General features: G+C 40.7%; 57 protein-coding genes (1 of these 57 running past the window's edge). 37 read left to right on the forward strand and 20 right to left on the reverse strand.

Features of this window, described 5'->3' with window-relative positions:
- The 12 genes from H6G28_RS36590 to hypB form a co-directional block, all read left to right on the forward strand.
- Positions 1–233, forward strand: a 233-nt coding sequence (locus H6G28_RS36590) for a hypothetical protein (RefSeq protein WP_206758264.1), incomplete at its 5' end; no start/stop codon positions are given.
- A gap of 169 nt (positions 234–402) precedes the next feature.
- Positions 403–1,653: a competence/damage-inducible protein A gene (locus tag H6G28_RS20485; RefSeq protein WP_190587809.1), complete on the forward strand. Its 1,251-nt coding sequence runs from the start codon at positions 403–405 to the stop codon at positions 1,651–1,653.
- Between the two features lie 252 nt (positions 1,654–1,905).
- The gene (locus tag H6G28_RS20490; RefSeq protein ID WP_190673622.1) at positions 1,906–4,221 is read left to right on the forward strand and encodes an NACHT domain-containing protein; all 2,316 of its coding nucleotides are present in this window, start codon (positions 1,906–1,908) and stop codon (positions 4,219–4,221) included.
- A gap of 406 nt (positions 4,222–4,627) precedes the next feature.
- Entirely contained in the window at positions 4,628–5,953 is a 1,326-nt protein-coding gene (locus H6G28_RS20495) for a PQQ-dependent sugar dehydrogenase (protein WP_190673625.1), read from the forward strand.
- 78 nt (positions 5,954–6,031) lie between these two features.
- Positions 6,032–7,225, forward strand: coding sequence for an NHL repeat-containing protein (locus H6G28_RS20500; RefSeq protein WP_190673628.1), 1,194 nt, complete (start codon positions 6,032–6,034; stop codon positions 7,223–7,225).
- A 38-nt stretch (positions 7,226–7,263) separates the two neighbouring features.
- Positions 7,264–9,750, forward strand: coding sequence for a carbamoyltransferase HypF (gene hypF / locus H6G28_RS20505; RefSeq protein ID WP_190673631.1), 2,487 nt, complete (start codon positions 7,264–7,266; stop codon positions 9,748–9,750).
- A 56-nt stretch (positions 9,751–9,806) separates the two neighbouring features.
- Positions 9,807–10,052 carry a HypC/HybG/HupF family hydrogenase formation chaperone gene (locus H6G28_RS20510; RefSeq protein ID WP_190587814.1) on the forward strand — a complete coding sequence of 82 codons (246 nt, stop codon included), beginning with the start codon at positions 9,807–9,809 and terminating at the stop codon, positions 10,050–10,052.
- A gap of 44 nt (positions 10,053–10,096) precedes the next feature.
- Positions 10,097–11,248, forward strand: coding sequence for a hydrogenase formation protein HypD (gene hypD, locus H6G28_RS20515; RefSeq protein ID WP_190673634.1), 1,152 nt, complete (start codon positions 10,097–10,099; stop codon positions 11,246–11,248).
- A gap of 65 nt (positions 11,249–11,313) precedes the next feature.
- The gene (locus tag H6G28_RS20520) at positions 11,314–11,529 is read left to right on the forward strand and encodes a tautomerase family protein (RefSeq protein ID WP_015111665.1); all 216 of its coding nucleotides are present in this window, start codon (positions 11,314–11,316) and stop codon (positions 11,527–11,529) included.
- A gap of 139 nt (positions 11,530–11,668) precedes the next feature.
- Complete coding sequence (gene hypE / locus H6G28_RS20525) at positions 11,669–12,772, forward strand: hydrogenase expression/formation protein HypE (protein WP_190673636.1); 1,104 nt, start codon at positions 11,669–11,671, stop codon at positions 12,770–12,772.
- A 49-nt stretch (positions 12,773–12,821) separates the two neighbouring features.
- Positions 12,822–13,163 carry a hydrogenase maturation nickel metallochaperone HypA/HybF gene (locus H6G28_RS20530; protein ID WP_190587817.1) on the forward strand — a complete coding sequence of 114 codons (342 nt, stop codon included), beginning with the start codon at positions 12,822–12,824 and terminating at the stop codon, positions 13,161–13,163.
- Positions 13,154–13,996 carry a hydrogenase nickel incorporation protein HypB gene (gene hypB, locus H6G28_RS20535; RefSeq protein WP_190673638.1) on the forward strand — a complete coding sequence of 281 codons (843 nt, stop codon included), beginning with the start codon at positions 13,154–13,156 and terminating at the stop codon, positions 13,994–13,996. The genes H6G28_RS20530 and hypB overlap by 10 nt, the downstream gene beginning before the upstream one ends.
- A 180-nt stretch (positions 13,997–14,176) precedes the next feature.
- Here the strand turns inward: hypB and H6G28_RS20540 are convergent, their stop codons facing one another.
- Positions 14,177–15,169 carry an NAD-dependent epimerase/dehydratase family protein gene (locus tag H6G28_RS20540; RefSeq protein ID WP_190673639.1) on the reverse strand — a complete coding sequence of 331 codons (993 nt, stop codon included), beginning with the start codon at positions 15,167–15,169 and terminating at the stop codon, positions 14,177–14,179.
- A gap of 185 nt (positions 15,170–15,354) precedes the next feature.
- Between H6G28_RS20540 and H6G28_RS20545 the strand changes: the two genes are divergently transcribed.
- The gene (locus H6G28_RS20545) at positions 15,355–15,693 is read left to right on the forward strand and encodes a hypothetical protein (protein ID WP_190673641.1); all 339 of its coding nucleotides are present in this window, start codon (positions 15,355–15,357) and stop codon (positions 15,691–15,693) included.
- Positions 15,694–16,082: 389 nt separating this feature from the next.
- Here the strand turns inward: H6G28_RS20545 and H6G28_RS20550 are convergent, their stop codons facing one another.
- Together H6G28_RS20550 and H6G28_RS20555 are read right to left on the reverse strand one after the other, a co-directional pair.
- The gene (locus H6G28_RS20550; RefSeq protein WP_190673643.1) at positions 16,083–17,672 is read right to left on the reverse strand and encodes a helix-turn-helix domain-containing protein; all 1,590 of its coding nucleotides are present in this window, start codon (positions 17,670–17,672) and stop codon (positions 16,083–16,085) included.
- 551 nt (positions 17,673–18,223) lie between these two features.
- Positions 18,224–18,463: a hypothetical protein gene (locus H6G28_RS20555; RefSeq protein WP_190587821.1), complete on the reverse strand. Its 240-nt coding sequence runs from the start codon at positions 18,461–18,463 to the stop codon at positions 18,224–18,226.
- A gap of 377 nt (positions 18,464–18,840) precedes the next feature.
- On the opposite strand from H6G28_RS20555, the gene fdxB reads away from it, so the two are divergent.
- The 5 genes from fdxB to H6G28_RS20580 all read left to right on the forward strand — a co-directional run bounded on the left by fdxB (position 18,841) and on the right by H6G28_RS20580 (position 24,016).
- Positions 18,841–19,134: a ferredoxin III, nif-specific gene (fdxB, locus tag H6G28_RS20560; protein WP_190587822.1), complete on the forward strand. Its 294-nt coding sequence runs from the start codon at positions 18,841–18,843 to the stop codon at positions 19,132–19,134.
- 646 nt (positions 19,135–19,780) lie between these two features.
- Complete coding sequence (locus H6G28_RS20565; RefSeq protein ID WP_190673645.1) at positions 19,781–20,755, forward strand: cytochrome c oxidase subunit II; 975 nt, start codon at positions 19,781–19,783, stop codon at positions 20,753–20,755.
- Between the two features lie 104 nt (positions 20,756–20,859).
- The gene (ctaD, locus tag H6G28_RS20570) at positions 20,860–22,539 is read left to right on the forward strand and encodes a cytochrome c oxidase subunit I (protein WP_190673647.1); all 1,680 of its coding nucleotides are present in this window, start codon (positions 20,860–20,862) and stop codon (positions 22,537–22,539) included.
- 231 nt (positions 22,540–22,770) lie between these two features.
- On the forward strand, positions 22,771–23,367 hold the full coding sequence (locus H6G28_RS20575; protein ID WP_190587824.1) for a cytochrome c oxidase subunit 3: 597 nt from the start codon (positions 22,771–22,773) through the stop codon (positions 23,365–23,367).
- A 166-nt stretch (positions 23,368–23,533) separates the two neighbouring features.
- Entirely contained in the window at positions 23,534–24,016 is a 483-nt protein-coding gene (locus H6G28_RS20580) for a hypothetical protein (RefSeq protein WP_190673650.1), read from the forward strand.
- A 116-nt stretch (positions 24,017–24,132) separates the two neighbouring features.
- Here the strand turns inward: H6G28_RS20580 and H6G28_RS37400 are convergent, their stop codons facing one another.
- Positions 24,133–24,258, reverse strand: coding sequence for a hypothetical protein (locus H6G28_RS37400; protein WP_277883238.1), 126 nt, complete (start codon positions 24,256–24,258; stop codon positions 24,133–24,135).
- A gap of 33 nt (positions 24,259–24,291) precedes the next feature.
- Here H6G28_RS37400 and H6G28_RS20590 point away from each other — a divergent pair, with 33 nt between their 5' ends.
- The gene (locus H6G28_RS20590; protein WP_190673655.1) at positions 24,292–24,903 is read left to right on the forward strand and encodes a cysteine dioxygenase family protein; all 612 of its coding nucleotides are present in this window, start codon (positions 24,292–24,294) and stop codon (positions 24,901–24,903) included.
- 223 nt (positions 24,904–25,126) lie between these two features.
- Entirely contained in the window at positions 25,127–25,600 is a 474-nt protein-coding gene (locus H6G28_RS20595) for an ArsC/Spx/MgsR family protein (RefSeq protein WP_190673658.1), read from the forward strand.
- 68 nt (positions 25,601–25,668) lie between these two features.
- Here H6G28_RS20595 and cysK read toward each other — a convergent pair whose 3' ends face one another.
- Positions 25,669–26,613 (reverse strand): cysteine synthase A, encoded by a 945-nt coding sequence (cysK, locus tag H6G28_RS20600; RefSeq protein WP_190587829.1) that lies wholly within the window; start codon positions 26,611–26,613, stop codon positions 25,669–25,671.
- Between the two features lie 1,082 nt (positions 26,614–27,695).
- Between cysK and H6G28_RS20605 the strand changes: the two genes are divergently transcribed.
- The 8 genes from H6G28_RS20605 to H6G28_RS20640 all read left to right on the forward strand — a co-directional run bounded on the left by H6G28_RS20605 (position 27,696) and on the right by H6G28_RS20640 (position 31,616).
- Positions 27,696–28,100: a hypothetical protein gene (locus tag H6G28_RS20605; protein ID WP_190587830.1), complete on the forward strand. Its 405-nt coding sequence runs from the start codon at positions 27,696–27,698 to the stop codon at positions 28,098–28,100.
- Between the two features lie 30 nt (positions 28,101–28,130).
- Positions 28,131–28,397 carry a hypothetical protein gene (locus H6G28_RS20610; protein ID WP_190673662.1) on the forward strand — a complete coding sequence of 89 codons (267 nt, stop codon included), beginning with the start codon at positions 28,131–28,133 and terminating at the stop codon, positions 28,395–28,397.
- Positions 28,398–28,418: 21 nt separating this feature from the next.
- Positions 28,419–28,730, forward strand: coding sequence for a hypothetical protein (locus tag H6G28_RS20615; protein WP_190587832.1), 312 nt, complete (start codon positions 28,419–28,421; stop codon positions 28,728–28,730).
- Positions 28,731–29,081: 351 nt separating this feature from the next.
- Positions 29,082–29,444, forward strand: coding sequence for a hypothetical protein (locus H6G28_RS20620; RefSeq protein ID WP_190587833.1), 363 nt, complete (start codon positions 29,082–29,084; stop codon positions 29,442–29,444).
- A gap of 12 nt (positions 29,445–29,456) precedes the next feature.
- Positions 29,457–30,458, forward strand: coding sequence for an LLM class flavin-dependent oxidoreductase (locus tag H6G28_RS20625; RefSeq protein ID WP_190587834.1), 1,002 nt, complete (start codon positions 29,457–29,459; stop codon positions 30,456–30,458).
- A complete protein-coding gene (locus H6G28_RS20630) occupies positions 30,451–30,822 on the forward strand; it encodes a hypothetical protein (protein WP_190587835.1) in 372 nt (123 codons plus the stop codon). Before H6G28_RS20625 ends, H6G28_RS20630 begins: the two co-directional genes overlap by 8 nt.
- A gap of 123 nt (positions 30,823–30,945) precedes the next feature.
- Positions 30,946–31,305: a type II toxin-antitoxin system prevent-host-death family antitoxin gene (locus H6G28_RS20635; protein WP_190587836.1), complete on the forward strand. Its 360-nt coding sequence runs from the start codon at positions 30,946–30,948 to the stop codon at positions 31,303–31,305.
- A complete protein-coding gene (locus H6G28_RS20640) occupies positions 31,302–31,616 on the forward strand; it encodes a type II toxin-antitoxin system RelE/ParE family toxin (protein WP_190587837.1) in 315 nt (104 codons plus the stop codon). Before H6G28_RS20635 ends, H6G28_RS20640 begins: the two co-directional genes overlap by 4 nt.
- 158 nt (positions 31,617–31,774) lie before the next feature.
- Here H6G28_RS20640 and H6G28_RS20645 read toward each other — a convergent pair whose 3' ends face one another.
- The 4 genes from H6G28_RS20645 to dnaK all read right to left on the reverse strand — a co-directional run bounded on the left by H6G28_RS20645 (position 31,775) and on the right by dnaK (position 36,671).
- Entirely contained in the window at positions 31,775–32,863 is a 1,089-nt protein-coding gene (locus tag H6G28_RS20645) for a sensor histidine kinase (RefSeq protein ID WP_190673667.1), read from the reverse strand.
- Positions 32,864–32,869: 6 nt separating this feature from the next.
- Complete coding sequence (locus H6G28_RS20650; RefSeq protein ID WP_190673670.1) at positions 32,870–34,027, reverse strand: FIST signal transduction protein; 1,158 nt, start codon at positions 34,025–34,027, stop codon at positions 32,870–32,872.
- A 306-nt stretch (positions 34,028–34,333) separates the two neighbouring features.
- Positions 34,334–34,795 (reverse strand): acetoacetate decarboxylase, encoded by a 462-nt coding sequence (locus tag H6G28_RS20655; RefSeq protein WP_190673672.1) that lies wholly within the window; start codon positions 34,793–34,795, stop codon positions 34,334–34,336.
- A complete protein-coding gene (gene dnaK, locus H6G28_RS20660; protein ID WP_190587841.1) occupies positions 34,770–36,671 on the reverse strand; it encodes a molecular chaperone DnaK in 1,902 nt (633 codons plus the stop codon). Before dnaK ends, H6G28_RS20655 begins: the two co-directional genes overlap by 26 nt.
- A 615-nt stretch (positions 36,672–37,286) precedes the next feature.
- On the opposite strand from dnaK, the gene H6G28_RS20665 reads away from it, so the two are divergent.
- From H6G28_RS20665 to H6G28_RS20675, 3 genes are all read left to right on the forward strand, one after another.
- Positions 37,287–38,279 carry an ADP-ribosylglycohydrolase family protein gene (locus H6G28_RS20665; RefSeq protein WP_190588301.1) on the forward strand — a complete coding sequence of 331 codons (993 nt, stop codon included), beginning with the start codon at positions 37,287–37,289 and terminating at the stop codon, positions 38,277–38,279.
- Positions 38,280–38,500: 221 nt separating this feature from the next.
- A complete protein-coding gene (locus H6G28_RS20670; RefSeq protein WP_190673675.1) occupies positions 38,501–39,163 on the forward strand; it encodes a CAP domain-containing protein in 663 nt (220 codons plus the stop codon).
- A gap of 166 nt (positions 39,164–39,329) precedes the next feature.
- The gene (locus tag H6G28_RS20675; protein ID WP_190673678.1) at positions 39,330–41,432 is read left to right on the forward strand and encodes a serine/threonine-protein kinase; all 2,103 of its coding nucleotides are present in this window, start codon (positions 39,330–39,332) and stop codon (positions 41,430–41,432) included.
- 80 nt (positions 41,433–41,512) lie between these two features.
- On the opposite strand, the gene H6G28_RS20680 is transcribed toward H6G28_RS20675, so the two are convergent.
- Positions 41,513–42,790, reverse strand: coding sequence for an ankyrin repeat domain-containing protein (locus H6G28_RS20680; protein ID WP_190673681.1), 1,278 nt, complete (start codon positions 42,788–42,790; stop codon positions 41,513–41,515).
- Between the two features lie 333 nt (positions 42,791–43,123).
- Here H6G28_RS20680 and H6G28_RS20685 point away from each other — a divergent pair, with 333 nt between their 5' ends.
- Positions 43,124–43,594, forward strand: a complete 471-nt coding sequence (locus tag H6G28_RS20685; RefSeq protein WP_190587845.1) for a DUF4079 domain-containing protein — start codon at positions 43,124–43,126, stop codon at positions 43,592–43,594.
- Between the two features lie 76 nt (positions 43,595–43,670).
- Here H6G28_RS20685 and H6G28_RS20690 read toward each other — a convergent pair whose 3' ends face one another.
- Positions 43,671–44,351, reverse strand: coding sequence for a DUF1997 domain-containing protein (locus tag H6G28_RS20690; RefSeq protein ID WP_190587846.1), 681 nt, complete (start codon positions 44,349–44,351; stop codon positions 43,671–43,673).
- A 172-nt stretch (positions 44,352–44,523) separates the two neighbouring features.
- Between H6G28_RS20690 and H6G28_RS20695 the strand changes: the two genes are divergently transcribed.
- The 3 genes from H6G28_RS20695 to uppS all read left to right on the forward strand — a co-directional run bounded on the left by H6G28_RS20695 (position 44,524) and on the right by uppS (position 47,131).
- Positions 44,524–45,180, forward strand: coding sequence for an NAD(P)H-binding protein (locus H6G28_RS20695; RefSeq protein WP_190673684.1), 657 nt, complete (start codon positions 44,524–44,526; stop codon positions 45,178–45,180).
- A 243-nt stretch (positions 45,181–45,423) separates the two neighbouring features.
- Entirely contained in the window at positions 45,424–46,356 is a 933-nt protein-coding gene (locus H6G28_RS20700; RefSeq protein ID WP_190587848.1) for a ferritin-like domain-containing protein, read from the forward strand.
- A gap of 28 nt (positions 46,357–46,384) precedes the next feature.
- On the forward strand, positions 46,385–47,131 hold the full coding sequence (gene uppS, locus H6G28_RS20705) for an undecaprenyl pyrophosphate synthase (protein WP_190673687.1): 747 nt from the start codon (positions 46,385–46,387) through the stop codon (positions 47,129–47,131).
- A 39-nt stretch (positions 47,132–47,170) separates the two neighbouring features.
- Here uppS and H6G28_RS20710 read toward each other — a convergent pair whose 3' ends face one another.
- The 8 genes from H6G28_RS20710 to H6G28_RS20745 all read right to left on the reverse strand — a co-directional run bounded on the left by H6G28_RS20710 (position 47,171) and on the right by H6G28_RS20745 (position 54,281).
- Complete coding sequence (locus H6G28_RS20710) at positions 47,171–47,581, reverse strand: hypothetical protein (protein WP_190673690.1); 411 nt, start codon at positions 47,579–47,581, stop codon at positions 47,171–47,173.
- Between the two features lie 20 nt (positions 47,582–47,601).
- On the reverse strand, positions 47,602–49,359 hold the full coding sequence (locus H6G28_RS20715; protein ID WP_190673693.1) for an Hsp70 family protein: 1,758 nt from the start codon (positions 49,357–49,359) through the stop codon (positions 47,602–47,604).
- A gap of 17 nt (positions 49,360–49,376) precedes the next feature.
- Positions 49,377–49,688: an element excision factor XisI family protein gene (locus H6G28_RS20720; protein WP_190673698.1), complete on the reverse strand. Its 312-nt coding sequence runs from the start codon at positions 49,686–49,688 to the stop codon at positions 49,377–49,379.
- On the reverse strand, positions 49,673–50,092 hold the full coding sequence (locus tag H6G28_RS20725; protein WP_190673700.1) for a XisH family protein: 420 nt from the start codon (positions 50,090–50,092) through the stop codon (positions 49,673–49,675). The genes H6G28_RS20720 and H6G28_RS20725 overlap by 16 nt, the downstream gene beginning before the upstream one ends.
- Positions 50,093–50,109: 17 nt before the next feature.
- The gene (locus H6G28_RS20730) at positions 50,110–50,322 is read right to left on the reverse strand and encodes a hypothetical protein (RefSeq protein ID WP_190673703.1); all 213 of its coding nucleotides are present in this window, start codon (positions 50,320–50,322) and stop codon (positions 50,110–50,112) included.
- 175 nt (positions 50,323–50,497) lie between these two features.
- Positions 50,498–51,268 carry a nucleotide exchange factor GrpE gene (locus H6G28_RS20735; protein ID WP_190673706.1) on the reverse strand — a complete coding sequence of 257 codons (771 nt, stop codon included), beginning with the start codon at positions 51,266–51,268 and terminating at the stop codon, positions 50,498–50,500.
- Between the two features lie 189 nt (positions 51,269–51,457).
- A complete protein-coding gene (locus H6G28_RS20740) occupies positions 51,458–51,754 on the reverse strand; it encodes a DnaJ domain-containing protein (RefSeq protein ID WP_190673708.1) in 297 nt (98 codons plus the stop codon).
- A 25-nt stretch (positions 51,755–51,779) separates the two neighbouring features.
- On the reverse strand, positions 51,780–54,281 hold the full coding sequence (locus H6G28_RS20745) for a tetratricopeptide repeat protein (protein WP_190673709.1): 2,502 nt from the start codon (positions 54,279–54,281) through the stop codon (positions 51,780–51,782).
- Between the two features lie 303 nt (positions 54,282–54,584).
- Between H6G28_RS20745 and H6G28_RS20750 the strand changes: the two genes are divergently transcribed.
- Complete coding sequence (locus H6G28_RS20750; protein WP_313949958.1) at positions 54,585–54,863, forward strand: type II toxin-antitoxin system HigB family toxin; 279 nt, start codon at positions 54,585–54,587, stop codon at positions 54,861–54,863.
- 65 nt (positions 54,864–54,928) lie between these two features.
- Positions 54,929–55,360: a helix-turn-helix domain-containing protein gene (locus tag H6G28_RS20755; RefSeq protein WP_190673710.1), complete on the forward strand. Its 432-nt coding sequence runs from the start codon at positions 54,929–54,931 to the stop codon at positions 55,358–55,360.
- A gap of 393 nt (positions 55,361–55,753) precedes the next feature.
- On the opposite strand, the gene H6G28_RS20760 is transcribed toward H6G28_RS20755, so the two are convergent.
- Positions 55,754–57,671 carry the 3' portion of a bifunctional acetate--CoA ligase family protein/GNAT family N-acetyltransferase gene (locus tag H6G28_RS20760; RefSeq protein ID WP_190673711.1) on the reverse strand. It continues 896 nt past the right edge of the window, so the window shows 1,918 of its 2,814 coding nt (coding positions 897–2,814); its start codon lies beyond the right edge, outside the window; it ends in the stop codon at positions 55,754–55,756.

The raw sequence follows: 57,671 nt of genomic DNA on the forward strand, positions 1-57,671 counted from the left end.
GATATAACCTAAAAGTCGCTCTACGCAATGCCACTAATTACCACCCCCTTACAGTAATTGAGACTCATGGTATAGTACCATTAGCAAAATTCAGTTTTCAAGATGAAGACTCATCTGCCCACCATACCTGTTTCACCTGCTGTAAAAATTGGTATGATGGGCGTTTTGTTTTTGACGCGCTTACATCCCCTCCCTGCTTCGCGGAGGAAGGGGAATTACGCGAAATCTGTTAAAAAAGAATTCAGAAGTCAGAATCCAGAATAAATCAGTGGCGGAAAAAACCCACCATTAAGGCGCGAAAGACTTAGCTGGGTATTTCAAAGTTTATCTGCCCTTCTGACTCCTGACTTCTGAATTCTATTTAGATTAAGTCTGTTTCTTTTACCTTTTGCTTTAATTATTATGAGTGCAGAAATTATTTGTGTTGGTACTGAACTGCTATTAGGCGATATCCTCAACAGTAATTCTCAATTCCTCGCCCAACAATTAGCGAAACTCGGCATTCCTCATTATTATCAAACAGTGGTCGGGGATAATCCCGAAAGATTAAAGCAAGTTATTGAAATTGCTATTGCTAGAGCGAATATTTTAATTTTTACTGGTGGTCTTGGCCCGACACCAGATGATTTAACTTGTGAAACTATTGCAGATTTTTTTGGCGCACCTTTAGTAGAAGATCCAGAAATTATCGAAGATATTACTCAGAAATTTGCTCAACGGGGTCGGGTGATGACTCCTACTAACCGTAAGCAAGCTTTAATTCCCCAAGGTGCTGAAGTTTTACCCAACCCAACAGGAACCGCACCGGGGATTATTTGGCAACCTCGTCCTGAAGTTACAATTTTTACCTTTCCTGGTGTTCCTAGTGAAATGTACAGAATGTGGGAAGAAACAGCAGTACCGTTTTTGAAAAATCAAGGCTGGGGTAAGGAAATTATTTATAGCCGGAGTTTAAGATTTTGGGGTATTGGTGAATCAGCTTTAGCGGAAAAAGTGTCTTCTTATTTCAACTTACCCAACCCGACAGTTGCACCTTACGCCGGAAAGGGAGAGGTGAGATTGCGAATTTCTGCCAAAGCAGCATCAGCCACCGCCGCCGAGGAATTGATTGTACCTATTGAAAAACAACTGCAAGAAATTGCCGGCTTAGATTGTTATGGTGCTGATGATGATACTTTAGCTTCTGTGGTGGGTGAGTTGTTGCGTTCAGCAGGCGAAACTGTATCAGTAGCCGAATCTTGTACTGGTGGTGGACTGGGGCAGATGTTCACAGAAATTGCTGGTAGTTCTGATTATTTTTGGGGTGGGGTAATTTCTTACGACAACTCAGCAAAGGTGCGGTTATTGGGGGTGAACCCAGAAGATTTAGAGAAATTTGGGGCTGTGAGTCCTGTGGTAGCGGCACAAATGGCTACGGGAGTGAAAAGCCGCTTAGAAACTAGCTGGGGATTGAGTATTACTGGTATTGCTGGCCCTGGTGGCGGAACGGATATTAAGCCTGTGGGTTTAGTTTATATCGGTTTAGCTGGGCCAAATAACGAAGTGAAAAGTTTTGAGCAGCGTTTTGGAACAATGCGCGATCGCAATTTTATTCGCCATTTAAGTGCATGTACAGCACTAGATTTACTGCGTCGGCAATTATTAAAGCGGTAGAAATTTAGAGAGTAGGGAAATTCTACAATACAGTGGCTCTTCAGCACTAAATAAAAGCTTGGGCATTGCTCAAAAGCAATTTGCTGTCTGGACAATGCCTTCAGCTAGTTGGGTATGTAGATTTGGCTGACTCGATTACTATTATGTCTAGCCGATGTATGAAATGATGTTGGGGTTTTTGTTTAACTTAGCGTATAACTTGTATAAGTTGTATACGAATAAGTAATCTGATACAGATTGTGGTGGTAGATTATGGCAAAGCGATCGCTCCAAGCATCGGCTGAAGGGATCAGAAAAGCAAAACAAGCCTTTAAACGCAAAGGCTGGACACAAGAATATTTAGCAGCTGAGGTAGGCTTAGAGACTCGCCAAGCCATTTGGAAGTTTTTTACTGGCCAACGGATAGACCGTCATGTATTTAACGATATTTGTTTTGCTCTGGAACTAGATATCGCAGAAATTGCCCAATCTTTTACCACAGACGAATCAGGTTTGCTAGACAGCCCTGCAAATCTATCATTAGATATTGAGACAGTTGTACACAAACTGCGGTCTGTGTATCACAAAAATATTCAAATGCAGTGTGGTACTGTGCAAATCTTGGATGTTGCCCAAACAATACAATTCCATGATATTTATGTTGATGTCGAAATTTTAGAAGAAATTAACAGTCGCAGATGGCTAGAAATTAAGAAATTTCCCCAGGTATGGATCAAAGAAAATAACTGCTTGGGTGTAGTTGACTGGCCGCAAACTAGAACTTCGGGAATAGCAGCCGTCAAAAAATATGACAAGCTGATGGTGCTAGGTAAACCCGGTATTGGCAAAACCACATTTTTGCAAGCGATCGCCAATAGTTGTAATCTGGGATTGCTTTACCCTGATTATTTACCCATTTTTTTGCGGTTAAAAGACTTTGCGGAAGATATTCGCGGATCTAGTCAAATTAGTTTATTTAACTATCTGTGTGAATCTTTTCTCAATTTGGGCATTAGTGAACAAGAATTAAATACAGTTTTCACACATGGACGGGCTTTAATTTTATTAGATGGCTTAGACGAAGTTCTTGAGAAAGATGTCAATAAAATCATCAACAAAATTCGGCAACTTACCGAAAAATTTTGTAAAAATAAAATAATTATTACTTGTAGACTGGGCATACAAAATTATAAATTTTATGGCTTTACCGAAGTCGAAATTGGCAATTTTACTCAACCGCAAATAGCTAATTTTGCCGAAAAGTGGTTTCTTGCTATTGCCAAACAAACACCAGCCTTAGCCAAAGAATTAGCCAGTCGCTTTATGCAAAAGCTGGAATTAAAAGAAAATTTACCAATTCTAGATTTAGCAAGCACCCCGCTTTTACTTAACTTTATTTGTTTGGTCTTTCAGTTTAACGAAGATTTTCCCAACAACCGCGCTGAAATTTATAAACAAATTTTGGATTTACTACTCACGCGCTGGGATGAAGCTAAAGGCGTTAAAAGAGATGAAATTTATCCTAATTTTTCATTGTTGCACAAAATTAAACTACTCAGTCATTTAGCAGCAATTACCTTTCCCCAAAGCAGTTATTTTCAGCCACAATCCCATCTGTGTCAACTAATTACAGATTATTTACTGCAAAATTTTAATCCAACTCACGATGCCGCAGCTTTAGAAATAGAAAGTGCATCTGTATTACAGGCAATTGAAGCCCAGCATGGATTATTGATGCAAAAGGCACTAGGAATTTATGCCTTTTCGCATTTTAGCTTGCAACAATATTTCACTGCTAAAGAAATAGTGACTAACCTCAATTCCCAAACCCTAGCAGCATTGATGAAGCACCTGAATAAAAAATATTGGCGGGAAGTTTTTTTACTAAGTGCGGGAATGTTAAACCCTGCCGATGAATTATTAAAATCTATGAAGGAAAAGATTGATAATTTATCTCGAAAAAATTCTAAAATACATCATTTTTTAATTTGGCTGATGCAAAAATCAGCCGCCGTCAAAACATCTTATCATGTAGCAAGTGTGCGGGCTTTTTACTTTACTCTGGCCTTGCCTCCAGAATCAGCTTTAGCCTGTAATCAAGAACTCGCTATACTTTTGGATAATCAGCTTGCAGGTAATCTCGCCACAGATTTAGCATTAGATTTGGCTTTAACGCATGGATTGACTGTAAGTTTAGGCATAAATCCAGATATTTTTTTACCAAGATTTTCGGCTTTGAGTTTATCCCTTGATCTCAAGCATTTGTTGGCAAATCAACCAGAATTGCTGACAGCATTGCAAAACCTTAAAAATCAGCTACCTTCCCCCAGTCAAGGTGGAGAAGTTTTGAAAATTTGGTGGCAAGACAATGGCAAAAACTGGACAGAAAGCTTACGTAATTGGATGATTACTAACCGCAAAGTTGGGCATAATTGGCAATTTAATTCTCAAGATTTGGAGGAGATACAACAGTATTGGGATGCTAACCAATTACTTTTAGATTGTTTGAAAACTGCCACTGATGTTTCTCCACAATTACGGAATTATTTAGAGACAAGTTTGTTTTTGCCGGGGAAGTCTGACGATTGAAATCGCGGCTATAAGACAATATGCTTCAGTTAAGTTTATGAGAGTTGATTTCTCAATTTCTGCTCTATCTATCAGATAATGAACAAGATTTGGGGGATTCTCCCCCAAGCCCCCGATTGGGGGACGGTTGCGTCCCCCAAACCCCCTCCAAAATCATTTTTTCGTTTTTTGTTGAATCATTATTTGTTGGTTTGGTTAAAATTTATTTTTCTTATACTAAATTGAAGAATGATTGCGACAAATGGATTACCCAAAAGCTTACCAGTCAATCCTTTCTCAATCCAAAATCTAAAATCAAAAATGGTATTATCTGAAATGTATTGGTATATAAATCAAACTTGAGATAGGCGACAAAAATTCCGTCTTAGTTCTAAATTACAAAAGTTGCGTCTAACTTCTCACGGTTATGAAATTTCTTCGTTGTTGTTGGTGGTTGGCTTTGTTATTGATGACAGCAGGTTGTAACCAAACTCGTGCTGTTTCTGAATCTACGCCTGCGCCTTTATTAGCAGCAAATACACAATCAAAAAATATTATCCGCACTGAACCGCTTGCGCCACAACCAATTCGCATCAATTTGCAGAAGTTACCGCCACCTTTCGCTACCAAAAGCGCCTCGAAGCGCCCAGAGGTAGTATCTATTCCCCAAAATCCGGTATTGCGCGTACCGCCAGGATTTCAGGTGAATGTCTTTGCAGAAGGTTTGGACGCACCCCGATGGTTGGCTTTAACTCCTAGTGGTGATGTGTTGGTAACAGAAACGAGAGAAAACCGCATTCGCTTGCTGAGAGATAGTAATGGCGATGGTGTAGCTGATGTGAGTCAAACATTTGCGAGTGCAGACAATGGCTTAAATATTCCTTTTGGGATGGCGTTTGCGGGGAATTATTTCTTTTTGGGGAACACTGATGAGGTTTTACGGTTTCCCTACAGCAAAGGACAAAAACAACTATCGGGGACTGGGACAAAAATTGCTGATCTTCCTGGCGGTGGTTATAACCAACATTGGACAAGAAATGTTATCGCTGCACCAGATGGGAAGAAGTTGTATGTTTCGGTTGGTTCTCGTTCTAATGTGGATGAGGAAGAGTTACCGAGGGCTTCTGTACAGGTGATGAATTTGGATGGTTCCCAAAAGCAAACTTTCGCCTTTGGTTTGCGAAATCCTGTAGGTTTGGATTTTCATCCGGTGACGAAGGAACTCTACACAACGGTAAATGAACGGGATGGTATTGGAGATGAATTGGTTCCTGATTATTTCACCCGCATTCAGCAGGGAGAATTTTATGGCTGGCCTTATACTTACTTAACACCAGATAAACTTGACCCCCGTCAAACGGCGAATGGTAAAAGTAAACGCCCAGATTTAGCAGCCCGGACTCGTACACCTGATGTGTTATTTCAAGCTCATTCGGCGGCGTTAGGTGTGCAGTTTTACGATGGTAAGAGTTTTCCTGAAAAATATAAAAATGGCGCTTTTGTGGCGTTTAGGGGTTCTTGGAACCGCGATCGCGGGACTGGTTATAAAGTTGTATTTGTACCTTTTAATACTCAAGGACGACCACAAGGCAATTACGAAGATTTTCTCACGGGATTTTTGTTAAATCCCAGTACCCCAACTACTTGGGGAAGGCCTGTTGGTTTATTAGTTTTGCCAGATGGGAGTTTGTTAGTCACAGAAGAAGCTAATAACCGGATTTATCGCATTCAATATGTAGGTAATCAAAAATAGACTAAAAAATAGCAGCCGCCGATACAAGCTGATATCCGCCGATAATTTTAAATAACAATTAGTGTTTCGTGGCGGTTCATGTCTATTCCTAACAATAGTAATGCTGTAGCAAGTTTATCTAATTTACCTTTATCACCAAACGGTGCAAAGGTAATTTTAGGTACTAGTCTTGAACCGCAACAATTAGCTATACCAATAGCACCTAGCCCAATCACAATGTTTGGCCCTCGTGGGGCTTGTTTAATATCAGAAAATAAGTCATTGTGGGTGTCAGATACAGGACATCATCGATTATTAGGATGGCGGAATTTACCTAGTGAAGATAATCAACCGGCAGACTGGGTAATTGGACAACCAGACTTTTATCATGAAGGGCAGAATGCTAAAGGTAAGCCAGGAAGAAACACGGTTAGCGTCCCCACCGGAATTTGTGTTTGTGGGCAAGGTTTAGCCGTGGCTGATGCTTGGAATCATCGCGTTTTGATTTGGCAAAATGTCCCAGAAGATAGCAATGTGCCAGCCGATTTGGTATTAGGACAGACTAATTTTATTGATAATGAACCTAATCGCGGCACTCAGCAAGCAACTGCTAATACAATGCACTGGCCTTATGGTGTTTTCTATCATCAAGGTAAGCTATTTGTGGCTGATACTGGTAATCGCAGGTTGTTAATTTGGCAAGAATTACCCACAGAAAATGGTCAGCCTGCGGATATCGTTCTGGGACAACCAGATATGATTTCTCGTAATGAAAATGGTGGCGCTTCTGCAACGGCGGCGAGTATGCGTTGGTGTCATGATATTGCTATTTGGCATGATAATTTGGTTGTTGCTGATGCGGGTAATCATCGGGTGATGATTTGGCAAGGTATCCCCACAGAAAATAATGCGCCTTGTGCGGTAGTGTTAGGACAAAATAGCTTTGATTTTGTAGAGATGAATCAAGGGGTATATTGGCCGAGTGGAAGTAGTTTAAGTATGCCTTATGGGGTGTCGACGACTGGGGAATGGTTGCTAGTGGCGGATACGGCAAATTCGCGGTTGCTAGGATGGCAGCAGCCGGAATCTATATTATCATTGCAAGGTGCGATCGCTCCGGCAATCATTGGACAAAGTAGCTTTGCAAGTAAAAGCGAAAACCGCAATTATGGACTCCCGAAGCGCGATAGTCTGAATTGGCCTTATGGGGTGAAAATTTGCGGGAATACGGCGGTAATTGCTGATTCTGGAAATAATCGGGTTTTATTGTGGGGGTTTGATGGGGAGAATTAAACGAACCGCCAAGCCGCCAAGGACGCAAAGAGAAGAATATGGTGAGTGAAGAAATTAGAGTTAGAGGTACTGTTCAGGGGGTGGGGTTTCGTCCGACTGTCTACTGTCTGGCTAAAGCTTGCGGGTTGCGGGGCGATGTTTGTAATGATGGAGAAGGTGTATTAATTCGTGTCTCTGGAAGTGAGGAAGCAATAGCTGAGTTTGTGGTGAGGTTACAGCAAGAATGTCCACCACTGGCAAAAATTCAAGAGTTAATCAGAACTCGATGTACACAAGAGTATAACTATGATGATTTTGTGATTTCGCCAAGTGTCAGCAACAAAATCAAAACCGACATCACACCAGATGCGGCGACTTGTCCCCAATGTCAAAAGGAAATTTTTGACCCCTTTAGTCGGTTTTACCGTTACCCTTTTACTAACTGTACTCATTGCGGCCCCCGTCTGAGTATTATTCGCGCTATTCCTTATGACAGATGTAATACCAGTATGTCTGCGTTTGTGATGTGCGCTGAATGTGCAGCAGAATACCACGATGTCGAAAACCGCAGATTTCACGCCCAACCTACAGCTTGCCATAGTTGCGGCCCTTCTGCTTGGCTAGAACGTGCTGATGGTAAACCTGTGACTGCTTCGATGTTTTCGATGATGGATGATGTGGATGCTGTTTGTACGTTGTTGCAAAAGGGTGAAATTGTTGCAATTAAGGGGTTAGGTGGGTTTCATTTGGCTTGTGATGCAACAAATGAAGTTGCTGTGCAGAAATTACGTCAGCGTAAGCAACGTTATGATAAGCCTTTTGCTTTGATGGCGCGAGATTTGGCGGTAATTGAGGAATATTGTATTGTTGGTGAGAAAGAGAAGGCGTTATTAGTTAGTTCGGCTGCACCTGTTGTTTTGTTGCGGAGGAAAGAAGAAACGAACCGCCAAGGGCGCAAAGAGCGCGGAGAAGAAGAGGGAAGAGGAGTTAAAGAGGGTTTTGGTATAAGTCTTATAAATAATAAAAACACTCAGCACTCAGCACTCAGCACTCAGCACTCTCATAAAAGCACTCAGCACTCCATAGCAGAATCCGTTGCACCAGGACAAAATACTCTAGGATTCATGTTACCTTATACGCCTTTGCATCATTTAATTTTGCGGCGGATGAATCGACCCATTGTGTTAACGAGTGGCAATATTTCTGATGAACCACAGTGTATTGATAATGATGCGGCGTTAGAAAAGTTGGGGAAGATTGCTGATTATTTTCTCTTACATAATCGGGATATTGTGAATCGTATTGATGATTCAGTCGTGCGGGTTGTTGGTGATAAATTACAAATAGTTCGTCGTGCTAGAGGATACGCACCAGCACCGATTAATTTACCACCAGGATTTGAGCAAGTACCGCCAATTTTAGCAATGGGGAGTGAGTTAAAGAATACTTTTTGTTTGTTGCGTGATGGTGAGGCAATTTTATCGCAACATTTAGGTGATTTAGAAAATGTGGCGGCGTTTAATGCTTATCAGGAAACGCTGAATTTATACTTGAATTTATTTGAGCATAAACCAGAAGCGATCGCCATCGATAAACACCCTGAATATCTTTCTAGTAAATTTGGTAAAGAACTCGCCACGGCTAATCAAATTCCTCTGCATCAAATTCAACATCATCACGCCCACATTGCTGCTTGTCTGGCGGAAAATAACATTGCTTTAAATACATCACCAGTTGTAGGTATTGCTTTTGATGGTTTGGGTTATGGCGAAGATGGCACACTTTGGGGCGGAGAATTTCTGCTGGCTGACTACCGTCAATTTCAGCGACTAGCAACATTTAAACCAGTGGCGATGATAGGTGGTGAACAAGCAATTTACCAACCCTGGCGTAATACTTATGCCCATTTAATCTCAGCAAATCTTTGGGAGCAATGCCAACAAGAATATCCTGATTTAGAAATATTAAAATTTCTGAAAAAAAAGCCATTACAATTACTCAATCAAGTTATAGAAAAAAACATTAACTCACCTCCAGCCTCATCAGTCGGGCGATTATTTGATGCGGTAGCCGCCGCTATTGGTATTTGTACTGAAGCATGTAGCTATGAAGGACAAGCTGCGATCGCCTTAGAATCTTTAGTTGATGTTAACATCTTAAACAATCATAAAGAAAAGCTAATTTATCCCTTTAATTTTAACTTTTCCGATAATATCTATTGTATAGACTCAGCACCAATGTGGTCTGCTTTACTCAGTGATTTGCAGCAACAAATTACCCAATCAGTTATAGCTGCTAAATTTCACCAAAGTTTAGCTCATATTACAGTAAAAATGGTTAAGCTTCTGTGTCAAGAATATCAAATTCAGCAAGTAGTTCTCACAGGAGGAGTATTTCAAAATACTATCTTATTACAGTTAGTCGCTCAACAGTTACAAGCCTCTAATATTAACGTACTAACTCATAGCTTAGTTCCTACTAACGATGGCGGTTTATCGTTAGGACAAGCCATAATTACAGCCGCAAAATTAATTACAAATTATTAACGCTTCTTCTCTGCGCCCTCCGCGCCTCTGCGGTTCGCTATAAAAGGAAAATACAAATGTGCTTAGGAATTCCTGGACAAATTGTCGAAATTACCGACACTCAGAAAAAATTAGCCATTGTGAATGTTGCTGGTGTCAAACGTCAAGTTAACATCGCTTGCATCGTCGATGAACAACATACGCCCGAAGCTTGTTTAGGGGATTGGGTGTTAGTTCACGTTGGTTTTGCGATGAATCGAATTAATGAAGAAGAAGCTGCGGAGACATTAAAATTATTAGCAGAAATCGCTGCTATGAGTTAGAGCTTTTAACGCAGAGTTTATACAGTAAATTAGCCCTAGATTTTATGAAATACGTTGACGAATTTCGGGAACCCGAAAAAGCCCACGCCCTACAAAAAGAGATAGTAAAAATCAGCCGCCAAATAGAAAAACATATCAAAATTATGGAAATCTGTGGCGGACATACTCACTCTATTTTTAAATACGGTATTGAAGAAATTCTGCCCGACAATATTGAATTAATACATGGGCCTGGTTGTCCAGTCTGTGTCATGCCAAGGGGGAGGTTAGATGATGCGATCGCTATCTCCCAACATCCTAACGTCATCTTGGCAACATTTGGCGACACCATGCGCGTTCCCGGTTCCAAAGACAGCCTACTGCAAGCCAAAGCCAAAGGCGCAGATATTCGTATGGTGTACTCGCCCTTAGATAGCTTACAACTCGCCAAAGATAACCCCAACAAAGAAGTAGTCTTCTTCGCCCTCGGCTTTGAAACCACAGTCCCCAGCACAGCTTTTACCATCCTCCAAGCTGATGCAGAAAACATACATAACTTTAGTATGTTCTGCAATCATGTATTAGTTATTCCCGCCCTCAAAGCACTATTAGATAACCCAGATTTACAACTAGATGGATTTGTTGGCCCTGGGCATGTCAGCATGGTAATTGGTACTGACCCCTATCAATTTATCGCCCAACAATATCATAAACCAATAGTTGTTTCTGGTTTTGAACCCCTAGACATTCTCCAATCAGTTTGGATGTTATTAAAACAGCTAGTAGAAAATCGTTACGAAGTCGAAAACCAATATAACCGACTTGTCGAAAAAGCTGGAAATCAAATAGCACTAAAAGCGATGAATCAAGTTTTTGCTGTACGCGAAACTTTTGAATGGCGTGGTTTAGGAGAACTACCAAATTCCGGCTTAAAAATTCGTCCTGAATATAGCCAATTTGATGCTGAAGTAAAATTTACCATCCCTAATCAAAAAGTTGCTGACCATAAAGCTTGTAAATGTGGCGAAATTCTCAAAGGAGTTTTAAAACCGTGGGAATGTAAAGTATTTGGTACAGCCTGCACCCCAGAAACACCGATAGGTACTTGCATGGTTTCCTCGGAAGGTGCTTGTGCAGCTTATTACAAATACGGACGCTTCTCTAATTTCACGCAAAAAAAAGTAACTGAAAAACAAACAGCAAGTCTAACTTCATAACCTAATATAAGAGTGAGCAATCCGCACTCTACAACACAAAAATTTTAGGATTGGAGTAGGAATTTATGCCTTTTGTTACAGTCAAAATTGCCCGTGGTCATTCCATCGAAAAAAAACGGCATCTAGTCGAAGCTATTACTAACGCCCTAGTCACATCCTTAGATACTAAACCAGAATGGATAACCATTCACATTGATGAATTTGAACGTGAAAATTGGGCTGTTAACGGTATCTTACACTGCGATAGACATCGCGGTAGACATGACGAAACCGGCAGATAACACCATTTAGAAGGCAGGAGGCAGGAATTAGTAGATATTAATAGTTATTTAATAAACAACTTTTTATCTCTATTACCTGTAACCTGTCACCTATCACCTACTATAAATTTCTATCATAAATTATTTTAATCAATTCTATATGGATTTATCATCATCAAATCAATTACAAAATCCCCTGTTTCAAAAAATTGAACAAGTCCGCCGTCGCCAAGCAAAAATTCGAGATAGTCACATAAATTTATCACATGGTAGTGGCGGTAAAGCCATGCGTGATTTAATTGATGATGTCTTTATACAGAGTTTTGATAATCCCATTCTTTCCCAATTAGAAGACCAAGCCAGCCTTAATTTAGCCAATCTTTTACAACAAGGAGATAGACTCGCATTTACTACAGATTCTTATGTTGTAGACCCATTATTTTTCCCTGGTAGCGATATTGGAGAATTAGCAATTAACGGCACAGTTAATGATTTAGCAGTTAGTGGTGCAAAACCTTTATATCTGACCTGTAGCGTCATTTTAGAAGAAGGTTTACCCCTAGAAACTCTACGGCGTGTAGTAGCCAGTATGCAAGCCGCCGCCAAAAATGCAGGCGTACAAATTGTCACAGGTGACACAAAAGTTGTGCATCGTGGCGCGGCTGATAAATTATTTATTAACACTGCTGGTATTGGTGTCATTCCCACAGGCGTGAATATTTCAGCACACAATATTCAACCAGGAGATGCCATTATTATTAACGGCGAATTAGGAAATCATGGCACAGCAATTTTAATTGCCCGTGGTGAATTAGCCTTAGAAACTGATATTAATAGTGATTGCCAACCCTTACATAGTCTAGTTGCAACCATCCTCAACGTTTGCCCCGAAATTCATGCCATGCGGGATGTAACACGCGGCGGTTTAGCCACAGTATTAAATGAATTTGCCCTCACCTCTAATGTTGGCATTCGCCTGGATGAAAAATCAATTCCTATTAGAGAAGAAGTCAAAGGAGTTTGCGAAATTTTAGGTTTAGACCCCTTATACTTAGCCAACGAAGGTAAATTAGTCGTAGTAGTAAAACATGATTACGCCGACAAAGTTTTAGCAGCCATGAAAACGCATCCAGCAGGCAAAGATGCTTGTATAGTCGGTGAAGTTATCGCCTCACCTCCCGGCGTTGTCTTCCTCAAAACAACCTTTGGTGCTGAACGAATTGTAGATATGCTAGTAGGCGACCAACTACCAAGAATTTGTTAGATATTAAACTCCTCTCCGCGCCTCTGCGCCTCTGCGTGAAACAAAAACTATGCACGAACTAGGAATAACCCAAAATATAGTAGCCATCGTCACCGAACACGCCAAAGGTATGAAAGTACAGAAAGTAGTCTTAGAAATTGGCAAACTTTCAGCCATTATGCCTGATGCGATTAAATTTTGTTTTGATATTTGCTCAAAAGGCACACTTTTAGAAAATTCCCTATTAGAAATTATCGAAATACCAGGATTAGCTAAATGTCGTCAATGCGGGACAGAAATTGCTCTTGATAAGCCTTTTGGTGTTTGCCAATGTGGTAGCGTGCAACTTGATTTAATAACTGGTGAAGAACTCAAAATTAAAGAAATAGAAATAGAGGAAATATGTGTGTAACTTGCGGTTGTTCTGATGATGCTGAAGGCAAAATTACAAATCTCCAAACAGGTGAAGTTAATCACCATCACGACCATCATACCCACACTCACACTTTACCCGATGGGACTGTGATTACCCATTCTCATAATCACGATGAACCATCACAAATTCATGCTAAAATTCATGGCACAACTATATCTTTAGAACAAGATATCTTAGCAAAAAATAACTTATTGGCAGCCCAAAACCGGGGATGGTTTAAGGGTCGAAATATTCTCGCCTTAAATTTGATGAGTTCTCCCGGTGCAGGCAAAACAACATTATTAACTCGCACTATTAATGATTTAAAACAGCAATTACCGATTAGTGTAATTGAAGGCGACCAAGAAACAACTAATGATGCTCAAAAAATTAAAGAAACAGGCTGTAAAGTTGTGCAAATCAACACAGGTACAGGCTGTCATTTAGATGCGTCGATGATAGAAAGAGGTGTACAACAACTCAACCCGCCACTAAATTCTGTGGTGATGATTGAGAATGTGGGGAATTTGGTTTGTCCGGCTTTATTTGATTTGGGAGAACAGGCGAAGGTTGTGATTTTGTCTGTTACCGAGGGAGAAGATAAGCCGATAAAATATCCCCATATATTCCGCGCCAGTGAGATGATGATTCTCACCAAAGTTGATTTATTGCCTTACGTGCAGTTTGATGTGAAACGTTGCATTGAATATGCTAAACAAGTGAACCCACATATACAGGTTTTTCAGGTGTCGGCGATGACTGGTGAGGGTTTAGATAATTGGTACAAGTGGTTGACGGAAAAGGTGGGGAGTTTCTCTATACCAGTTTAAGGTTTATTCACGCAGAGACGCATACTTCGACTCCCTTCGACTGCGCTCAGGGCAAGTCGCTCAGTAACCAGAGGCGCAGAGAGTAAGAGTTATCTGAGTGAAATGAGATATGCGATCGCAAAAATCATAAATACCGACATAAAATCTATAATTGCGATCGCTAAATTAATTACCCTATATTTACTCTAAAAAATAAGTTCCTAACTCTTTGATTCTCTCTACCCAATTTTTCACTTCAGCAGCTACTTGATACTTCCATTGGAGTTGAAGCACTTCTCTTGTATAAGAATCATCAAATATAACTTTGTCTTTGTTTTCAAAGACTGGCGCAACAAATTCTACCCCAGCAGCTTGGGCAAATAAATTGGACATTTGGCTAATGCTTAAATTTTCCGGCGCTGCTAGATAATGTCCTCCTTTCATACCTTTTCGCGCAGCAGCAATGTAGCAGTCTGCTAAATCATCCACATGAACCCACGCCGTCATAAAATCTGGTGGAAATGGTTGATAGCCTTGGTGTGGTTTACCTGTAATGAACTGCTGAATTGCAAAATCCCAGAAACTGCCACGAGTTGGCGCTGAACCATAAACTGATGCCGGATACAAAATGGAAGCATTACCTCCATCGCTGATATATTTTTCTACTAGCGCATCTTTCATAACATTTACGCCCACTAGCAATTCAATACACACTAAATATTCGGGTCTTATATAATCTTTTGGCGGAGGTGTTTCGGTAATTCTTCCGCCATCAGCAGTAATCAAAGAGAAATTTCCACTGGTGGCAATTACATGAATATCTGGTGAAACTGCCTTAGCACCGTGTAAAGCGGCTTCTAATGATAGGCGGTCTTGAGCAAATTGAGCTTCTTTCGTTGCCTCTGGAGGCATGTGCCAAGCAACATTAATCACTGTTGTAATATCATGCTGGCGAATTGCTTGGGCAACATCATTGCTAGAAAAGCTGTCTTCTTGAGAGCGAATTATTTCTTTACAGAAAGGTTTGATAACGTTAACATCACTACTTGGCCTCACAAGTGCGAATACCGCGAAATCTTCTGTTTGGGAAAATTTACGGCACAATGCCCCGCCAATGTAGCCGGTTGCACCTAAAATCAAGACATTCTTTACATAAGAACTGGTTTCGGATGAAATTTCTGGGTTGTCTGTCATATTTTGAGTACCTACATCCTGACTTCAAAGCTGAAGTTTTTATCATCGCAGTATTTTGCTGTGTTGACGATTTACTGGTATAAATTACCGAAGCCTAAGCTTTTAATGCGTATGCAAAATCTATAAATGTGTTCGCTGAAATAGAAAATGCGATCGCAAAAATAACAAATGCGTATGTAAAATTTATGGATTGGTTCGCTGAAATAGAAAACGCGATCGCAAAAATAACAAATGCGTATGCAAAATTTATGGATGTGTTTGCTGAAATAGAAAATGCGATCGCAAAAATAACAAATGCGTATGCAAAATCTATAAATGTGTTCGCTGAAATAGAAAACGCGATCGCAAAAATAACAAATGCGTATGTAAAATCTATAAATGTGTTCGCTGATATAGAAAATGCGATCGCAAAAATAACAAATGCGTATGCAAAATTTATGGATGAGTTCGCTGAAATAGAAAACGCGATCGCACCGAAGTGGTTGGTTTCGACTTCGCTCAACCAACCCCACGCCCTGAGCTAATCTCGCGCCCTGAGCGAAGTCGAAGGGCATCACTCATGCTACATTATTTTCTGGATTATCACCCCGCATCACCATTACCATACTCATAAGAATCGCAGACAAAGTTTAAATCTTGTCAAACTGGTGAATAATCGCCTTTGAGAGTATTGGCACGTTGAAAATTTGCCTGAGACATTTTGTTGCTACGATGAAAATCACGAACGTCTAAATTTTAAGCGATCGCACAACACAATTTTTCAGTTACGCTACTAAATTTGTTGGGTTGCTCTCAAACTCTTAGTCTCCGCGTCTCTGCGCCTCTGCGTGAGACAAAAATCATCTCGTCAGCAACACCAAACATAAAAACACAGATGCACATTGTCACCTGTGTTTATCTATATATATCTGCGTTAAGCGAGATTCAACACCTTGCGTAACAGTGCTTGGTCTTCGATTTTCGCTTTGAGGCGACCATTTTCCACATCTCGAATCCAGCTTTGGCTTTTGCCGGTGAGTTTGGCTAATTCCCGTTGGGAAAGATTTAAATTTTTGCGGGCTTCTAAAATCTGTTCGCCAACTAAATCGCCTGTAAGTCTGACTCGTCTCCGGTTTTTGATAGTGCGTCGTTGCTTCTTTTCCGAGTCAGAAATTTGCTGTTCCCATTCTGGCGGGAGTTCAAATGACAAAATCCGCGCGTTCATCAACAGGTTCCATTTACCACGGGGGCCGGAATCTGTTAGGCGGGTTTCGCCACCACCGTCATTAATCCAAAATTCTAAGGCTTCGTCTGGATCTTCAGGTATGCCCATTAACTTCGCCCACAATGGTTGAATTTCTATTGGGTAAGTTACTGGGTCAAACATGGGTTTAACTCCCAAATGATTCAGCACTTCTAAATCACTTTCAAATGTCCGCAATAATCGTTTGCGTTCTTCTCGCTGTCGGGAAGCTAGAGTAACTTTTTCCTCACCATAAGCAATGCGTAACAAGGTAGGAACAGTGATGCGTTGTTCTCTACCCATCTTGGTTTTGAATAATAACCACAACATGAGTCGGACTGCGCCTTCGTGTTGTTGCCAAATACTCATAACGGTGGTGAGCAAGGTTTTGGGCAAACTACCGTATTGGTAAAAGGCGCTACGCTCTTTACAGGCTTGTTTGTTGAGGAAATGCTGCGCCCAAATTCCGGCGCGAATTTTGAAGGTTAGCCCAACTAGGTATTTACAGCCTATGTCATCTTCTTGGAAGTGGTGTTGGATATGGACTAAGTGCCACAAGCGAGATTGAGTAACTGAAAATCCTTTGACGCGCCCTTGTTGCGGCCAGTCAATAGATATTAACAGCGAGCAAGCTTGTTGGACAAGATTTTTCATTAAGGTGAGTTTGGCAGTTTTACTTAGGTCTTTGCGCTTTTCTAGCCCTAAATATTTTTCTATTTGCCGTTCATCTAGCGAAAATTCTTGCTCCCAAGGTTGTTCTAAGGTTGTGGCGTAGGCGGCAAATATTAAATGGATACAAGCCGCCCGAATATCCATTGTTTCGATCGCTTCTAAATTAGTGATACGATCGCTAACTTGGAAGGGATGTTGAATGTGAAAAGCAATTGTGCCTTTGCCTTGGCTGACTTGTCGGCTGTAAGATAAATATCCTTCTGCGTCTTGTTCCCAATTTAAGGATGTGCGTTGAGCCAATACATTACACGCCTCCCAAATTGCGATCGCTGAAGCAAAAGGGTTATTCTTCCCATTAGAAAATAAATCCGGGCTGGTAGCATCTCGCGGTTCAACTTTACATCTCCCCTTTTTCGCTTGCCACGGTATAGGCGAATTTGTCGGACAAGCTATTACACATTGCGGTTCTGGATAATAGCCCTCACAATTGTTACACAGACAAGGATCAATCCAATATTCATCGTCTTCTAACTGAATCGCACCCGTAGGACATTGGGGACGGCAGTTATCACATCCAACGCAACTGTTGTTAGGAATTGTATACGGCATAAAACTTCTTCCCACCTAATCGTTGAGATGTTTGGCTCAAGTCTCCCCTGGATGTGTCCTGTTTATTTCAGGACTTACGCACCAACATTGTCAGTGGAGACTGGGTGTGGGGGTGAAAGGGTATAGGGTTAAGGGGTTTTGAATAAGTACACACGCCACTTGGCTCAAGTCGGGAAACCCACCCATGCCAGTAGCTCCCCTACACCCTTACACCCTTCCCACAATCCTTGATTTTTCGTCTCACTGCGTAAGTCCTATTTTTATCACTCGCAACCACATTAATTACCTAGCAAGAAGTAAATTTTCTTGCTGCGATAATTGCCCACATCCATATTCAGACTTAGTATCCAAGTAGAGGCTCAATTAGGCTTTTCAGCCCAGCCGAATCTTTATTGTTCATTAACTATAAATTTCATAAATATTTAGATGATTTTGTTCATCATGAGCTTAGGAAATTTTCTTAAGCTTTCACATTTTTTTAATTACTAACCTTTAATGCTTGGCTGCAAAACCTTAACCCAAGGATTTTTGCTGAATTTTTATACACACAATCATTTAGCAGAATCCCATTTATTAATAATTTTAATATTTAATATCAAGCTAACTGCTGCTACAAAAATCACATTTTTAATTAAAATGCTCAAACCACCTGCTACTCCATCGATTTGGGCATTTTTATTGCTAAATAACAATACGTTGCTAATACAAATTGCAAATATATTTATGTAATGAAAGAACATAAGTTTTGTATAGTGATTTACTGTCTTTTTTATGTCGGCTAAAAGCTGCAAAAGAATTGCATTATTAATTCAGGCAGTAATTAACTTTAAGGTAATTGATTTAACTAAATAAAAGACTCATATTTTATTTCTGAAATACACGTAGGATGTGTTAGCGACAGCGTAACACTTCTACTTCAAAGCTTTTGGTGCGTTACGGCTTACGCCTAACACACCCTACTTGATTAGAATTATGATTAAAAAAGATATGAATTATTGCTATAAAGTCTCATTTAAATAATCAAAATAAACCTGAAAATAGATTAAAAGTCATCAAACTTTAATGAAAGAAAAATTAATCGTTTCACAACAAAACAAAACAATTAGATTAAGTTAGTATGAAATTAAGTACAAACGATTAGATAGGCGAAATCGCCAAAGGTTTATTCATGGCAACACTAACAGGATTGACATTTGGAGGTAAACCCTGGACACCTAAATTTGCCCAGGAGATTGACAAAGATAAATGTATCGGCTGTGGCAGATGTATTAAAGTGTGTGGGTATAGTGTGCTGGATTTAAAAGCACTCAATGAAGAAGGTGAATTTGTCGAAGATGAAGAAGATGATGAAATCGAGCGCAAAGTCATGGTAGTTGCTCATCCAGAGAACTGCATTGGTTGTGAAGCTTGCTCTCGGATTTGTCCTAAGAACTGCTACACCCACGCTGAATTGAACAACTAAATATTGGCGGAAGCTGCAAAGTTGTTGTTTTGGTAAGGGGGTACTCAGCAAGGTAAATTGAGGGGAATTTATATAGCAGGTGACAGGTAACATGTGACAGATGACAGGGTTATAATCCTGGGTTTGTTAAGTGGAGCATCTGTAAATTTACTAAACCATGTCTCAAGTGCTATTTAATTACTAGGACTGGTGAAAAAGTTCGTAGTAAACAAATGCGTAAATTGTAAATTGTTACTTATTAACTAAATCATACTTGCTGCTATTTTGAGTGTTCAATATGAGAACTAATAGTACCCTCTGACAACAACTATTACTGTTGGTATAACTAGAAGGCACTCTTGTCGAATTCATTAGAAATATTGTTAAGTTTTTGGGGGAAGGATCTGAAGAGATTTGGAAAATTCCCCCAAGTTTTACATTATGTCAGATACAACATTAATAAGTAGAACTCAAAAGTCAAAAATCAAATATCGACAGAATTTGATTATAAGCTTTTGTACTGATTTCAATCGTGAAGTTAGGTGTGTTACTGAAGTATCAAAAAATGAATTTACAAAGATAAATTTCCTACTTCAGATTTCATACTAGCCTGCGGCAATTCGCTGCGCGTCTACACACTTCAAACTTCATACTTACAGGAGCTTTTATGCAACAAATTCCTGTTTCACTATGGACGCTAGTTGCTGGCATGGCAGTTACAGCGTTTAGTGTTTGGGTTGGTCACAACCACGCACTACTACCAGAACAAGCATCACAACAAGCGCCTTTGGTAGATGGATTTTTCAACATCATGTTTACCATTGCGATCGCTTTATTTCTGGTTGTAGAAAGCACCATTCTGATTTTTTTAGTAAAGTTTCGTCGCCGACGTGGTGACGAAACCGATGGTTTACCAATAGAGGGCAATGTTCCTTTAGAAATTTTCTGGACAGCTATCCCATCAGTGATTGTGATTGGCTTAGGCATCTATAGCGTAGATGTCTTTAATCAGATGGGTGGTTTGGAACCAGGAAGTCACGCCCATTCTCCGGCTCATGTTGCCCATAGTTCTGGAACTGCCCTAGCTGCTACCCTCAATGATATCCCAGAACCAACTTCAGCCCCAAGCATTGGCCTTGGTGCGAGTCGGGGAGAAAGCAAACCTGCGGATTTGGTAGTGAACGTTACCGGAATGCAATTTGCTTGGATTTTCGAGTATCCCAATGGTGGCGTTACCACGGGTGAGTTACATATTCCTGTAGGTGCTGATGTGCAGTTGAATTTGTCAGCTCAGGATGTGATTCACGCCTTTTGGGTTCCGCAATTCCGGGTGAAACAAGATGCGCTTCCCGGTATCCCCACTCAATTGCGCTTCACCGCCACTAAAACAGGTACTTATCCCGTCGTGTGTGCGGAACTTTGTGGTGGCTATCACGGTTCCATGCGATCGCAAGTCATCGTCCACACACCAGAAGAATACGATAGCTGGTTGAAAGAAACCCAACTCGCCCAAAAACCAGACTTGCAAAAAGCGATCGCAGTTAATCCCGCCGACTTATCACCCTCCGAGTTCCTTGCGCCTCATATCCAACACCTGGGCGTGAGTGCAGCAACTCTAGAGTCAATAGTCAAAGGTCAATAGTCAATGGCCAATAGACCTTTTAAAAGTCGTTATTTGCGAACTTTTATTTGCGCCTTTGCGCCTTTGCGCGAAACAAAAAAAGACCAATGACAAAGGACAAACTTATGACACAAACAGAATTACCTCGGAATACACCGCCCGACAAAAATCCACAAGTAGCCGTTACCCATACCGCACATCCCAAAAAGTGGAAATGGTACGACTACTTCACCTTCAACATTGACCATAAGGTGATCGGGATTCAGTATCTAGTCACAGCGTTTTTGTTTTACCTGATCGGTGGATTGATGGCGATCGCCATTCGCGCCGAACTCGCCACCCCAGATGCGGATATCCTCGATCCCAACCTATATAACGCCTTCATGACCAACCACGGGACAATCATGATTTTCCTGTGGATTGTTCCCAGTGCGATTGGGGGATTTGGCAACTATCTAGTACCGTTGATGGTTGGTGCTAGAGATATGGCATTCCCCAAACTGAATGCGATCGCTTTTTGGTTAAACCCACCAGCCGGATTATTGCTGTTGCTGAGTTTCCTGTTTGGTGGTTCTCAATCAGGTTGGACAGCTTACCCACCACTGAGTTTAGTTACCGCGCCAGTTGCCCAATCTCTATGGATTTTGGCAATTGTCTTAGTCGGTACTTCCTCAATTTTGGGTTCCCTAAACTTTGTCATCACCATCTTAATGATGAAAGTTCCCAGCCTGAAATGGGATCAACTACCCTTATTCTGCTGGGCAATCTTAGCCACTTCCGTATTAGCACTTCTCTCTACACCTGTGTTAGCTGCGGGTTTAGTGTTGCTATTATTTGACATCAACTTCGGCACATCCTTCTTTAAACCAGATGCAGGCGGTAACGTTGTTATCTATCAACACCTTTTCTGGTTCTATTCTCACCCGGCAGTATATCTGATGATTCTGCCAATTTTCGGCATCATGTCCGAGGTGATTCCCGTTCACGCCCGTAAACCAATTTTCGGATATAAAGCGATCGCTTATTCCAGCGTCGCCATCTGCGTCGTCGGGTTGTTCGTCTGGGTACACCACATGTTTACCAGTGGTACACCCGGTTGGATGCGGATGTTCTTCACAATTTCTACCCTCATCGTTGCTGTTCCCACTGGCGTAAAAATATTTGCTTGGGTTGCGACCCTCTGGGGTGGAAAAATCCGCTTTACCAGTGCCATGCTATTTGCGATCGGCTTATTGTCGATGTTCGTCATGGGTGGTTTAAGCGGCGTAACAATGGGAACAGCCCCCTTTGATGTTCACGTCCACGATACTTACTATGTAGTCGGACACTTCCACTACGTCTTATTTGGTGGTTCCGTATTTGGGATTTACGCAGGTATATATCACTGGTTCCCCAAAATGACCGGACACAAGCTAAACGAATTTTTGGGACGGGTTCATTTTGCCCTCACCTTCATCGGGACAAACCTTACCTTCTTACCGATGCACGAATTAGGTTTACAAGGTATGCCCCGACGAGTGGCTATGTATGACCCCCAATTCACTAGCTTGAATGAAATTTGTACCATCGGCGCATTCATCTTAGGCTTATCAGTTATCCCCTTTACCATCAACATACTGTGGAGTTGGAGTAGAGGCGAAGTTGCAGGTGATAATCCTTGGCGGGCTTTAACCCTAGAATGGACAACCAGTTCACCTCCATTGATTGAAAACTGGGAAGTTTTACCCGTAGCCACTCACGGCCCCTACGACTACGGACATAACCCCGAAGCACAACCCACCACAACAACTGAAGTGAGTGCGTAAATAACTACCTCTTGCGTTCACACCAGTCTAATTACCCCCCTTAATCCCCCCTTTCCAAGGGGGGAGATCGGAAAATCTAGTTCCCTCCCTTTTATAAGGGGAAATCGGAAAATCTAGTTCCCTCCCTTTTATAAGGGGAGATCGGAAAATCTAGTTCCCTCCCCTTTCCAAGGGGAGGGTTAGGGTGGGGTAATTAAAAACTCCCCCCTGAAAAATTCAGATGGTAAAAATATGACAGTCGCCACACCCAGCGAACATCACGGACATGAGGCCGAACATCATCCAGATTTGCGAGTTCCGGGATTATTAACCTTCCTCATCTCGGAATCTTTAATGTTTGGCGGATTCTTTGCCACATACTTGTTTTTTCGCGGCACTACAGAAGTCTGGCCGCCAGAAGGTACAGAAGTAGAATTACTCGTACCGACAATTAACACCATCATTCTGGTGTCTAGCAGCTTCGTCATTCACTTTGGTGATATGGCGATTAAAAAGAATAACGTCGCCGGAATGCAATGGTGGTACAAAGTGACCGCCGTTATGGGCGCAATGTTTTTGTTAGGTCAAGTTTATGAGTACCTAACCTTGGGATATGGCATGACAGCCAATATCTTTGCTAACTGCTTTTATATCATGACAGGCTTCCACGGATTGCACGTATTTGTGGGACTGTTATTGATTTTAGGAGTATTGAAGCGATCGCAACGTCCCGGCCATTACTCCGCCACCAAACACACCGGCATCGAAATGGCAGAAATTTACTGGCACTTCGTAGACATCATTTGGATTGTTCTCTTTTCTTTGTTGTACATTCTTACACAGTTTTAAGAGGCTAGGGGCTAGTAATGAGTAGGGTGTGTTACGGCACAAAGTGATTCAATGTAAAGAAAACTATTCTTTCTGCCGTAACGCACCGAATTGATTGGTGCGTTACGCTGACGCGATAACACACCCTACAAATTTCATACTTCATACTTCACACTTCAGAATTTTTATGGTCGATACCAACAGATTTTCTTGGTTTCAAGTACCAGAAAATGTCAAAAAATTACTAATTCTAGCTGCTGATACTTGGCATAATAATTCTGAATCCGAGAAATATATGCAACAAGCCATCACCGAAGCCGGAGAAAATACAGACATTTTAGTTTCAGCTTATAGATATTTTTACTACAAAAATAATTATTCTCTCGCCTTGCAAACAACAACCAAATTATTAGATAAAATTAAAAAAGCAGAAAATTTTCCTGAAAATTGGGAACAGCTAAAACCCATACTCATAAATCGGAGGGAAGAAAACCAAATCAGATTGTACTTAAATGCTTATGCTGCTACTGGTTTGGTTTTAGCTAAATTAGGAAACATCGAACAAGCCAAAGAAATCAGCATCAGGGTGCAAGAAATTGACCCCAAACATGATTATGGTGCTGGTATCCTTCTGGATATTTTGACACGTCCAGCCGAGGAAGAAGATTGAATAGTCACTTGTCACTTGTCATTAGTTATTAGTAACTATCAAAACAAATGATAAAGAACAAATGACAAATAACCAACACTCAACGATCAAAATTTACAAATCATGATGAACAATTTCTATTTTGCTCGACCTCTTTCCACATTTACCCTACCCGAAAATCCACTGCCTAATACTGTTCCTTTATCACCTGTAAGTCTGCCTGAAACAAATTCTCCTTGGTATGCAGCACCAGTAATTGTCATGCCTTCCACTTCTCAATTTAGATTCTAAAAGTTATGCAAGGTAGGGATTGGCTACTTACTGGAGACGGTCAGTATCAAATTTGTAAATCTGTCAGAGCATGGGATTTATTGCGAGAAAATTATCGCCTCTATCGTTTTTTGACTGAGGTGGAAGATGTTCTCAATGGTGTTGAGGATGAATCTAGCCGTCTACCACAAATTAGGATGTTGGTGAGGCGCTTAATTGCCAATTCCTACTGGGTGAGAAGTCAACATTTAGAGCCTTGTCCCAAAACAGGAACTTCTGTTGTTCTCTTATACGATGAATTGGGTTTTCCGTTAACTGTCCAAACAGTAACCTTTGCACCAGGGACAACTTCAAACATTCATAATCATGGCACTTGGGGAGTTGTCGCGGTGTTAAAAGGTCAAGAAAAAAACACTGTTTGGCGACGCACAGATAACTCAACAACTTCAGCTAAAATTGAACAAACAGGAGAAATAACTTTATCTCCAGGAGATATTGTGAGTTTCACTCCTGATGCAATTCACAGCGTGCAAGCAGTCGGTGATCAACCAACTGTGACTTTCAATATTTATGGGGAAACTGATCCAAAACAAAGATTTGAGTTTGATTTAGTTACCCATACAGCACGAAAGTTTTAGTAGAGGGGTGTAGGGGTGTAAGGGTAGAAAGGGTGTACTTCGACTGCGCTCAGTAAGCAGGGTGTAGGGGAAGATTATGTGAATCAGCATTTTTAACCACAAGAAAATCTCACAAACATAAACATCTTTCCCTTATACCCCTACCCCCTTACACCCCTACACCCTAATTGAGAGGGTTCTCTGCGTAAGTCCTAAACCATAAAGTGGATTAGGAGCAAGCACAATGGCAAGAGTAATTTTTTATGAAAAACCAGGCTGTAAAAATGGTACTAGACAAAAAGTGTTGTTAACTGCGGCTGGTCATGAAGTAATTTCATACAACTTATTAACCGAACCTTGGACGATTGAGCGTTTACGGTCATTTTTTGGTAATCGCCCTGTATCTGAATGGTTTAATCGGGCTGCGCCCAAGGTCAAATCAGGCGAGATTGTTCCCGAAAATATCGACGCGGAAACCGCCTTGGTACAGATGTTGCGTGACCCGTTATTAATTCGTCGTCCTTTAATTCAAGTAGGCGATCGCCGCGAAGTTGGTTTTGAGGTCGAAAAACTTGACGCTTGGATTGGCTTAAAACCTGTTGATGAATCCTTCCAAGCTATGAGTGAAGACTTGATGAGTAAGGATTTGCAAGGCTGCGCCCACGGTGGTAATCACCACCATGAACACGGCCACGGTCATGGTAATTGTAAACATTAATCAGTAAACAGTTATCAGTTATCAGTTATCAAATAAATAATCACTGTTAACTGTTAACTGTTTACTGATTAACTAAGGCTCAAATCTTGAAACATTGCTGTGCTGAGGTAACGTTCACCAAAAGAAGGTTGAATCATCACAATCAAACGACCAGCATTTTCTGGTCGTTTTGCTACTTGTAATGCAGCACATAAAGCCGCACCTGAAGAAATCCCAGATAATAATCCTTCTTCTTTAGCTAACCTGCGTCCGTACATCATGGCTTGGTCATCGCTAACTCGGATTACTTCATCCACCAATTCCAAGCGCAGGACATCGGGGACAAAGCCTGCGCCAATACCTTGTATTTTATGAGGGCCTGCTTCGCCACCGGAGAGGACAGGGCTGTTGCTGGGTTCAACTGCGATCGCTTGGAAACTCGGTTTACGTTGTTTCAATACTTCGGCAATTCCGGTAATTGTTCCGCCAGTCCCAACCCCAGCAATCACAATGTCTACTTCCCCGTCTGTATCTTCCCAAATTTCTTCGGCGGTGGTTTCGCGGTGAATTTTGGGGTTAGCTGGGTTGCGGAACTGTTGCAGCATATATGCGTTGGGTGTGTTCGCTACAATTTCCTCGGCTTTGCGAATTGCGCCCCGCATTCCTTCTGGGCCTGGTGTCAACTCTAGTTTTGCACCATAAGCACGCAGCATTGAGCGCCGTTCTTGGCTCATGGTTTCTGGCATAGTTAAAACTAAGCTGTAACCACGGGCGGCGGCGACCATTGCCAAGGCAATTCCTGTATTCCCAGAGGTAGGCTCGACTAAAATGGTTTTTCCTGGTGTAATTAACCCTTCCTCTTCGGCGTTATTAATCATACTCACGCCAATCCGGTCTTTCACAGAAGCGGCTGGGTTCATTCCTTCGAGTTTGGCAACTATCCGCGCCACCGCACCTTCAGCTTGGGGAATTTTATTTAGTTGAACTAAGGGAGTTCTACCGATTAGTTCTGTAACATCTTTAGCAATTCGCATAAATTAACTCCTAGACTTTTAATTTTAAAACAGCCTATTTACTTATAACTATCATTTTTCGGTAATTCCTGGGTTAAGCGATCGCCAAAACTATTTACTTTCAATAAAGCATAAATATGTAACACACATAAATAATTTTGGTTAATTTACATCTAAATTCGGATTTTTGATGACCATTAACTGAAAATAGCAGTATTTAAGTATTGCTCAACACTAAAGATCAGCTTGTTGGGAGGAACTTAATTAGTTGATTTGCGTCTAGAAAACATATAAAAACTCATTTCATATTTTTCAATACATTATCAATCAAATCAACAACGTATTGAACAGTTTGCTTAAATATCTAATTTTCCAGATATAAGGCTATAAAATGTCAGTTATATACAGCGATGGTTTTAATTCATTAAACCTTGATATTTGATAATTAATTAATTGAAATTACGCCCAAAAACTGCTATTTAAAGCCTAAAATCTTCATCTTGAGTACAAAAAATCTTCATCAAAAATCATCTAAAAAAATCATTTTTATCTATAGCCAGTCTTACTTTAAAGCTGAGTGCAGAAATTCCAGCACCCCTACCAATCAACACTAGCCCCTCTGCCCGAAAATACTAGACCCTATACCCCTAACAATTTTTATCAAGCTTACACAGCAAGGGGTTGAGGTTTTGAGTACAAATTTAATCAATTTAATAAACTTAATCCACACCAACTAAACAGCCACCCCCAAAGGCAACTGATATAAAACATATAGGATTTACGCAGAGATTCCCCTCTACCCCCCGAAATTCCCTAGCTTGCTAGTGAACTAGGGGGGACTTCTTAACCAGACATTTTCGGATAAGACGGCGTTAATTCGATAAGTATAAAAATAGAAATTAAAAAAATTAGGTAATTATTCATTAGTTATTAAATCTACAAAATAGATACCTGACTTCTTTGAGAAGTCGGGTATCTAAAAACCTCTTATTTTACCAACCAACTATCTAAAACTCTCTTATCTAACCTCTAACCTGTCACCTCTAACCTGTCACCTATCACCTCTAGCCTATAACCTCTAACCCCTAGCCTCTACCCCAAGGATGAAAGTCAAAATTCTCAATGTTCTTACTGTTTGCCTAGTAACATTAATCGTAATTTCTCCAGCAATGGTAGTCCTGAGAGTAGTTTGGGAAAAGCATGGAGAGTTAGTTAAGGCACAGAATTTAACTTGTGAAGTTAATAAGATTAACGAAGTCAATCAAGCCTGGTATCCCCCGGTAACGGCTGGTATTAATAATTGCGATCGCTACATCGTGAACCAACCGATCACAACAGATTATATCTATAAACTTGCCATTATTCTCCAATGGTTTATCTTGCTAACCCCTGTATGTATTGGGTTAGGAATTCTTGTATACGACAGGTATCTAGCGCATCGCGCCGCCGTATTTCAAGAACAAGTAGAAATGTTAGAAAGACTTTGGCGACAAAGTATTGAACAATAATCAATTCACCTTACACAATTACAAAATATTATGACTGAAGAACGGCAAGCTCAATATTTTGATTTAATCGATCAATTACTACAATGTCCTAATGGCCAAGAGCCAGCAGTTTTAGAAGCAAACTCAGAACTTGTTGATGCTCACCTCATCGAAGCAATGGCAAAAGTAGCCACAATGTTTGCTCATGATGGTAATCAAGATGGCGCTAAATTTTTATTTCATGTAGCTCGTGAGCTTGCCAAACAATTAGGGTTATATCCTGATTTTAATAATTCCGAAGCTGCAAAATCTGAGTGAAGTGCCTAACAAGGAGTAATCATGCTACTGACGGCTACTGATGCTGGACATATAGCGTTAGAGTTTCTCTTAGCAGACTGGAATATTCGTGACGAATATCGAGAGTGGTTTACTATTATCAAATCTCGTTTAGTTGGTGAGAGTTGGTATATTGTCGAGTTGGGTGTTGAAGGTTTTCCTGATCGGTGGTTTATTCAAGTTTACGATACAGGAGAATGTGACCCTAGCTATACTTTTGTTTCTCCCATCAGTGGCAAAGAAGGATTTTCTGACTTTTGTGATTTACCAGAAATAATTGCTGAAGTATTAGTAGCAGAGAGAAAATCTCGATAATCAACTTGATTACTTCAAACATCTATTAGGACTCATATTTGATTTGGTAAAAAAATCAGTACACCCAAATCAGGCTTCTTTCCTACTCCCTACTCCCCATTCCCTACTCCCTGCGTATACAACTAGATTCAGCAATCAAACCGTATTTCTATATCAAAAGTTCTGATTTTCTATATCTCCGATTTCTTAAAGAAGTCGGGGATTTTAGATTTAAATCAATTAACCATATTTTACTTTCAAAAATAAAACTAATTTACCATATTTTCTATATATTATTTAACACTAAATGCAATATAAACTACACTTTATGTCATGCTTAGTTGACAAATATGTGTTATATTAAATAGCGTGATGAAAGCTACAGAAACATCAGCTAAAATGATTACTGAAGATATCATCGCTCAAGAATTCAAACGAATTGTCAGCGAGTATTATCCAAAGGTTGGAGAACTATTAGACGGGTGTCATGTGAAAGTCATCACCTGTTTTTGGGGAAGACCGCCTAGACGTTTGCAATACATAGGTATTTATTGCTCTGAAGAAATGTTGCCCCACATTAGAGAACAGCAAAAAATTCTCAGAGACATAGCCGATAATATGGGATTAGTCCAAGTAGTTTGTATGAATGCCAAACGCTTGATTCGAGACCCCAAATCGACGCTCAAAGATACCGATCCACGCCTATGGTTGGAGTTGCAAATGGTAGCAACCTAAGAATAGCAAACAATGAAAATTGGACTTTTCTGCAATTACGAAAATCATCACCAAAATTACCGCCGCGCGATTTTTGAGCAAGTTGCTTTAGTCAGACAAGCAGAAAGCTTAAACTTTGACGAAGCCTGGGTAAGTGAACACCATTTCAGTGAAGTCAATATCAGTTCTTCGATGCTGTTGTTGATGGCGCATTTAGCAGGTGTCACTTCCACAATTCGCTTAGGTACTGCGGCGGTTTTACTGCCATTTCACAACCCGATTCGGGTAGCGGAAGATATTGCGACTTTGGATAATTTGTGTAATGGCAGATTATTATTTGGAATTGCCAAAGGCGGGCCTTTTCCTCAGCAAAATAAACATTTTGCGATTTCAATGGGAGAATCTCGCGCCAGAATGTTAGAGGCTATGGCATTGATTCATAAGCTGTTATATGAAAAAGAAGTTTCATTTTATGGGCAGTATTATCAATGCGATCGCCTCACAGTATATCCTAAACCTTTGCAACAGCAAATCCCGGTATATATAGCCAGTGGTGATACTTCCAGCATCGAATTTGCCGCACAAAATTCCTTTAGCTTAATGGGAGGGCCACCCTTTGCGCTAGAGAGATTGAAAAAAACCGTCAACGAATACCGCAATATTAATTCCAGTGGTGCAGATAATTTTGTCTTAGCGCGGTTCTTTTTTGTGGGGAAAACCAACGAAGCTGCGGTGAATGAAGCCATGCCTTTTATCCGCCAATTTAGCCAAAAAATGCAAGCTAATACGGCAGTAGTAATGCAGAATAGTTCCACCGGACATAAACCATTTGAGCGGACAAATATTTGTTTTGACGAAGACTATTTGATTGAAAATTCAATCATTGGTGATGCGATTACTTGTCGAGACAAAATCAAAAAATTTCAGGACGAATTGAATCTAGGTACATTAGCACTCAAACCCGCATCGTTTGATATGCAAAAAAACATCGACAGTTTGCAGTGCTACAACCAAGAGGTACGCAATTATGTCTAAATTAAACCAGCTTCCACCCGATGACTTACCACCAACTCAGGTCACAAAAGAGGATGGAATGCTGCACTCAGAGCTAGAGCAATCGATTGGCAGATGTTTTTATTATAGTTGCGATCGCATTACTCAAGCTTTACTCAATAACTGTCAGTGGTATCTTACTGATAAAAATGCAAAAATTATGTTAGTAATTGACTGCCCTGACATTGTATCTTACTGGCATATAGTCAGCAATATTCCCCAATTAGGTAATAGATTAGAACGATTTACAACTAATGCCAAAATCAGAGTCTATCCGCCCTTTGGTAAAGGTGGGCCGTTAGAAATTAGTGTCAATGAAATCTCTGCTTATCGAGATTGGTTGTAGAATCATCATTTACTCATCTCTAAACCCAGTTTCTTGGCAAAAACTGGGTTTTTACATTTTTTATCAACTTTGACCTTGCTTGAGCATTTCATATAATATCTATAAAACACTTTATTTGATGTTATGGTCAATAAAATTAATCTTGAGAATATCCACACTCTTACAGACTTTAAGCGCAATGCTAAAGACTACGTAGAACGTATAAAAGCCACAAAATTACCACTGGTGCTAACAGTAAACGGTAAAGCTGAGGTTGTAGTGCAGGAAGCACAAGCATTTCAGGAGATGATTGATCAACTCGAACAAATGGAAACAGAACTGAAAAAGTTCAAGCTAGAAGCTTTAAAGCGCGAAATTGCTATTGGAATCGAGCAATTAGAGAATGGCGAATATACAGAATATGATGAAGACTCCATTTCTACGTTGTTTGGAGAAATTGCTGCACGAGGAAGAAAAAAGTTAGCTGATAACAGCAAACTATGAGCCGCTTTAAGATTTCTCAACAGGCAATACAAGATATTGAAAATATTTGGAATTACATTGCCGAAAAAAATCCACAGGCGGCTGATAAACTTTTTGATAAGCTCAGAGAGAAATTTCCGAAGTTAGCTAAATTTCCGCAACTAGGAAAGCCGCGCTTTGATTTAGCTGCTTCTTTGCGATGCTTTCCGGTAGAAAACTACCTGATTTTTTATCGTTCTATGGAACAAGATATAGAAATTGTTCGTATTCTTCATGGAGCGCAGGATATAGAAAGCATTTTTCAAAACATAGAAGATACAGAAGACATCTGAAGTTATTGATTATCCCAGAAAAGAATTTTTGCTATGATTATAGTAATCATAAATAATTTATCAACATCTATCTCCCTTGTCTTCCGTGTCTACCTTGTCTCTCTGGAATATCGTATTCATATCTCAAATAATCATGCTATATTATGTTGAGATAAAAACTACAATCGTTGTTGAGGAATCATAATAATCAATTCTGTACCCAGACCTGGAATTGACTTACAATCTATTTGACCTTGATGAGTTTCAACAATAATTTGATAGCTAATCGAAAGTCCTAAACCCGTCCCTTTACCCACTGGTTTAGTAGTAAAAAATGGGTTAAATATTTGTTCAGCGATTTTCTCATCAATTCCTATCCCATTGTCACTAACGCGGATTGCAATCCAGTTATCGACTAATTCTGTAGTAATTTTAATTGTAGGATTAAAAGTTAATATTGGTCGTGTACTTATCCCATTTGTGGGACAATAACTGTGCAGGAGATAATCTATTTTCTGTTCTAAAGCATCGATAGCATTACTAAGAATATTAATCAAGGCTTGGTTCAGCTTACCTGCATAACAAGCTACCCTTGGTAAATCGCCATATTCTTTAATAACGGTAATTTCTGGGTAATTGGGTCGGGATTTGAGGCGATTTTGCAGCAGCATTAAAGTACTATCAATACCTTCATGGATATTAACCCTTTTCACTTCTGCTTCATCTAAGCGGGAAAAATTACGTAAAGAACGTACAATTTCAATAATCCTCTGACTGCCAATTTCCATAGAATTTAGAACTTGTAAAAAGTCTTTCTTGATAAAGTCTAAATCCATGTTTTTGATTTTATTGGCTATTTTTAAATTTGGCTCTGGATAAGATTCTTGATAGAATTGTAGCAGTTCTAAAATATCATCAGCATATTGAGCTACATAATTAATGTTACCGTAAATAAAATTCACAGGATTATTAATTTCATGGGCAATCCCAGCTACTAAAATTCCTAAAGCTGACATCTTTTCAGATTCTACTAATTTGCTTTGCATAGCACGTAATTTTTTTAAAGTTGCTTGCAAATCTCGGCTTTGCTGTTCTAAAGTTTTTTGTGATTCCCGCAATTCATCAATTACATTCAGAAATAAAGCCTCTTTCTTTTCATTAGTTTCTTCTAAAGCAATTCTTAAAGACTCAGAACGCTCTAGTTTTTTCTGGAGAATACGGTTAGCTTTTTCTAGTTCCTTAATTCTTTGCTCATGTTCTAATGGCATGATGATTTAATGCCTTCCTATTAAAAGAGTGACAAAAGTTTCATGATGCAGTCTGGTTTCGCCGCCATCATTTAACGGCGAAATTTCACCATGAGTATAAAAACCACAACCTGGAATGGCTGCTGTCAAAAATTCTTGAGCTAGTTGATATTCTTCAATTACGCGTGTACCTAGCAATAGTCGCCGAGCCGCACAAGAAAAAAACAAAGCTGCATCTGGCTGCTTCCCTGGATAATTATTTAAAGCATTGGTAATTGAGGTTTTAGCTGCACCTAAAATATCATTACGACTAGCTTGTGCTATTTGGACAAAAGCATCTGCTGGTACTTCTCCCAGAAAAAGAATACTGCCATTTTCGGGATGATAAATACTAGGCGCACGCATATAAAAATCTTCACTTTCTGACTCAAATACCGCTAAAGGATATTCCCCAGAAGGAGGTAGACCACCTAAATAATGATGATAAAACTCTAATGCGGGTTTGCCATTAATTTCATACAGAATATTTTTATCAACCTTGGTAACTTTGCCCTTTTTACCTATAGGATGCCAACCACTAGCAACTCCTTGAGAAAACAATAATTGACCAGAGAAAATCAATAAAGGTACAGCATCAGTGAGAACTTCGGTTTGGAAAAATTGATGGGTTTTTTGAAATTGCCATTGATCAGCAGTCAGTCCGCCAAAAATTGGAATATCTTTGCCCAAAGCTAGTTTTAAGCCTTCAACAATCGCTACGCCATCAACTGTTAAACTTTCAGGAAAAGCCAAACAAAACTGAGAAACAGCCAAGTTTTTAATTTTGGATTTTGCCTGGTCTACAGCTTGTTGAGCAGCTAAAATAGGGTCTTGCGATAAGTTCTTCCCTAGGCCAGCATGAATTTCAATTTCATCACTACAAAAGAGCATTAATGCTAAAGAATCTTGCTGGAATTGTAATAATGAAGAAATTTCAGCATCACTAGTACCACCAATTAATTCAATTCCCGGAAAAGTTTGGACAATTGTTTGCAATATGAGTGCATAGTCAAAATCAATTGCCACAAATACAATCCCAGCTTGCGGAATTTTTCCGTTTAAATTAGCTTGACATTGTTCTATAACTTCAGTAATGGCAGCTAAAGAATCAGGGTCATTACTATGGCCAACTACTACATTCAACATATATATCTGGTCTGGGATTTTCTACCGTGGACTTATTATTCCCAAACCAAATGGATTTATTTAATAAACCCCTCAGACTGGAAGTCTGGGGTTATACAAACAAAGCTTGCACTTCGACAAGCTAAGTGATCACCTTCACAGGCTAATGACCTGCCAACACGCTTCAGGTAAGAATATTTAACCGTCGATACACGCCGATAAACGTCGATAAGTTAAGAATTTAATTAACCTATTGCGTTTATTTCTTATAAATCTAGCGTTAACTGAACCTGATTGAATTATGAGCTGCTTCATATCGATTTGGGATTACCGATAAATCACTTCGCCTACCCTTTGTCCGACAACTTCTGGATGAGCAACTTTTAATTTCATCTGTTCAGCACGCGCAGTTAAAAAAGGCTGACCTAAACCTATACTCGCAAAATGACTTTCCCCAGGGATTTCTAATTGTGAGCTAACTAAACCCAACAGTGCTTCACATTCCGCCGAAAATTGAAGTAACTCCACACCCTGAACACTAAAGGAGGAACCAGTCAACCGTTGTCGCCAAGCGAAACTTTGCTGACCATAATTCAGAGTACACAAATTGCGATCGCCCTGACGTACCATCACTCGCTGATCGTCTTCCCAAGTAAAATCTGCCATACCAAATCCCCACATAAAAAAATCCCCACCCAGGCGAATGCGTGGATGGGAATACTGAGTAGGGAATTTCTCATCATTCCCTACTATATTGGGAGAATTATTTGCTTTCAGTGAAATCTGCATCAATTACATCATCACCACCACCGGAAGAACTAGAAGTACCGCCATCTTGAGGTTCAGCACCAGGCGCAGCACCACCAGCTTGTTGATAGATATTGCTACCAACTGCGAACAGTGCTTGTTGCAATTCTGGCATCAGCTTGGTGATTTGCTCATCATCTTCTTTCGCAACAGCTTCCCGCAGGTCTCTCACCAAACCTTCAACCTTGGCTTTATCAGCAGCAGGAACTTTATCACCTAATTCTTGCAGTTGCTTTTCAGCTTGGTATGCTAAAGAGTCAGCTTGGTTCTTGCGGTCAATTTTCTCACGACGGTCTTTGTCAGCAGAAGCGTTTTGTTCTGCTTCGCGCACCATCCGGTCAACGTCAGACTTATCTAAGGTAGAAGCACCAGTAATGCTGATGGACTGTTCTTTACCAGTACCTTTGTCCTTAGCGGTAACGTTGAGGATACCGTTAGCGTCAATATCGAATACAACTTCGATTTGAGGTACACCACGGGGTGCGGGAGGAATACCATCAAGGCGGAAAGTTCCCAAACTCTTGTTGTCGTTAGCAAATTCCCGTTCACCTTGGAGGACGTGAATTTCTACGTTGGTTTGACCATCAACAGCAGTAGAGAATACTTCTGATTTCTTGGTAGGAATTGTGGTGTTGCGGGGAATAATCTTGGTCATTACACCACCCAAGGTTTCTACACCCAAGGACAATGGTGTTACGTCTAACAACAAGATACCTGTAACTTCACCACCCAATACACCTCCTTGAATCGCAGCACCAACAGCTACCACTTCATCAGGGTTAACGCTTTGGTTAGGGTCTTTACCCAAAGCTCGTTTTACCAATTCTTGGACTGCGGGGATACGGGTAGAACCACCAACGAGGACAACTTCATCGATGTCATTTTTGCTTAACTTAGCATCGCGGAGCGCATTCTCTACAGGAATACGGCAACGGTCAATCAAGTCAGCACAAAGTTCTTCAAACTTAGCGCGAGTCAGCGTCGTATCCAGGTGCTTTGGCCCGTCCTGGGTAGCGGTGATGAACGGTAAGTTAATTTCCGCTTGAGTCACGCTGGAAAGTTCAATTTTGGCTTTTTCAGCAGCTTCTGTTAAACGTTGCAGTGCTTGTCTGTCTTTGCGGAGGTCAATACCTTCGTCTTTGCGGAACTGTTCTGCTAAGAAATCCACAATTTTCTTATCGAAGTCGTCACCACCAAGGTGGGTATCACCAGAGGTTGCTAATACTTCAAATACGCCGTCGCCGACTTCTAGGACGGATACGTCGAATGTACCACCACCCAAGTCAAATACCAGGATAGTTTCGTTGCTCTTCTTATCAAAGCCGTAAGCCAAAGAAGCGGCGGTAGGTTCGTTGATAATCCGCAGTACTTCAATACCAGCGATTTTACCAGCGTCTTTGGTAGCTTGGCGTTGAGAGTCGTTGAAGTAAGCAGGAACAGTGATTACAGCTTGGGTAACAGTTTCACCCAGATATTTGCTTGCGTCTTCAACGAGTTTACGCAGAACTTTCGCGGAAATTTCTTCGGGAGCGAATTGTTTACCAGCCCCAGGAGAGTCTAGCTTGACGTTACCGCCACTGCTCAACACTTTATAAGAAACTTCTGTAGCTTCGTTAGTAACTTCGTCAAAGCGGCGACCAATGAACCGCTTAACTGAGTAAAAAGTGTTTTCGGGGTTCATCACCGCTTGGCGCTTGGCAATTTGTCCTACCAAGGTGTCGCCATTTTTCGCAAATGCTACTACTGATGGTGTTGTGCGAAAACCTTCTGCGTTAGCAATAACCGTGGGTTTACCACCTTCCATCACTGCCACGCAGGAGTTAGTTGTTCCTAAGTCAATTCCAACTACTTTTGCCATGTTAGGTGCTGGCTCCGTATAACTACAAATGAATGAATGGGAATATAAGGACTAAATCTTGAACCAACTGATTTTATGAAAGCAGTTACTTCAGCATTGATGACCTTTAGCTCGATTGTGTTGGGGTTATAGCCCCAATTTCTGCTGATATATATACTGAGCTTGTATAGCCAGTCCATGAAGGGTGGTTTCCCGAACCTGCTTTGGGACGGTTAATTTTAAAGTTTTGTCTAGTTGGTTCATGGATTAATTTGCTTTCACTTCGTCTAATTTATGAGAATTAATACATTGAGTAATTAGGGTGAACCGTAATCACCATGTGGTGTTTGCCGTCTTTAAACAACATTAACTCCAGAGATACAGAGAATTAGTGAGCTATAAAAGGATTCCTGGGCTAATAAATTCAGTCAAAATGCGGATACTTATAGGAGTTACCTAAGAAAATAAAATCAAAGGTTGGAAAAAGAGTGTAAGTGTTCAAAAAACTTATACGCTCACCCCTTTAAACCCTTACACCCAGTTGAAACAGACAAATTTGGTGCTGAATTTTTAACTTAGGTAAGGGTAGATTTTGTAGGGTTTATGTATTAAAAATGTAATTAAAAAATGTTAGTTATGCGTCGTGCCTCTGGATGTTTATTTGGGCTTGCCTGTGGTGATGCTTTGGGTGCTGCTACAGAATTTTTAAGTGTGGAAGAAATTCGTCGTCGCTTTCCGCCAAATGGGCCGCAAGAAATTGTGGGTAATCCTGTACGCGTCACCGATGACACACAAATGACATTGGCAGTGGCACAAGCTTTAGTTGAGGTTGATGCTGCAAACTTGAGTTTAGCTAATTTGGAACCTGTTCTTAGACGTACTTTTGTGGAGTGGTTACACAGTCCCGACAATAATCGCGCTCCGGGAATGACTTGCTTACAGGCTTGTGAATATTTGGAAGCAGGTTTACCTTGGCAGCAAGCAACTAGGCCAAATTCTAAAGGCTGTGGTGCGAATATGCGTGTTGTGCCTGTAGGTTTATTACCCACAGATGATACAGTCCGCGCGGCGGTGGCTCAATTTCAAGCCGCATTAACGCATGGTCATCCAACTGCCTTGGCAGCTTCTGATTTAACCGCAGCAGCAATTACTTATCTTGTCAAGGGCGGTGAACCGCAAGAATGTTCTGCTTATCTTCGCAACTATGCCTTAAGTCAGCGTTCAGTTTATCATGCTGATTGGCTGGGGAATTTATGGCAGCGTCCAGGCATTAATACACCAACAGAATTTATTAGTCGTGGTTGGGATGAGTGTTTAGCAGTGCTTGACCGTCTGGATGCAGCATTAGTCAACCCCAAGCGCGATATTGACCCCTGTTTGGCTATAGGCGAAGGCTGGGTAGCTGAGGAAGCTTTTGCTACAGGTTTATTATGCTTTTTGTTTTTTCCAGAAGCACCGTTAGCCGCAGTACGACGTGCTGCACTCACCGCAGGCGACTCTGACTCAATTGCTTGTTTAGCAGGTGCTTTTGCTGGAGCATATTTAGGAATGGCTGCATGGCCTGAAGATTGGGTCATTCGGATTGAATACCGTGACCAATTGGCGGCTTTGGGTGAATTCTGGGATTAACTTGGAAATATGTGTCCTGGTGAACCCTTCTCCTGTCGGAGACGCTAACGCGAACGACTGCGCTCAGGGTTCAATCCCTGAATATGGCGATTTTCTCCTACCTCCTTGATACTGCGATCGCTATCAAGCAATCATCAGTGCTAAATTGTTACTTAATTGGTTAATAGGTATATGTAAAACTGTTTAAGTAGTTTGTGCGTCGCTCATTTTAAATCAAGGCAATGGATACAAAACGCAAAGTCAACGTTTGGTGGAAATACGTTGTTCTATTGATGCTGATTTTGGCATTTAGACCAACTACCTATTTTATTCGTCAGGCTTTGCGGGGAGATCCAATCGATATTAATTATTTTTGGACAGAACTTTCTCCCTTTGGACTACTCAAACAAGGTCTGTATAACGGTAATGGTGGTGCTGATTGGAAAATCGGCCGACCGCAAGTTACCATTTGGAATGCCGAACAGTTGCGTTCTGAGCCAGAGTTAAGAAAGTTTGCTTTAGAATTAGTCAATCGCGATCGCACTTTAAATAAGTTAAAACCTTTAACAGCCGACTCTTTACTCTCACTCGCCGCACAATTCCACGCCCAAGATATGCTAGATCGGCAGTATTTTAATCATATTTCTTTAGATGGGAAAAATCCCCGCGATCGCTACATTCAAGTTGGCGGTAATCGACGTGTGGCAGTGGGCGAAAATATTATCAAAGATAGTGTGCAAGGCTTAGGTTTCACTTACGGTAAAGTCGAAGATTTTCAACGCGGTTGGATGTACAGCAATAGTCACCGCCAAAATCTCCTGCGACGTGAATATAAAAAATTTGGCTATGGTATAGCTGTTGGCAAAAATGGCCAAATTTATGCAGTCCAAATGTTTAGTGATTAAAATCTCCCACAACTTATCCAAATCGATAGTTTTTTTGAGAATATCTGATTTTTTCTCCTGTACTTAGCCACAAGACAAAATTTCATGCTTCATACTTCACACTTCACACTTTTCCCTGTGGCAATATTGGAATCAGACTGCGTTGCATTTAGCTAGGCAAACAAAAATGTTGGGAAACACACTTGTGGGAAGATACCAAATTATTAGCTATTTGGGAGGTGGAGGATTTGGTGAAACTTTTGTAGCTTGTGATACTCAACTTCCTGGTTCACCACAATGTGTTGTCAAACAACTCAAACCCCAAGTTAGCAATGCAGCCACCTTAGAGATAGCTAGGCGGTTATTTGATACAGAAGCGCAAGTTCTGTATAAACTAGGCATATATGATCGCATTCCTCAACTGTTAGCTTATTTTGAAGAAAATGCCGAATTCTATCTTGTTCAAGAATTTATCCCCGGTCATGATTTAAGTAAAGAGTTAGTTGCCGGAAAAACTCTGAGTCAAGACCAAGTTATCTTACTCTTACAAGAAATACTCGAAATCTTAGAATTTGTTCATCAACAAAATGTCATTCATCGTGATATCAATCCCCGGAATTTACTCCGCCGGGACGCTGATAGCAAATTGATTTTAATTGATTTTGGGGCTGTCAAACAAATTACGACCCAAGTAGTAACGCCCGAAGGACAAACAAAGGCTACCGTTGCTATTGGTACTCCTGGTTATCTCCCTAGCGAACAAGCCCAAGGTACACCAAAATTTAGCAGTGATATCTATGCAGTGGGTGTAATTGCTATTCAAGCTTTGACGGGAATACCTGCTGAAGAGTTAGAAAAAGATGCTGAAACGAATGAAATTATCTGGGAAAATAAAGTGCAGGTTTCGCCAGATTTGGCGCGATTTTTAAATAAAATGGTTTGTTATGATTTTCGGCAACGTTATGCTTCAGCAACAATAGCATTAGCAGCTTTAAAAAACCTTATTCAGCCGGAAAAGCAAACCATCAATATATCTCCAGGAATTTTACAAAAAAATCTCAACCTGAAAAAGCATAGTAAAAATTTATTGATCAAGTTATTGTGGGCGATTTTTCTTTTAACTATCACTGGTATAGCTGCATTATTTGTGGTTAATAGAATTAATGCTAACAATGCTGTAGAATTATCCAAACAAGGAAATACACTATTTGAATTGCAACGCTATCAAGATGCTTTATCTGCCTATAAACAAGCAGTAGAAATTAGACCGGATTATGCTCAAGGCTGGAATGGCCAGGGTAAGACATTATTTAAATTAAAACAATATGATGCTGCTTTGGCGGCTTATGAAAAAGCAATTCAAATTCAGCCAGATTATCTAGATGCTTGGAGTGGTAGAGGTTTTACTTTACAAAAATTACAACGATTTCCTGAAGCGATCGCAGCTTTTGATAAAGCTTTACAACTCCATGATGATTACCCAGAAATTTGGAATGCGAAGGGTGAAGTATTTAGCGAATTAAAGCAATACGATAACGCAATTAAAGCTTACGATAAAGCCATAGATTTAAAATCTGATTATGTCGAAGCTTGGTATAGTAAAGGCTTGGCATGGCAAAATTTAAAAAATTATGATGAAGCGATCGCAGCCTACGACAAAGCCTTAGAAATTAAATCTGATTATTACCAAGCATGGTATAATCGTGGCAATGCTTTGGTAAATTTAAACCGCTACGAAGACGCTTTTACAGCTTATGATAAAGCAGTACAATATCAGCCCAGTTATTATCCAGCTTGGTTATCTAGAGGTAACGTTTTGATTACCTTACGCCGCTATGCAGAAGCCGTAGAATCATTTAATCAAGTCATTAAAAATGACCCAGATAATTACCAAGCATGGTATAATCTTGGGTGGTCGAAACATCAATTACAACGCTATCAAGAAGCCATCACAGCATATAATAAAGCCGCCAGTATTAAACGCAACGATGAGCAACTGTGGTACAGTTTAGGTAATTCTCAATACAATTTGCAGCAATATCCAGAAGCGATCGCAGCTTATAATCGAGCATTACGCTACAATCCCAAACATTACGAAAGTTGGTACAGCCGAGGCAATGCCTTACTCAATTTAAACCGCTATCCAGAAGCGATCGCATCTTATAATCAAGCTATTAAATATAAACCAGATTATCAAGAGGCGATCGCTGCACGTAATCAAGCCGAGAATCAACTACACAAAGATAAATCAAAACCCATTATCGTTCCTACGATACCTAATGCAAATTAAAAATATAGCGTTTATCAAGTGATGTCGGTTTGCGTTCCTCCACCCAACCTTGATCAAAATAGTGTTCACCAGACACAAAATTATTCCTGTGCGTCGGCTGTTTGCAAAAGTTTGACGATATCTTGATAGCCGTTAAATTCTGCCAGCATCAAAGCTGTATAACCACCACGATTTTTTAAATTGGGGTTTGCACCAGCTTGGAGTAATATCTGCACAGTTTTAGTGTAGCCTCCAGAGGCAGCCCACATTAATGCTGTGGCTCCGGCTATGTCTTGAAAATTGACATTTGCGCCTTTGGCTACTAACAGTTGAATGATTTCTATGTCATTGCGTTTAGCAGCTTTGAGTAATGCTGTCTGGCTATCATTCCCTAAAGTATTGGGATTAGCGCCATAGTCTAATAATACTTGGACTGTTTTGGTGTGTCCCAAGGATATGGCGGCCATTAAAGGAATTTCTAATTCTCGATATGAGTTTGCACTAGAACGCAGCAAGGCTTCGAGAATTTGGCTGTGTCCTTGCAATACAGAGACTAATATGGGTGTGTCGCCTAAGTTATTTCTCAGTTGGACATTTGCACCGTGGCTTAGTAAAACTTGCACTACCTCAAGATGTCCTTCCACAACGGCAATATGTAATGCTGTTTCACCGTCTTTGTCTTGCAGATTCACTTGGGCATCTTTTTCTAGTAAAGCAGAAGCGATCGCACTATTACCAGCCGCCGCCGCCGCTAATAATGCTGTACCACCATCGCTGTTTTGTAAGTTAACATCTGCGCCAGCCGCTAACAATGCTTGGACAATTCCTAAATTTCCCACATCCGCCGCAATCATCAACAGTGTTTCGCCATCTTCATCTTGAATATTTACATCTGCATCATTTTGTGATGCGAGTTGCACAACCGCGAGGTGTCCTTGTTTGACTGCCAATTTCAAAGCAGTGTCATCATCTTTATCAGCAATATTTACCTTCGCGCCAGCAGCGAGTAATATTTGGACTATTTCTATATAACCTTTGAGTGCAGCTGCCATTAAGGCGGTGCTGCCATCTTCGTTGATAGCATTAACATCAGCACCTCTAGATATTAAAAGCTGCACAATATCTGTTTGTTTATTACTTGCAGCCAACATCAACGCTGTTAAACCATAGCGTTTTCTGGGTAAGTTGATATTTGCCCCGGCATCTAAAAGCGATCGCACAATTTCGGTGTAGCCTAAATTAGCAGCATACATTAATGCCGTCGTCCCATCGCGATCGCACGCATCTATATTGACACCAGCCGCTAAAATCTCACTCAGCCGCTTGATATCTCCACTTTTCGCAGCCTTCAGCAGCAAGACATCGTTGTTTTCCGTCATGAATCAAATCCTGCCCAGGCGGTTTTATCATCTATAGTTTGAAATTCTTTAAGTACTTTTGCAATAGGCTGGTATTGAGAATCTACATCTACCCCATATCCCGCCTGAGAATAAATTCTCAGTCTCATAGCACAAGTCCGTTGAAACGGAATGAAATACTGTCCTAGTCAGATTTATCTGACTTTAGCTATTGGCGAAGAAATAAATTTCTTCGCGGGATAATGTACCCAGTCCATCACGCCTAATTAATTACAAATTACGAACTCCGAATTAAGAATTACCCTTAAACTTGTGCTAATTTTTATTAAGATTTAAGAATTGAGCGAGAACACAATGAGTCTGGAACTGTCTCCCGTGGTGAAATACTGGCTTAACTTTTTCCACCCGCTAATCATGTGGGTACTTTTGGCGCTTTCACTTTATGCTGCTTATTTGGGATTGCAAGTACAGCGTACCAGAAACGCTCAAGGTGAAGAAAAGAAAGAACTGATTAAAGGCAAATTTAACATCAAACACTACCAAATGGGGTCTATCATCTTAGCTTTGATGGTAGCTGGTGCAGTTGGTGGGATGGCTGTTACCTATATTAACAACGGCAAGTTATTTGTCGGGCCGCACTTACTGGCGGGGCTAGGAATGACTAGTTTAGTAGCGTTTTCTGCTTCCCTCTCTCCTTTTATGCAAAAAGGCGCAAATTGGGCAAGAATCACGCATATATTGTTAAATTTTGCGATTTTAGGTCTATTTACTTGGCAGGCTATTACTGGCGTGCAGATTGTACAAAGAATTTTGAGTAATGCTTAGTTAACAGTCAAATGAATTATGAAGTCTAAAATTATTTTTTCAGACTTCATAATTCATACTTCAGACTTTAGTTGATTCAACGCTTCTTTTTAGAATTAGCAGGAAAAGGTATGCCCAAAGACTGATGAAAGTCTTCTTGAACTTTGCGGGTTAAGCGGCGAGAGACTTGGCGAACAATTTGATTTAGTAAGCGATCGCCTGTAGATTGGATGAGAGACTGGGGCAATCGTTGGATAAATCTGGGAAAGTGAAGATAAACCTTTAAATCTAAATCCCATTCAACCCGCGTCACCGTACTGGAAATCGCCGTATCATCATTGGGATACTCTTTTAATTGCATTGATGCTCGATAATCTACATCGTAACCAGGTGCTTGATAGTCAGGAATGGGGATCGTCCGAATGCGATATATTCCTTCTTCTGGTGGTAAAAGTTCTAAACCAACTTTCGGCTCCACTTCATAACCAAAAGAGCCAAAACGACCAATAATTAAAGCATAGCCGTTTTCTCCTAGTGGTTGTACCTTCATTGGTTCAGCACAACGTACAAACCACGACGAATGAGCATTGAGATATTCCGCAACTTGATCTACTGGAGCATACATCTCCATGTAATCGCTGTAGCAACCACAAAATCGGGTTTGATGGTCAAAATTTGTATCTGAAACTACATGATCAGTTTCTACTAAGTTGGCTTCTACAGGTAAAACAGTTTCTTTTATATCTAAGGACTGATATTCGCCGTTTGTTGAAAGCATCAAGCATTCCCCTCTGAGATGGCGTTTGGCTAGGTTTATGATTCCCAGGTGACTTGGGTGATTTCGTAGGCAAAATTCTATTTTGGCTGAAACTTTAACATTCTGTCATAAACTTTATGAAATTACTAAAATACGGATAAATCACATACTAGTTTTTTAAGGTATTGTTTTTATGAAAGCTTTTGTTGCTGGGGCTACAGGTGAAACAGGTCGTCGCATTGTCCAAGAGTTAGTAGCGCGTAACATTCCTGTACGGGCGTTTGTACGGGATATCCAGACAGCTAAAGCAATTTTGCCTCCTGATGTGGAGTTAGTGGCTGGTGATGTGTTGCAAGCAGATAGTCTCGCGGGTGCTTTAGGAGATAGTACTGTATTGCTGTGTGCGACTGGGGCAAAACCAAGTTTTGATCCAACTGGGCCATATAAAGTAGATTTTGAAGGTACAAAAAATTTAGTAGATGCTGCTAAAGCCAAGGGAATTGAACATTTTGTTTTAGTTTCTTCCTTGTGTACATCTCTGCTATTCCATCCTTTAAATTTGTTCTGGTTGATTTTAGTTTGGAAAAAGCAAGCCGAGGAATACATTCAAAAAAGTGGTCTTACCTATACCATTGTGCGACCTGGCGGTTTAAAAAACGAAGATAATACTGATGCTATCGTGATGCAGAGCGCAGATACATTATTCGATGGTAGTATTCCGCGCCAAAAAGTTGCCCAAGTTTCGGTTGCAGCACTCTTTGAACCAGCCGCCCGCAATAAGATTGTAGAGATTATTGCTAAACCAGATGGGAGTGTGAAAACACTTGGAGAGTTGTTTCAGCAATGCTGAAATAGAAGTAATGAGTTATGAGTCCAGTAGGGTGTGTTAGGCGTAAGCCGTAACGCACCGAGAACTTTGCGGTAGATTTTTTCATAATTTTGTGTAATCCCTATTTACTCATCACTCATTACTCACTACTTATTACTCATCACTCATTACTCAGCCGTCCGACTTTTAACCCGACTTTAGCCGACTGACAAAATAAAGTGCGATCGCTTAGGCTATTGGGCGTAGAGTTGAAAACATACAAATATGGTTCATACTACCAGCCCATTAGCAGCAGATTTGGCAGGCAAAAGCTATACTGTGCCTAATTATTGGCAAATACAGCAGCGTCTTTGTTCACTGATAGATAACTATGTAGCGGACGAACAGCTACAGGAACGCCTAGAAGATTTACCCAGACAATTTACTCATCCCCAACCGCGTCCTTGGAAGCCAATTGACTGGCAAGCTATTAACCATAGTCAAATTATTGGCATCAAACCAGAAGTATTTTTATCCATTTTGATAGGTGCAATGGATACAGAAGCACCAATTCGCGGTTATACCCAAACCAGTCGCCAATATTTAGATAAATTACATCCCCAAATGGGGCGGTTTGTGGGTGGAACAGTCAATGAAACTGGTGAACTGCAAGAAATTGGCTTGTGGGAAAAAGAAGAACGCCAACATACACCCGCATTAATCAAGGTTTACACCCAATTAACAGGTGAAAAAATCATCCCCAAGCACCGCACCGTTAGAGGCTATATCCCTACAGATGATCCGCACGAAGATTTATATCGCCACGGCTTACACCGCGTCGCTACAGAATATGGTGCAACTTGTCTTTACTTGTGGTTGATGGCGCACACAACAGGCGCACTCCAAGATGTGCTGGAAGAACTCGCCAAGGATGAAATCAACCACATGACTAAATTTTGGGGCTTCGGAGTCTGGACTTTTCCCGATACAGGATTCATCCGCATCAGCACAACCCTCATCAAAACCCGTTCGCAAAGCTACGAACGCAATAACTTGATGCGTACTCTACGCCGGATGATGAATACACTCAACTGGAACGCCTGGACACCCACCAATAAAGCCACCCTACTCTTCACCTTCTCCTATACGATGCACCGTCTCTGGAAGTGGCACAACAGCCTGACTCCAGAGTATTTACAAAACATATTGGCATCTTGAAACTCTCCTTTTATTTAGCAAAACCATCATGAACTCCCTACCTTTAGACCTCAACCCCGAAAAAATTCCCCAACACATCGCTGTAATTATGGATGGGAATGGTAGATGGGCGACTAGTCGCGGACTACCGCGCATCGCTGGACATCGCCAAGGTGCAATAACTCTCAAACAACTATTACGCTGTTGTAAAGATTGGGGAATCAAAGTTCTCACAGCCTACGCATTCTCTACAGAAAATTGGCAACGTCCCATTGAAGAAGTAGATTTTCTGATGCTTTTATTTGAACGCTTTCTCCGCAGCGAGTTAGCCCAGATGCAGCAAGAAGGGGTGAGAATTTCTTTTATTGGTGATTTATCAGTTTTGCCTGTATCTCTGCAAGCCGAAATGCAACGTTCAATGACAGAAACATTGAATAACCAAGTTATTCACTTTAATGTGGCAGTGAATTATGGTAGTCGTCACGAAATTACTCAAGCCTGTCACCACATAGCCCAATTGGTGCAACAAGGTGAAATCAGCCTAGACGCAATTAATGAAAACCTTGTAGAACAATATCTTTACACCGCAGCTACACCAGCACCAGATTTACTAATTCGGACTAGTGCAGAAATGCGGTTGAGTAATTTTTTGTTGTGGCAAATGGCCTATACAGAAATGTACTTTACTGATGTTTTCTGGCCTGATTTTGACCGCGAAGCATTTCATCAAGCTTTGTTAAGTTACCAAAAACGCGATCGCCGTTTCGGTCAAATTAAAACTGCCTGTTCAGCTTAACAATCGCTCGTGAAACGGCTACTGAGATTTTTTCAGGAATCAAATGGGATGCTTGTAGTAGTTTTCCGTTATCTTGGTCATCAGTTGTAAGCAATGATCAGCGACAGCATTTTGTGAATCAAATTTGAGTGCTTGTTGCCAAGAAGATATCGCTTCTCGAAATTTGCCTTGCAATGCCGATAATTTACCTGCTAAGGCGTGAAAATCTGCATTACTGTAGTGTAGAGCTAGAGCTTGATTGTTGTATGTTGCTGCTTCGGAATAACGTTTTTGTGACAATAAATCCAGTGCTTGTTTGTGATGCCAAATTGCTTGGTCATACAAACGTAACAAGTCAGATAAATCGGCTTTGCAGCGTCTACAAGTTGAAGCCTGGGGAGTGGGGGAGGCTTGTATTTGCTCTCCTCCTCTAACTGGACGATAAACTGCACCACAAACAGGACATTTCATACTTTTTTATTTTCTCCCGCCTATTCTTCATTACCACTGGCGTAGTAAAGAAAGTCTTCCAACTCTGCTTGTAATTGAGTTAGTTCTGGACTATTGTCAGCGATCGCATTGTCAATCTGCTCTAATAATTCTTGTAATTCTTCTAGTTGTGCTTCGTCTACTGTTAGTAGTGCTTGTTGAGCGCGGTCTAAAAGTGCTGTTAATTCTGGCGAAATTTCGGCGTTATCGCTGATATTTTCCCCAGAAATTTCAATTGTTTCATCACTTTCAAACAATGACTCTAAATCTGCCCTGGCTTGCTTGAGTTCGTGGCTAGAAAGTTTTTGTATCCCGGCATGATTTACTACTAATGTTCCTTGTTGTCCTTTACCTTTTTCGGTGGTGGTGACAGTCAGAATACCATTCAGGTCAAAATCAAAGTGAACTTCGATTTGAATCCCGCCGGCGGGTTTGGGTGGTAGATTTTCCACTTTAAAGGAACCTAATGGTACATTTTCCTCTGCGATCGCATTTTCCCCTTGAAAAACTTCAATTTCTACAGTTGCTTGCTCATCAAACAACGTGGAATAAACATGAGAGCGCGAAACGGGGACAACACTGTTGCGCGGAATAATCACACTAAAATATCCAGGCATAATTCCCATTGGTGTCGGTACAGCCGCCGCAATACCCAGAGAATGGGGAATCACATCTACAAGAATGGCATCTACAGATTCACCCACCAGTACCCCAGCTTGCAAAGCTGCTCCCAATGCTACACAAAGGTCTGGTTGAATACCATCAGTCGGAGTTTGCCCCAAATGTTCTTCTATCATTTGCTGCACTAGGGGAATGCGTGTAGAACCACCAACCAAAATCACCCGGTCAATTTCTTCTGGTGCTAAATTAGCATCTGAAAGAGCGCGGTCAATGGCCTCTAAGGTTTCTGTTAATAAGGGACGAATCAATTTTTCAAAATCTATTCGTGCAACTTCTGTTTCTAGATGCAGTGCGGTTTTACCTTTACTACCTAAAAAAGCTTCCCTGACTGTGGCAAAAGCATGGGAACTCAAATTAATTTTTACCTGTTCTGCGGCTCGTAATAGACGCGCTTGAGTCGCAGCATCATCTGGTACATCCACACCATGCTGTTTGCGGAATAAGTCTGCTAAATGCAGTTGCAACAGTCTGTCAAAATCATCTCCACCCAAACGGTTATTACCATGACTAGCTAGTACTTCTGTGACATCCCCTGTAATTTCCACCACCGACACGTCAAAAGTGCCACCACCCAAGTCATAAACTACAACCCGTTCTGTTTCTTCAGAACGCAAATCATAAGCCAAAGCCGCCGCCGTTGGTTCGTTAATAATTTGCAGTACCTCTAAACCAGCGATCTCACCAGCCGTTTTGGTTGCTTGTCGTTGTGCGTCTGTAAAATAAGCTGGAACTGTAATTACTGCTTGGGTAATTGTTTCACCCAAAGCGTTCTCAGCCCTTTGTTTCAGAGCGCGGAGAATAATTGCGGAAATTTCATGAGGTAAGTATTCTTTATCTCCGAAAGTGGTTTTGTGGTCAGTTCCCATCCACCGCTTAATTGATTTCACAGTACGTTCGGGCGCTGCTGCATACTGACGCAGTGCTTCCTTTCCTACTAGTAATTTTCCTGTATCGCTAAATCCCACACAGGAAGGTAAAATCAAGTCGCCATCTTCCCCTGGCAAAACCCGCACCTGTCCGTTTTCGACAATTGCAACTTCGGAATTGGTTGTACCTAAATCAATACCAACTGCTTTCATAAAATTTATCGCACCTCTCAAGATAGAATAGCAGGCTGCAAATGAATCACAATATCATCTTTTCTGATACCTTTAGCGATGAGTATCTGGGTTAAGCTTTCTTCAAAGTTATCTTCTTCAATAATGATTTGATGTTCTACTAAACGTGCATGAAACAAAATGCTATCAATCCAACGTTGTTTATCCCAACCCGTAGCTAGAACCAGAAAATGACCTGATTCGGTATCGCAAACAGCATAAAGTTTGAGTGCTTGTAAACGAGGTTGATTGATTGTTGCTTCTTGTACCGTTGTTTTTAGAATATCTGCATAATTCAATGTTTTATCCATTGAATTATTACCTCTCTGCTTGGTTCATAGACTAATAAGTTAATTTTATTACGCTGGACAACCAACTGAAAAATCGGTTTTTGAAAATGCTTAATATATATCTCTTGACTCACGGCTAGGTATAACTGACGCTCTGGCTCCTGTTCTTCCAATGCCCATTGATAAAGCTGAAGTTGTCCCATTGTTTTTTCGAGTTCACTGATAACGGACACAGCATCAAAATCTTTAACTTCAACGGCAATTTTACGCCCTTGTTTTTCTGCTGTGAAAAATTTCTCGGCTCCCAAATCAGCTTTCAAAAGGGTTTGCTCCAATACCAAAATCAAAGGATCATCTGTAATTGTCCAGCCATCTTTTTCGAGAGTGCGGCGCACAGAGAAATGTAAATCATCTCGTCTAGACATTAGATTCGTTAAAAGTGTTACGCCGCTAGTCTTATAACTAAGCCAAGCCGAGATATCCAGTTCAAGGCACTCATGCTGCTTGCAATTCTCTGCACATTTGCTATTTCTTGAGGATTTGCAGAGGGCTTAAGTATTGCTTCAACTGCTTGTTTTGCAGCCTCCTCAGCGAATACTTTCAGATCCTCAAGCATTCCTCTGGCAAAAGTCTGATCATTAAAAAAGTTGGTCATAACTAAATTACCTTCACACCTTATAATCAATTACCTAAAAAACTGTATTTTTTGATACGCTTTTTGAAAAATTCATTTGTAAATGGCAATTCCTGAGCATTTATTCCCAGTTCTGGACAATAGGCTATGCAGCACGATCGCACCATACTGTTTTCTTCATTTCACACTTCACACTTCAGGCTTTTTGTATTACTTGTGTTGCTACAATCACTTGTGCTTCTCGTAGGATTTTATCGCCCCATAAATAACCCTTGACTACTTCCTGAATCACTGTATTTTCTGCCACATCGGTTTTGACTTGCCGTCCCACGGCATACATGATTTGGGAATCAAATAATTTACCCTCTGCAATGATGGGAACAACACGTCTTTGGCGGAGTATTTCTAAAAGCGATCGCCTAATTAACTCTACTCCCTGTTGATTACTAGTTAACATCTCTGTCAACGGCTCTGATATTTGTATTTTTTCAGACAATTCATCTTGGGTTTTTTGACTAGAAAATAATTCTCCTAGCTTGTCCCAAAAGCTTTTTTTAACAGCAGGTTTTGAGTTTGATGTTATAGATAATACTTCTAATTCTTGTTGCCAGTAAGCACAAGCTTGATCTAACGCATCCATAATCCCCAGTAATTCTTTGAGGAGTTTTTCTTGTTGTTGTTCAACTTGAGCTAATTTCTGTTTTTGGCTGGCTTCTAGACTTGTTTGCAGTTGTTCTTGATTGGTGCGATTTACTTCTAAGGCTTGCTGAAGAGTTTCTTGAGTAGAACGCAATAATTTACCTTGTTGCTTGATTTCATGGCGTAGCGCCGTCCATTCTGCCACCATTTGATAGGGATCAAAAGCATAAGTTGATTCTGGTGGTTCGCCTAAATAATCAGGAGATCCTGGTTCTGATTGTAAATAATCTAAAAATTGAGCAAATAAAGCTTCTGTGTCATTAGTCATTGGTTAACTTGTTTACTGATAACTGTAAGTAATACCAATTTAAGAAAAAAATGCGACAGATAGAAATTAGGAAAGTCTTACTGGAGCTAGATTTCTTAATTGCGAATTGGTATAAGTTGATGGAAAAAACAAAATACCTCTGGTTGGTGAGCGCAGTCGAACCAACGCCTCCTGCCTTTTCTTTAACTGTTAAAAAGTGGCACGAATTAAATCATCAATACTAAATTCTATTTGAGCGATCGCTTTTTCTTGCACTTGTTTTAATATTTCTGGATTCAGTTCGGCTTCTAGGGGAAGTATTTTTAAGAAATCCTCATATTGAGTTGTTTCTCCTTTCCGAATTGCTTCGTAAGCTTCTCGAATTTCCTTAAATTCTTGGGGATAACTATGAGCCGGAAATTCTCGCAATTTTGCATGATAAGCTGCTTTAATTTGGGCGGGTGTAGCTGCTGGTGAGATGCCTAATTTTTCGTAGTGGGAAGTCATAAGTATGCAGTAGATTTTGTTTTATTTAAAATAATTCTGAAAAACCGCCTCTGGTTCTGCCTTTTTTCTTTTTAGGTTTAGATGGTAAGCCTCTGAAAATCAAATCTAAATCTATATCGTCTTCATCTTCTTCATCATCTGCAAAATCAGGCATTTCATTTAACATCATCTTCTTGAGTTCTGGAAGCATTCTTTCAAATTCAGCTTCAGGTATTTTGTTGCCAAAGAATTTTTTCAGCATTGTTTCTAATAAATCCTCCATATCTGACATATTCAGATTGTCAAATTTATCTGGGTCTGGCATCATGCTTTGAGTTTCTCTAGCAGACAAAAATGCTTGTTCTTCCCGAAATGCTTGTAATGCTTTGGCATCTTGTAGGCGACGAGCTATTTCAAATCCTTCTTGCTTGAGTTGTTCATATTTGGGCTGATTAAGTGGGTAGGTAGTAGCTCTTGCTAATAGCAATAATGGGTTTTGTGGTTCTCGTCGCAGTGCTTCATCTAGGAAAGGAATGAGTGTGGTAATCCAGCCAAAACGCCGTGCTTGCAGTTGAATATTGGCTAAGGCATTGCCTGGTTGAGGCATGGTATCGAGGTAGAACTGCACAGCATACTCTAATCGTTTGGGAGTATTTTCTTTGACGGCTAAGATTACTAAATTAGCTACTCTGGCTTCTGGGTATTCTATTGATAGGTCGATCAATTTTTGCTGATATTGGGTGATGAGTGCAGCGATGCCTTTTTCCCGTTTAGCAAACAGAGTAATAGCAAGGGCGATCGCCTGCAATACTGGAATTTGTTCACTACCCGATAATTTTTTTAATAAAGCATTCCATTTCTTGGTTGCGGCTGTTTGGCTTAAGGAAACTCGACCACCAGAATTTGGCAGACTTTGGACTGCTTCGACAAAGATTTGACAAGCACCGATAGCCGGATCTTTTTCATCTTCTGTTTGGACAAAACGACTAAATAAGGGATAGCTCAAGGTGGAAAGCGCATCTATCCAAGGTGAGATTTCGACTTCATTTTCAACATTAAAGTCGCCAAAATGCTTACCAAAACGGCGACGGGCTTCATTAAATGCTTGTTTGTCTCCTACTTCCTTCCAAGAAGCCAGCAGAATCCCGTAAACTTCGTTATACCGACATCCACCTTCAATGGCTTGGGTCAGTAGTGCGATCGCTTCTGTATAATTGTCTTCTGAGGCTGCAACTAATCCTTTGCGTCCGATTAACTCTGGCGATGTGGGACAAATGCGTTCTGCTTGTTGCAAAGCGCCTAATGCAGCACGGTCACGGTCTAATGCCATGTAAGCATCTGCCATCCAACAGTGCAGATGGGCTAAGGTTGGGTTTAAGCGGGTGTCAGGCCATTCCTGGGGTTTTTGTTTTCCTTCTTGTTCCAGCCACCGCAAAAATTGAGTTAACAGACGTTGATATTCTTTGTAAGAGTGATTAGCTTTTAAAACTTGCAATAAGTTGACTGCTAATTGGGGGTTAAAGGGTTTTTCTGTTAATAAAGGCTGCCAAAATAGCTCTGTACAGTCTGTTTCCCCTTGAGTCATGGCTTGTTGACCAGCCAGAATTAACAATGGTTTCCGCAGACTTTCCAGTTCTGGGAAGTTTGTGGAATGCTTGTCTCTACGTAGCCACACATGGGCAGCATCATGATGATTACCATCGTTAATTAATTTAGCGATCGCCAACGCAAATAAAGCATCTTGAAGCTTAGGATTATCTCGTTCTAAATTTCCGGGTTGTTCTACAGCTAGTTCTCCGGTTTTTGCCTGTTGGGCTGTTGCCAATCGCTCTAAAATGGGATCTTCTAAATACTTTGGTTTGCTAAAGATATATCCCGATGACTTTAACCCTAAAAGATTCGCCGCCGCATTCCAATTACCAATCATTTGCTGACTGTAAATAATCCAAGCAATTGGTAAATCCCCAGGCGTAACCGGACGCTTAATTTTTTGAAAGGATGTCAAAGCGGTTTCTGGCTGTCCATGCTTCAAAGCCAATACACCGCGTACCCAATGGAGTTGAGCCGCACTAAAGCGTTTAGATTGTTTGTCAATTAACTGCTCGACTGTGGCGATATCGCCTTTGAGCAATAGGAGTTTCAGGTAACAAATGTTGTAGTCTTTGATCAAGTTACCGGCTTCAAAAGCATCGCGGAGTAAATAGAGTGCTGCATCCAACTGATCCAACGCCAACAAACATTTAGCTTGCCAGTAGTGAGCATCTCCCACCAGACCTAATTCCAAGGCGCGGCTAAAAGATTTTTCTGCTTGTTTAAAATCTTGTTTGTCAAATTCCTGCTGTCCCCGCAGCAACCAAATTTCTGATTCTTTGGGAGTAAATTCTATTTCAGGGTGCGATCGCTGAATTTTTTTGATTTCTTCCAATGCTTGTCGATATTTTTTCTGCTTCAGCAATTCTTGTAGCTGCATCCCAAAAGAGTTTGCTGTAAGCTCTGTCTCTGTATTAGCGACTTTTGCTACTTGCTGTTTGGACTGATGTTTAGCCACTGGATTTTCTTCCTGATTATTTTCCGATTTTCCCCCCAGATCCAAGGGTGGCTTGAAATACTCTGTTAGTTTTAATCTGAGTGTGGCGATCGCATGAATTTTATCAGTAGGTCAAGTTGCCCCTCAATACCCTAATCTTCGCTGCCTGCCACTAAAACTACCAATAAAATGTACTGTCACCCATCCCTATCAAGATATATTTACTCACATTTTGAGTAATTGATACTTTAAGAAAGTACAAAAAATAAGTACTCACACCATTTGTCACCAGTTAGAAGTAAATGAATTTTATCAATACATCTTGTGGTAGCGGCGGTATATCCCGATGCTGAACCTAGCATACAAGCCTGGAAGAAGCTTGTAAAAGTGCAAGACTGGAATAGTTTTGCTGATGTCATAGCTACTTCTGTTTTTGCACCTGATCAAGTTAAAAACTTCGTCATTTTTAATATTGGAGGCAATAAGTATAGGCTAATAACCTGTATTAACTACAAGACAAAAGCTATATATATTCGTGAGTTTTTAACTCATGCTGAATACGATAAAGATAAATGGAAAAATGACGAATGGTTTGATAGCTAACCTTAATTAGAGGTACTATTAATTCTAGTTCTAAATTATTAAGCGAATAATGCCAGAATGACGAAATGTTAGATCACAACCCCAGCTACACAGAATTGCTCACATCTTTCCCACCACGACCCATAAAATCTGAAGAAGATTTAGAAAAAACTCAAACAGTTATCGATAATTTACTTGATAAAGGAGAGCTAACTGAGTCAGAAGAAGATTATTTGAATCTCTTGGGAATTTTAATCCATGAATATGAACAGCAACAAGATTTAGTTCCTGATATTTATGGAGTAGAGCTTATCAAAGTTTTAATGGCGGAGTTAAATCTCAAACAGAAAGATTTAGTGACGATTTTTAAAACTGAATCAATTGTTTCTGATATACTGAACGGCAAGCGAAAATTAACAGTTGAACATATCCAAAAGCTGGCAGAATTTTTCAAGGTATCACCTGCTGTATTTTTCCCAGAAAATCCATCAGAGAGAGATTTCTTAGAAGTAGCTTAAAGTTTGATTATCCAAGCATTTACCAGGTGAAATGAAGATTGAAATTTGTAAACCATAAACCAATACAGTTCAGTTAAGACTAAAAAGCAATTCTGGTGTAGGTTGGGTGGAGGAACGGAACCCAACAGAGTCTTGAGAATGTTGGGTTACGCTATCGCTACACCCAACCTACTATTCTCTTAACTGAACCGTATTGAACCATAAACAGTTGAAAAACAAAAAAGCCCCATGTATGAAGCTAGGGGCTTTTTTATTGGTAGCGCCTCATCTCTTTGCAAAATATTGAAAAAAGTAATAAGTAATGAGTCAGAAATTTACTTATTACTCATTACTCATTACTCACAGTACACTTCACTTACTTCAAAAATGCTGTATTTGCGCCTACCTCATGACTCACAAAGCAATTTCCGCTTGCATCACAGTGGGGTCGCTGGTGGGTTGCAGATGAAAGCCTAATTTTTCACAAACTCGCTGCATTCCGTAATTATCAGATAGGATATTGGCTGTAACTCGACCGATGTGTTCTTGACGACCAACTTGCAGTAAGCGCCTAACAAGTTCTGTACCTAAACCTTGACACTGATAGCGATCGCTCACAATCATCGCAAATTCCGCCGCATCTGTACCGTGCAGTTTACTCAATCGCCCAACTGCTAAAATTTGCCGCATTCCGGTTTCGGGGTCTTGATGTTCTGCTACCAGTGCCATTTCCCGGTCGTAATCAATAAAGCAAATCCGGGTGAGGCGTTCGTGAGTGATGCGTTTACTCAATTTAATCAGATGAAAGTACCGAAAATAAACGCTTTCTTCGGAAAGGGTTTGGTGAAACTGTACCATTAACGGCTCATCTTCTGGACGAATGGGACGGATGGTAACTGACATCCCATTTTTCGTTGTCCAGTTGTCGATGTATTGGGTGGGATAGGGACGAATGGCTAATTTGGGTAGTTGTTCTTCTGTAATATCTGGTGGTTGGAGGAGAACACGGCCATCTAAGGCGATTAATGAAGGGAGTGGGGAGTGGGGAGAATTATTTCCATTTCTTGCCATTGGCGAAGCCAGCAAGGGGTTGATGTCAATTTCTTTAATCCAAGGTTGTTCTACTACCAGTTGGCTAAATGCAACCATCAATTGTTCTAGGGCTGCCATATCTACACTTTGCCTTCCCCGCACGCCTTTGAGGGCTTTGTAAATTTTGGTGTGTTCCATCATCCGGCGGGCTAAAGTTGTGTTTAGGGGAGGTAGGGCGATCGCTCGATCCTGAAATACTTCGACTAGCTGTCCCCCTGCACCAAACAACAACACTGGCCCGAATTGGGTATCAAGGCTACTACCAATAATCAATTCATAACCATCGGTTTTCACCATTGGCTGTACTGTTACGCCGAGGAAGAGTGGGGAATGGGGAGTGGGGAGTGGGGAGTGGGGAGTTTTCTTTTGCACCGAAGATTCTATTAGGCGATAGGCTTGTCTGACTGCTTCTGCATCCCGCAGATTTAACTGGACACCGCCGACATCGGTTTTATGGGTAATTACATGAGAATACAGTTTGACAACTACGGGATAACCAATACTTTCAGCACATTTCACCGCCTCATCTTCACTTGTCGCCACGCAGGTTTCTACAACAGGAATGCCGTAAGCTGCTAATATTTGCTTTGATTCAAACTCGGTGAGAATGGTTCGTCCATCTTGACGCGCAGAGGCGATAATATTTGCAACTAAGTTGCGGTCTGGTATCCCTGATTGGGGATCAACTGTGGGTAAAACGGGAGTTTCATAGATACCCCGCAGGTTATAGCTAGATTGCCACATATAACTAAATATGCGTGTGGCTGTATCTGGATAGCGATAAGTCGGAATAGATTGACGGTTTAAAATTGTTTCGCCGGCGGTGACTTCTGCACCACCCATCCAACTGGCAAGAATTGGTTTACCAGGAATTTGGGCGTAGGGTTTCAATTGTTCCGCAGTTTGGGTGGGGTCGGTCATGGCTTGGGGTGTGAGAATGACCAACAAGCCGTCACTATTAGGATCTGTGGCTGCTATTTCTAAAGCTTGGGTATAACGTTGGGGGTCAGCATCCCCCAAAATATCAATCGGGTTGTTATGACTCCAATGAGTGGGGAGTATTTGATCAAAAGCTGCGATCGCATCTGGTGAAATTGTCGCTAATTCCCCACCGGCTTCAATCAACGCATCGGTCGCCAAAACTCCTGGCCCGCCTGCATTCGTTAAAATGGTCAACCTTGGCCCCTTGGGACGCGGTTGTTTTGCCAACACTTCCGCCACATCAAATAAGTCAGAAATA

It is taken from the genome of Nostoc sp. FACHB-190 (assembly GCF_014696905.1).
Classification (GTDB): domain Bacteria; phylum Cyanobacteriota; class Cyanobacteriia; order Cyanobacteriales; family Nostocaceae; genus Nostoc_B.

Bases quoted from the DNA above. Each gene is read 5' to 3' on its own strand.
- H6G28_RS20485 (WP_190587809.1), top strand. From the start codon at position 403: ATGAGTGCAGAAATTATTTGTGTTGGTACTGAACTGCTATTAGGCGAT.
- H6G28_RS20490 (WP_190673622.1), top strand. From the start codon at position 1,906: ATGGCAAAGCGATCGCTCCAAGCATCGGCTGAAGGGATCAGAAAAGCA.
- H6G28_RS20495 (WP_190673625.1), top strand. From the start codon at position 4,628: ATGAAATTTCTTCGTTGTTGTTGGTGGTTGGCTTTGTTATTGATGACA.
- H6G28_RS20500 (WP_190673628.1), top strand. From the start codon at position 6,032: ATGTCTATTCCTAACAATAGTAATGCTGTAGCAAGTTTATCTAATTTA.
- hypF (WP_190673631.1), top strand. From the start codon at position 7,264: ATGGTGAGTGAAGAAATTAGAGTTAGAGGTACTGTTCAGGGGGTGGGG.
- H6G28_RS20510 (WP_190587814.1), top strand. From the start codon at position 9,807: ATGTGCTTAGGAATTCCTGGACAAATTGTCGAAATTACCGACACTCAG.
- hypD (WP_190673634.1), top strand. From the start codon at position 10,097: ATGAAATACGTTGACGAATTTCGGGAACCCGAAAAAGCCCACGCCCTA.
- H6G28_RS20520 (WP_015111665.1), top strand. From the start codon at position 11,314: ATGCCTTTTGTTACAGTCAAAATTGCCCGTGGTCATTCCATCGAAAAA.
- hypE (WP_190673636.1), top strand. From the start codon at position 11,669: ATGGATTTATCATCATCAAATCAATTACAAAATCCCCTGTTTCAAAAA.
- H6G28_RS20530 (WP_190587817.1), top strand. From the start codon at position 12,822: ATGCACGAACTAGGAATAACCCAAAATATAGTAGCCATCGTCACCGAA.
- hypB (WP_190673638.1), top strand. From the start codon at position 13,154: ATGTGTGTAACTTGCGGTTGTTCTGATGATGCTGAAGGCAAAATTACA.
- H6G28_RS20540 (WP_190673639.1), bottom strand. From the start codon at position 15,169: ATGACAGACAACCCAGAAATTTCATCCGAAACCAGTTCTTATGTAAAG.
- H6G28_RS20545 (WP_190673641.1), top strand. From the start codon at position 15,355: ATGGATTGGTTCGCTGAAATAGAAAACGCGATCGCAAAAATAACAAAT.
- H6G28_RS20550 (WP_190673643.1), bottom strand. From the start codon at position 17,672: ATGCCGTATACAATTCCTAACAACAGTTGCGTTGGATGTGATAACTGC.
- fdxB (WP_190587822.1), top strand. From the start codon at position 18,841: ATGGCAACACTAACAGGATTGACATTTGGAGGTAAACCCTGGACACCT.
- H6G28_RS20565 (WP_190673645.1), top strand. From the start codon at position 19,781: ATGCAACAAATTCCTGTTTCACTATGGACGCTAGTTGCTGGCATGGCA.
- ctaD (WP_190673647.1), top strand. From the start codon at position 20,860: ATGACACAAACAGAATTACCTCGGAATACACCGCCCGACAAAAATCCA.
- H6G28_RS20575 (WP_190587824.1), top strand. From the start codon at position 22,771: ATGACAGTCGCCACACCCAGCGAACATCACGGACATGAGGCCGAACAT.
- H6G28_RS20580 (WP_190673650.1), top strand. From the start codon at position 23,534: ATGGTCGATACCAACAGATTTTCTTGGTTTCAAGTACCAGAAAATGTC.
- H6G28_RS37400 (WP_277883238.1), bottom strand. From the start codon at position 24,258: ATGACAATTACTGGTGCTGCATACCAAGGAGAATTTGTTTCAGGCAGA.
- H6G28_RS20590 (WP_190673655.1), top strand. From the start codon at position 24,292: ATGCAAGGTAGGGATTGGCTACTTACTGGAGACGGTCAGTATCAAATT.
- H6G28_RS20595 (WP_190673658.1), top strand. From the start codon at position 25,127: ATGGCAAGAGTAATTTTTTATGAAAAACCAGGCTGTAAAAATGGTACT.
- cysK (WP_190587829.1), bottom strand. From the start codon at position 26,613: ATGCGAATTGCTAAAGATGTTACAGAACTAATCGGTAGAACTCCCTTA.
- H6G28_RS20605 (WP_190587830.1), top strand. From the start codon at position 27,696: ATGAAAGTCAAAATTCTCAATGTTCTTACTGTTTGCCTAGTAACATTA.
- H6G28_RS20610 (WP_190673662.1), top strand. From the start codon at position 28,131: ATGACTGAAGAACGGCAAGCTCAATATTTTGATTTAATCGATCAATTA.
- H6G28_RS20615 (WP_190587832.1), top strand. From the start codon at position 28,419: ATGCTACTGACGGCTACTGATGCTGGACATATAGCGTTAGAGTTTCTC.
- H6G28_RS20620 (WP_190587833.1), top strand. From the start codon at position 29,082: ATGAAAGCTACAGAAACATCAGCTAAAATGATTACTGAAGATATCATC.
- H6G28_RS20625 (WP_190587834.1), top strand. From the start codon at position 29,457: ATGAAAATTGGACTTTTCTGCAATTACGAAAATCATCACCAAAATTAC.
- H6G28_RS20630 (WP_190587835.1), top strand. From the start codon at position 30,451: ATGTCTAAATTAAACCAGCTTCCACCCGATGACTTACCACCAACTCAG.
- H6G28_RS20635 (WP_190587836.1), top strand. From the start codon at position 30,946: ATGGTCAATAAAATTAATCTTGAGAATATCCACACTCTTACAGACTTT.
- H6G28_RS20640 (WP_190587837.1), top strand. From the start codon at position 31,302: ATGAGCCGCTTTAAGATTTCTCAACAGGCAATACAAGATATTGAAAAT.
- H6G28_RS20645 (WP_190673667.1), bottom strand. From the start codon at position 32,863: ATGCCATTAGAACATGAGCAAAGAATTAAGGAACTAGAAAAAGCTAAC.
- H6G28_RS20650 (WP_190673670.1), bottom strand. From the start codon at position 34,027: ATGTTGAATGTAGTAGTTGGCCATAGTAATGACCCTGATTCTTTAGCT.
- H6G28_RS20655 (WP_190673672.1), bottom strand. From the start codon at position 34,795: ATGCAGATTTCACTGAAAGCAAATAATTCTCCCAATATAGTAGGGAAT.
- dnaK (WP_190587841.1), bottom strand. From the start codon at position 36,671: ATGGCAAAAGTAGTTGGAATTGACTTAGGAACAACTAACTCCTGCGTG.
- H6G28_RS20665 (WP_190588301.1), top strand. From the start codon at position 37,287: ATGCGTCGTGCCTCTGGATGTTTATTTGGGCTTGCCTGTGGTGATGCT.
- H6G28_RS20670 (WP_190673675.1), top strand. From the start codon at position 38,501: ATGGATACAAAACGCAAAGTCAACGTTTGGTGGAAATACGTTGTTCTA.
- H6G28_RS20675 (WP_190673678.1), top strand. From the start codon at position 39,330: ATGTTGGGAAACACACTTGTGGGAAGATACCAAATTATTAGCTATTTG.
- H6G28_RS20680 (WP_190673681.1), bottom strand. From the start codon at position 42,790: ATGACGGAAAACAACGATGTCTTGCTGCTGAAGGCTGCGAAAAGTGGA.
- H6G28_RS20685 (WP_190587845.1), top strand. From the start codon at position 43,124: ATGAGTCTGGAACTGTCTCCCGTGGTGAAATACTGGCTTAACTTTTTC.
- H6G28_RS20690 (WP_190587846.1), bottom strand. From the start codon at position 44,351: ATGCTTTCAACAAACGGCGAATATCAGTCCTTAGATATAAAAGAAACT.
- H6G28_RS20695 (WP_190673684.1), top strand. From the start codon at position 44,524: ATGAAAGCTTTTGTTGCTGGGGCTACAGGTGAAACAGGTCGTCGCATT.
- H6G28_RS20700 (WP_190587848.1), top strand. From the start codon at position 45,424: ATGGTTCATACTACCAGCCCATTAGCAGCAGATTTGGCAGGCAAAAGC.
- uppS (WP_190673687.1), top strand. From the start codon at position 46,385: ATGAACTCCCTACCTTTAGACCTCAACCCCGAAAAAATTCCCCAACAC.
- H6G28_RS20710 (WP_190673690.1), bottom strand. From the start codon at position 47,581: ATGAAATGTCCTGTTTGTGGTGCAGTTTATCGTCCAGTTAGAGGAGGA.
- H6G28_RS20715 (WP_190673693.1), bottom strand. From the start codon at position 49,359: ATGAAAGCAGTTGGTATTGATTTAGGTACAACCAATTCCGAAGTTGCA.
- H6G28_RS20720 (WP_190673698.1), bottom strand. From the start codon at position 49,688: ATGGATAAAACATTGAATTATGCAGATATTCTAAAAACAACGGTACAA.
- H6G28_RS20725 (WP_190673700.1), bottom strand. From the start codon at position 50,092: ATGTCTAGACGAGATGATTTACATTTCTCTGTGCGCCGCACTCTCGAA.
- H6G28_RS20730 (WP_190673703.1), bottom strand. From the start codon at position 50,322: ATGACCAACTTTTTTAATGATCAGACTTTTGCCAGAGGAATGCTTGAG.
- H6G28_RS20735 (WP_190673706.1), bottom strand. From the start codon at position 51,268: ATGACTAATGACACAGAAGCTTTATTTGCTCAATTTTTAGATTATTTA.
- H6G28_RS20740 (WP_190673708.1), bottom strand. From the start codon at position 51,754: ATGACTTCCCACTACGAAAAATTAGGCATCTCACCAGCAGCTACACCC.
- H6G28_RS20755 (WP_190673710.1), top strand. From the start codon at position 54,929: ATGTTAGATCACAACCCCAGCTACACAGAATTGCTCACATCTTTCCCA.